This is a genomic window from Blautia sp. HCN-20427 (assembly GCF_037890365.1).
Classification (GTDB): Bacteria; Bacillota; Clostridia; order Lachnospirales; family Lachnospiraceae; genus Blautia.
This window is the reverse complement of sequence record NZ_JBBKBX010000006.1, coordinates 114386-158506: the sequence shown is the minus strand read 5'-3', so window position 1 is coordinate 158506 and position 44121 is coordinate 114386. Positions and strand designations below refer to the sequence as shown.

General features: G+C 43.0%; 46 protein-coding genes, 1 tRNA gene, 1 pseudogene, 1 riboswitch and 1 other annotated feature (1 of these 50 running past the window's edge). Of the genes and pseudogenes, 43 read left to right on the top strand and 5 right to left on the bottom strand.

What is annotated here, in order from left to right:
• Both rseP and WKT17_RS05750 read left to right on the top strand, forming a co-directional pair.
• Window positions 1-1223, top strand: a 1223-nt coding sequence (gene rseP, locus WKT17_RS05755) for an RIP metalloprotease RseP (protein ID WP_340271896.1), incomplete at its 5' end; no start/stop codon positions are given.
• A 52-nt stretch (window positions 1224-1275) separates the two neighbouring features.
• Window positions 1276-1391: riboswitch (FMN riboswitch) on the top strand.
• Window positions 1392-1583: 192 nt separating this feature from the next.
• Complete coding sequence (locus WKT17_RS05750) at window positions 1584-2222, top strand: ECF transporter S component (protein WP_173749904.1); 639 nt, start codon at window positions 1584-1586, stop codon at window positions 2220-2222.
• Window positions 2223-2313: 91 nt separating this feature from the next.
• Here the strand turns inward: WKT17_RS05750 and WKT17_RS05745 are convergent, their stop codons facing one another.
• Window positions 2314-2916, bottom strand: a complete 603-nt coding sequence (locus WKT17_RS05745) for a helix-turn-helix domain-containing protein (protein WP_173749905.1) — start codon at window positions 2914-2916, stop codon at window positions 2314-2316.
• Window positions 2917-3065: 149 nt separating this feature from the next.
• Between WKT17_RS05745 and WKT17_RS05740 the strand changes: the two genes are divergently transcribed.
• From WKT17_RS05740 to WKT17_RS05720, 5 genes are all read left to right on the top strand, one after another.
• Entirely contained in the window at window positions 3066-4082 is a 1017-nt protein-coding gene (locus tag WKT17_RS05740) for a BMP family lipoprotein (RefSeq protein WP_173749906.1), read from the top strand.
• Between the two features lie 91 nt (window positions 4083-4173).
• Window positions 4174-5697, top strand: a complete 1524-nt coding sequence (locus WKT17_RS05735; RefSeq protein WP_291683724.1) for an ABC transporter ATP-binding protein — start codon at window positions 4174-4176, stop codon at window positions 5695-5697.
• On the top strand, window positions 5697-6731 hold the full coding sequence (locus WKT17_RS05730) for an ABC transporter permease (protein ID WP_173749907.1): 1035 nt from the start codon (window positions 5697-5699) through the stop codon (window positions 6729-6731). Before WKT17_RS05735 ends, WKT17_RS05730 begins: the two co-directional genes overlap by 1 nt.
• A gap of 2 nt (window positions 6732-6733) precedes the next feature.
• Entirely contained in the window at window positions 6734-7675 is a 942-nt protein-coding gene (locus WKT17_RS05725) for an ABC transporter permease (protein ID WP_173749908.1), read from the top strand.
• Between the two features lie 27 nt (window positions 7676-7702).
• On the top strand, window positions 7703-9088 hold the full coding sequence (locus WKT17_RS05720; protein ID WP_173749909.1) for an amidohydrolase: 1386 nt from the start codon (window positions 7703-7705) through the stop codon (window positions 9086-9088).
• A gap of 76 nt (window positions 9089-9164) precedes the next feature.
• Here the strand turns inward: WKT17_RS05720 and WKT17_RS05715 are convergent, their stop codons facing one another.
• A complete protein-coding gene (locus WKT17_RS05715; protein ID WP_298060895.1) occupies window positions 9165-10430 on the bottom strand; it encodes a peptidoglycan-binding domain-containing protein in 1266 nt (421 codons plus the stop codon).
• A gap of 153 nt (window positions 10431-10583) precedes the next feature.
• On the opposite strand from WKT17_RS05715, the pseudogene WKT17_RS05710 reads away from it, so the two are divergent.
• Window positions 10584-10864: pseudogene (locus WKT17_RS05710) on the top strand (phage holin family protein).
• A gap of 62 nt (window positions 10865-10926) precedes the next feature.
• On the opposite strand, the gene WKT17_RS05705 reads toward WKT17_RS05710, so the two are convergent.
• Window positions 10927-10999, bottom strand: a tRNA-Thr gene (locus WKT17_RS05705).
• A gap of 261 nt (window positions 11000-11260) precedes the next feature.
• Between WKT17_RS05705 and WKT17_RS05700 the strand changes: the two genes are divergently transcribed.
• The 22 genes from WKT17_RS05700 to brnQ all read left to right on the top strand — a co-directional run bounded on the left by WKT17_RS05700 (window position 11261) and on the right by brnQ (window position 33432).
• The gene (locus WKT17_RS05700; RefSeq protein ID WP_291683562.1) at window positions 11261-12340 is read left to right on the top strand and encodes an ABC transporter ATP-binding protein; all 1080 of its coding nucleotides are present in this window, start codon (window positions 11261-11263) and stop codon (window positions 12338-12340) included.
• Window positions 12337-13194 carry an ABC transporter permease gene (locus WKT17_RS05695; RefSeq protein WP_291683563.1) on the top strand — a complete coding sequence of 286 codons (858 nt, stop codon included), beginning with the start codon at window positions 12337-12339 and terminating at the stop codon, window positions 13192-13194. The genes WKT17_RS05700 and WKT17_RS05695 overlap by 4 nt, the downstream gene beginning before the upstream one ends.
• Entirely contained in the window at window positions 13191-13982 is a 792-nt protein-coding gene (locus tag WKT17_RS05690) for an ABC transporter permease (protein WP_291683564.1), read from the top strand. Before WKT17_RS05695 ends, WKT17_RS05690 begins: the two co-directional genes overlap by 4 nt.
• Window positions 13983-14004: 22 nt before the next feature.
• Window positions 14005-15045: a polyamine ABC transporter substrate-binding protein gene (locus tag WKT17_RS05685; RefSeq protein ID WP_291683565.1), complete on the top strand. Its 1041-nt coding sequence runs from the start codon at window positions 14005-14007 to the stop codon at window positions 15043-15045.
• A gap of 17 nt (window positions 15046-15062) precedes the next feature.
• The gene (locus WKT17_RS05680; protein ID WP_173750237.1) at window positions 15063-15992 is read left to right on the top strand and encodes a ketopantoate reductase family protein; all 930 of its coding nucleotides are present in this window, start codon (window positions 15063-15065) and stop codon (window positions 15990-15992) included.
• A 146-nt stretch (window positions 15993-16138) separates the two neighbouring features.
• Complete coding sequence (locus WKT17_RS05675; protein WP_173750238.1) at window positions 16139-16591, top strand: DUF2975 domain-containing protein; 453 nt, start codon at window positions 16139-16141, stop codon at window positions 16589-16591.
• A 15-nt stretch (window positions 16592-16606) separates the two neighbouring features.
• Entirely contained in the window at window positions 16607-16816 is a 210-nt protein-coding gene (locus tag WKT17_RS05670; RefSeq protein ID WP_173750239.1) for a helix-turn-helix domain-containing protein, read from the top strand.
• Window positions 16817-16865: 49 nt separating this feature from the next.
• Entirely contained in the window at window positions 16866-18194 is a 1329-nt protein-coding gene (locus WKT17_RS05665; RefSeq protein WP_291683566.1) for a DUF4153 domain-containing protein, read from the top strand.
• Window positions 18195-18291: 97 nt separating this feature from the next.
• The gene (locus WKT17_RS05660; protein WP_291683567.1) at window positions 18292-20547 is read left to right on the top strand and encodes a glycoside hydrolase family 3 protein; all 2256 of its coding nucleotides are present in this window, start codon (window positions 18292-18294) and stop codon (window positions 20545-20547) included.
• A 97-nt stretch (window positions 20548-20644) separates the two neighbouring features.
• Window positions 20645-20888 (top strand) — a binding site (T-box leader).
• An 82-nt stretch (window positions 20889-20970) separates the two neighbouring features.
• Window positions 20971-21984 (top strand): ABC transporter substrate-binding protein, encoded by a 1014-nt coding sequence (locus WKT17_RS05655; protein WP_173750242.1) that lies wholly within the window; start codon window positions 20971-20973, stop codon window positions 21982-21984.
• A 20-nt stretch (window positions 21985-22004) separates the two neighbouring features.
• Complete coding sequence (locus WKT17_RS05650; protein WP_291683568.1) at window positions 22005-22910, top strand: ABC transporter permease; 906 nt, start codon at window positions 22005-22007, stop codon at window positions 22908-22910.
• Window positions 22911-22914: 4 nt separating this feature from the next.
• Window positions 22915-23688 (top strand): ABC transporter ATP-binding protein, encoded by a 774-nt coding sequence (locus WKT17_RS05645; protein WP_173750244.1) that lies wholly within the window; start codon window positions 22915-22917, stop codon window positions 23686-23688.
• 77 nt (window positions 23689-23765) lie between these two features.
• Window positions 23766-26039, top strand: a complete 2274-nt coding sequence (locus tag WKT17_RS05640; RefSeq protein ID WP_291683569.1) for an adenosylcobalamin-dependent ribonucleoside-diphosphate reductase — start codon at window positions 23766-23768, stop codon at window positions 26037-26039.
• A 27-nt stretch (window positions 26040-26066) separates the two neighbouring features.
• Entirely contained in the window at window positions 26067-26540 is a 474-nt protein-coding gene (locus WKT17_RS05635; RefSeq protein WP_173750246.1) for an LURP-one-related/scramblase family protein, read from the top strand.
• A gap of 20 nt (window positions 26541-26560) precedes the next feature.
• Window positions 26561-26797, top strand: a complete 237-nt coding sequence (locus tag WKT17_RS05630; protein ID WP_173750247.1) for a kinase — start codon at window positions 26561-26563, stop codon at window positions 26795-26797.
• A gap of 93 nt (window positions 26798-26890) precedes the next feature.
• On the top strand, window positions 26891-27652 hold the full coding sequence (locus WKT17_RS05625; RefSeq protein WP_291683570.1) for a MerR family transcriptional regulator: 762 nt from the start codon (window positions 26891-26893) through the stop codon (window positions 27650-27652).
• Window positions 27653-27818: 166 nt separating this feature from the next.
• Window positions 27819-28727: a quinolinate synthase NadA gene (gene nadA / locus WKT17_RS05620; RefSeq protein WP_291683571.1), complete on the top strand. Its 909-nt coding sequence runs from the start codon at window positions 27819-27821 to the stop codon at window positions 28725-28727.
• 12 nt (window positions 28728-28739) lie between these two features.
• A complete protein-coding gene (locus tag WKT17_RS05615) occupies window positions 28740-30059 on the top strand; it encodes an L-aspartate oxidase (RefSeq protein WP_173749752.1) in 1320 nt (439 codons plus the stop codon).
• On the top strand, window positions 30056-30907 hold the full coding sequence (nadC, locus tag WKT17_RS05610; protein WP_291683572.1) for a carboxylating nicotinate-nucleotide diphosphorylase: 852 nt from the start codon (window positions 30056-30058) through the stop codon (window positions 30905-30907). The genes WKT17_RS05615 and nadC overlap by 4 nt, the downstream gene beginning before the upstream one ends.
• 46 nt (window positions 30908-30953) lie before the next feature.
• Window positions 30954-31460: a transcription repressor NadR gene (locus WKT17_RS05605; RefSeq protein ID WP_173749750.1), complete on the top strand. Its 507-nt coding sequence runs from the start codon at window positions 30954-30956 to the stop codon at window positions 31458-31460.
• Window positions 31461-31480: 20 nt separating this feature from the next.
• Complete coding sequence (locus WKT17_RS05600) at window positions 31481-31969, top strand: GNAT family N-acetyltransferase (protein WP_173749749.1); 489 nt, start codon at window positions 31481-31483, stop codon at window positions 31967-31969.
• 137 nt (window positions 31970-32106) lie between these two features.
• Window positions 32107-33432: a branched-chain amino acid transport system II carrier protein gene (gene brnQ / locus WKT17_RS05595; protein WP_173749748.1), complete on the top strand. Its 1326-nt coding sequence runs from the start codon at window positions 32107-32109 to the stop codon at window positions 33430-33432.
• A gap of 5 nt (window positions 33433-33437) precedes the next feature.
• Here the strand turns inward: brnQ and WKT17_RS05590 are convergent, their stop codons facing one another.
• Entirely contained in the window at window positions 33438-34880 is a 1443-nt protein-coding gene (locus WKT17_RS05590; RefSeq protein WP_291683317.1) for a pyridoxal phosphate-dependent decarboxylase family protein, read from the bottom strand.
• A gap of 202 nt (window positions 34881-35082) precedes the next feature.
• Between WKT17_RS05590 and WKT17_RS05585 the strand changes: the two genes are divergently transcribed.
• The 10 genes from WKT17_RS05585 to rsfS all read left to right on the top strand — a co-directional run bounded on the left by WKT17_RS05585 (window position 35083) and on the right by rsfS (window position 41355).
• Window positions 35083-35967, top strand: a complete 885-nt coding sequence (locus WKT17_RS05585) for a LysR family transcriptional regulator (protein WP_291683318.1) — start codon at window positions 35083-35085, stop codon at window positions 35965-35967.
• A 117-nt stretch (window positions 35968-36084) separates the two neighbouring features.
• Window positions 36085-36933, top strand: coding sequence for a NifB/NifX family molybdenum-iron cluster-binding protein (locus WKT17_RS05580; RefSeq protein WP_173749745.1), 849 nt, complete (start codon window positions 36085-36087; stop codon window positions 36931-36933).
• Between the two features lie 202 nt (window positions 36934-37135).
• The gene (rplU, locus tag WKT17_RS05575) at window positions 37136-37441 is read left to right on the top strand and encodes a 50S ribosomal protein L21 (RefSeq protein ID WP_072449352.1); all 306 of its coding nucleotides are present in this window, start codon (window positions 37136-37138) and stop codon (window positions 37439-37441) included.
• A 6-nt stretch (window positions 37442-37447) separates the two neighbouring features.
• Window positions 37448-37774, top strand: a complete 327-nt coding sequence (locus WKT17_RS05570) for a ribosomal-processing cysteine protease Prp (RefSeq protein ID WP_173749744.1) — start codon at window positions 37448-37450, stop codon at window positions 37772-37774.
• A 4-nt stretch (window positions 37775-37778) separates the two neighbouring features.
• Window positions 37779-38069 carry a 50S ribosomal protein L27 gene (gene rpmA, locus WKT17_RS05565; protein ID WP_072449350.1) on the top strand — a complete coding sequence of 97 codons (291 nt, stop codon included), beginning with the start codon at window positions 37779-37781 and terminating at the stop codon, window positions 38067-38069.
• Between the two features lie 74 nt (window positions 38070-38143).
• A complete protein-coding gene (obgE, locus tag WKT17_RS05560) occupies window positions 38144-39436 on the top strand; it encodes a GTPase ObgE (protein ID WP_173749743.1) in 1293 nt (430 codons plus the stop codon).
• Window positions 39437-39455: 19 nt separating this feature from the next.
• The gene (yhbY, locus tag WKT17_RS05555; protein WP_003021144.1) at window positions 39456-39746 is read left to right on the top strand and encodes a ribosome assembly RNA-binding protein YhbY; all 291 of its coding nucleotides are present in this window, start codon (window positions 39456-39458) and stop codon (window positions 39744-39746) included.
• Window positions 39747-39772: 26 nt separating this feature from the next.
• Window positions 39773-40411 (top strand): nicotinate-nucleotide adenylyltransferase, encoded by a 639-nt coding sequence (gene nadD, locus WKT17_RS05550; RefSeq protein WP_173749742.1) that lies wholly within the window; start codon window positions 39773-39775, stop codon window positions 40409-40411.
• Window positions 40401-41009, top strand: coding sequence for a bis(5'-nucleosyl)-tetraphosphatase (symmetrical) YqeK (gene yqeK, locus WKT17_RS05545; RefSeq protein ID WP_291683319.1), 609 nt, complete (start codon window positions 40401-40403; stop codon window positions 41007-41009). Before nadD ends, yqeK begins: the two co-directional genes overlap by 11 nt.
• Window positions 41002-41355, top strand: coding sequence for a ribosome silencing factor (gene rsfS / locus WKT17_RS05540; RefSeq protein ID WP_173749740.1), 354 nt, complete (start codon window positions 41002-41004; stop codon window positions 41353-41355). Before yqeK ends, rsfS begins: the two co-directional genes overlap by 8 nt.
• 92 nt (window positions 41356-41447) lie before the next feature.
• Here the strand turns inward: rsfS and lexA are convergent, their stop codons facing one another.
• Complete coding sequence (gene lexA, locus WKT17_RS05535) at window positions 41448-42074, bottom strand: transcriptional repressor LexA (RefSeq protein WP_173749739.1); 627 nt, start codon at window positions 42072-42074, stop codon at window positions 41448-41450.
• Window positions 42075-42286: 212 nt separating this feature from the next.
• On the opposite strand from lexA, the gene yneA reads away from it, so the two are divergent.
• From yneA to WKT17_RS05520, 3 genes are all read left to right on the top strand, one after another.
• Complete coding sequence (yneA, locus tag WKT17_RS05530; RefSeq protein ID WP_226853673.1) at window positions 42287-42607, top strand: cell division suppressor protein YneA; 321 nt, start codon at window positions 42287-42289, stop codon at window positions 42605-42607.
• Window positions 42608-42688: 81 nt separating this feature from the next.
• Complete coding sequence (locus WKT17_RS05525) at window positions 42689-43771, top strand: LacI family DNA-binding transcriptional regulator (RefSeq protein ID WP_173749737.1); 1083 nt, start codon at window positions 42689-42691, stop codon at window positions 43769-43771.
• Window positions 43772-43897: 126 nt separating this feature from the next.
• A protein-coding gene (locus WKT17_RS05520; RefSeq protein WP_173749736.1) for a sn-glycerol-1-phosphate dehydrogenase crosses the window boundary here: on the top strand, window positions 43898-44121 show its beginning. It continues 1117 nt past the right edge of the window; 224 of the gene's 1341 nt are visible here — the first part of the coding sequence; its start codon is at window positions 43898-43900; its stop codon lies beyond the right edge, outside the window.

Here is a 44121-nt window from a genome sequence, read left to right as displayed (position 1 = left end):
GGCATTTTCTCTTGGCAAAGAGAAACGGTATCGCAGTCACAGAGTTCTCCCTGGGAATGGGGCCGAGGCTTCTTTCTACAGAAAAAGGAGGAACCAGATACTCTTTGAAACTTTTTCCTATCGGAGGCTCCTGTATGATGGTAGGAGAAGATGAGGATGATGACAGCGAAGGGTCTTTCAATAATGCATCTGTATGGGCAAGAATATCAGTAGTTGCAGCAGGACCTATTTTTAACTTTATCCTAGCCTTTGTGTTTGCCATGATCATTACCAGCGTGGTAGGATATGATCCGGCAAGAGTGCTGCAGGTGACAGAAGGATCTCCGGCAGCCCAGGCAGGACTGAAAGAAGGAGATATCATCAAAGAATTTCAGGGAAGGCATATTTCCATAGGCCGTGACCTGGATTCTTATATGACGTTACATGGACTGAAAGACGAAGAAATTTCTTTGACCTATGAAAGAGATGGGAAGAAGCACGATATTCAGTTCCAGGCAAATAGTGAAAGCAGATATATGCTTGGTTTTACTTATTTGTCCGAAGGAATACCAGAGATTACCCAGGTCATGTTAAACAGTGCTATGACAAAAGCCGGCGTAATGCCAGGAGATATTATCAGGGAGATCAATGGAACTGCAGTTGCAGACAGCCAGGAGATTCAGGCATATTTGCAGGAGCATCCGCTGGATGGAACAGAGATTACTCTTGGGATTGAAAGAGACGGAAAAGTGGAGACAATCTCTGCAATCCCACAGATGACCAAACATGTAGATTCTGGATTTATCTACAATATTTACCGGGAAAAGACAAATTTTCTGGGTGTTATGAAATACAGTGCAGTGGAAGTGCGGTACTGGGTTTCTACAACCGTAGAGAGTCTAATGATGCTCATAAAAGGGCAGTTTTCGGTCAATGATCTTTCCGGTCCGGTGGGAATCATCGATGTCATCGGAGATTCTTATGAGGAAGCAAAAAGTGAGGGTGCCATGATGGTGTGGATGCAGATGCTGTACTGGGCAATCCTGCTTTCAGCGAACCTGGGTGTTATGAATCTTCTTCCCATACCTGCTCTTGACGGAGGCAGGCTTGTATTCTTGCTCATTGAGTCTGTGAGAAAGAAACGGTTGAATCCCAATGTGGAGGGTATGATTCATTTTGCAGGTTTTGTCCTCCTGATGATGCTGATGGTATTTGTGATGTTTAACGATTTTAGGAGATTATAAGAAATTTCTTGAAAAAACTGCCGTTGTGGCATATAATAAAAGCAAATAAAAGAAAATTCTTCGGGGCGGGGCGTGATTCCCCACCGGCGGTATAGTCCGCGAGCGCAGATGCGTTGATTTGGTGAGATTCCAAAACCGACAGTATAGTCTGGATGAGAGAAGAAAGATTCGTGATTGTTCCAAGATGATTTTTCATGTGTATCTATGGAAAATCAAAAACGGATATTAGCCCTGAGTATTTTGCTCAGGGCTTTTTGTTTGATGGGAGGTTGCATTTTCCATCACAGGGACATTGCAGGGTCTACATTCAAAACGAAAGGATTTCCTTTTATATCAAGATATCAAAAGGAGAGAACGAACATGAGTGAACAGGTATTAAGAAAAATGGATGCAGCACAAAAAAGCAGAAGCAAAGTAAGGACGATTGTCCAGGTGGCAATGCTGGGAGCAATTTCAACAGTTTTGATGCTGTTTGAGTTTCCGCTTCCGTTTCTGGCACCGCCTTTCTATGAATTGGATTTCAGCGAGGTTCCGGTTCTGATTGGTGCATTTGCTATGGGCCCTGTAGCTGGAATTGCCATTGAAGCAGTAAAAGTTTTGCTGAACTTTGTATTAAACGGAACCATTACAGCAGGGGTCGGCGAGGTGGCGAATTTCATAGTTGGATGTGCTTTCCTTCTTCCTGCTTCCTTCCTTTACAGAAGAAAAAAAACAAGGAAAAATGCAGTAATCGGTATGACGACGGGAACCGTGCTGATGACAGTTTTTGCATGTGTGCTTAATGCCTTTATATTGCTTCCAGCATATGGAGCAGCGTTTGGAATGCCGGTACAGGCTTTTGTAGAAATGGGAACTAAGATTAACGGAGCGATTGACAGTTTGTTTATGTTTGCTGTTCTTGCCGTTGGTCCTTTTAATCTTTTGAAAGGTGTTCTTGTTTCTGTTATTGTATTACTGCTTTATAAAAGAATCCGTGTGATTTTAAGAGGAGATATGTAAAAGAAAAGCAAGCTCCATAATCCAGAGCAACAAAATCTGGTTTATGGGGCTTTTAACATGTAAAAAATCGCAATGTTTATCCGTATCTGGTCTAATTAAGTGTCTTGTCTGCAAGCTCATCGATTTCCTGACGGAATTCAGAGGTGGATACGATCAAAAATTTAGCAGAGCTCTTTGTGTGATTTTTCCATCGATGTCCGATCTCATTGGGATAGTACAGGGTATCACCAACTTCTAATACATAGCTGCCAACCTGTTCCAGATAAAAAGTGATACTGCCTTCCAAGACAAAAACAAATTCTTCTCCTCCGTGATAATAATAGTCTCCGGAGTCTGTTCCAGCAGGCATATCAATGATACCTCCCCACATTCGGCTATCACCTTTTGTAATAAGAGATTCAAGGATGGTTTCCTGATTGCTGGTATTTCTTACAAAAGAGGTGCGTTCATTTTTTCGTACAAGTTTTACCCGATCGCTGTCATCTTGAATAAAAAGAGCTGAGATAGGGAAGTTTAGGGATTCGCATAAAGAATAGACGCTCACAAGGTTTGGAGATGTTTTCCCGGTTTCAATCTGACTAATAGTTCCAGCGGCAACCCCAGATTTTACGGAAAGCTCCCGGATAGAAAGATTTAGTTCAATTCTTCTGCTTTTCAATAAAAAGCCAATTCTGGCAAGATTCAGTTTTGACATAGTGTTCCCCTTTGCTTCTTCTTTTGTTCTCTATGATAACACAGAAAAAAAGATTTGTCATGAAAAACAAAATGTAATTGACAAAATAATATATGTTCATTATAATGAATGAGAAATGACGATTACGATGTAGTGAAGGAGAAGAAAATATGAAGAAACTTTTAGCTGCAATGTTATGTGGAGCTTTAGCAACAGGAACTTTGGCCGGATGTGGCAACAAAGCGGAAGAGAAAAAAACAGAAGCAAAAGATGATACACTGAAGGTAGCCCTTTGTGTTACCGGTGCAGTCAATGATATGGGATGGTGCCAGTCAGCATACGAAGGTCTGAAACTGGTGGAAGAAGAACTGGGATGTGAAATTGCTTATACAGAAAATGTACAGGCAGCAGATATGACTTCTGCATTTACAGAATATGCATCTAATGACTACGATGTAGTGATTGGACATGGTTTCCAGTTTGGTGATCCGGCCTTAGAAGTAGGAGAATTGTATCCGGATACAAAATTTATCTGCATTGAATCAGATGCAGCTGCAGAAAATGTTGCATCCTATGTTATGAAATGTGAAGAAACGGGATACCTTCAGGGTATGCTGGCAGCAGGAATGTCACAGACAGGAAATATTGGATTTATTGGACCAGTACAGGGAGCGTCTCTTGTAAAAATCATGAACGGATATGAAGATGGTGCAAAAGAAGTAAATCCAGACATAAAATACCAGACAGCTTGGACCGGTTCTTTTACAGATACCGCATTGGCAAAAGAAGCAGCACAGGCCATGATTGACGGTGGTGCAGATGTCATCGGACATTGTGCAAATGAATCAGGTACAGGAGCATTGAATGCAGCACAGGATGCCGGATTATTTGCTACAGGTGATTCTTATGACCAGAGTGCTCTTGCTGAAAATGCAGTTCTTTCTTCTGCAGTATATCATGTTCCGGAGCTAATCAAAACAGCTGTTACAGATATTAAAGAGGGGAACTTCAAGGGAGAAGTTAAGGAACTTGGAATGGCGGAAGGCATTGTAGAATTAGTTTATAACAAAGCTATGGAAGACAAGATTCCGGCAGAGGTAAAAGAAATGGTAGATGCAAAAGAAGCCGAAATTAAAGATGGAAGCTTCAAGGTTCCATGTGACACAAAAGACAGAGCAGGAAAGTAATCAGGAATAGAATTATATAGAAATCATGCAGGCAGGACAATAGGAGCTGGATTTTATTGGACCTGCCTGTTTTAAAGGAGCCTTCAATATGATGAATATATTAGAGATGAAGCATATCGGAAAGAAATTTTCCGGCGCCTATGCCAATGAAAAAATCGATCTGTCTGTGGTAAAAGGCGAAATTCATGCATTGCTTGGAGAGAATGGTGCTGGGAAAACGACATTGATGAATATTTTGTTCGGGATTTATTCTGCAGATGAAGGAGAAATTTTTTGGAAAGGCAAACAAGTGCATTTCCATTCTCCTAAAGATGCGATTGCAGAAGGAATCGGAATGGTACACCAGCATTTTTCTCTTGTGAATAAGATGACAGTTCTTGACAATGTGATTTTGGGATTGGAAAAGCAAGGGTTTTTTCTGGATCGTAAAAGTGCAAAAAAAAGCCTGGAAGATCTGGCAGAACGATATGGTCTGCAAGTGGATCCGGATGCAAGGATTAGTGATCTTTCTGTTGGGCAGCAGCAGAGAGTAGAGATTTTAAAAGCATTATACAGAAATGTAGAATTATTAATTTTGGATGAACCAACGGGTGTTCTTACGCCAAAAGAAACAGAGAAATTTTTTTCCGTGCTTAGAAAATTGAAGGCAGAAGGATATGCCGTGATCATTATTACCCATCGTATGAGTGAGATTATGAGTATCAGTGATCGTGTAACCATTTTAAGGGACGGAAAGAAAATAAAAGATCTTGTAACAAAAGACACCAATCCCACAGAATTGTCCAATTATATGATTGGAAGACAGTTGGATTATAACTTTGAAGTAAAAGAAACAGAGAAGAAAGAAATAGCATTACAGCTAAAAGATATTACTGTAAAAAAAGGACATAAAAAACCGGTTCTGGATCAGATCAATCTGGAAGTTTACAAAGGGGAAATCTTGGGGATTGCCGGAGTAGACGGAAATGGACAAAAGGAGCTGGCAGAAGTGATTGCCGGTATCCGAAAGATTTCTAAAGGGGAAATCTGCTACATGGGAGAAGAGATTGCTTCCTGGAAGATTAAGGAGCGATTTGAAAAAGGAATTTCTTATATTTCAGACGACCGACATAGAGATGGACTGGTGTTGGATATGAATGTAGAAGAAAATCTGATTTTGCGGCAGTATGATAAAAAGCCGTTTTTAAAGAATGGTATTTTTCAGAAAAAAGCTATTAAAGAAAATGCAGAAAAAGCAATTGAGAAGTATCACATTAAAACATCAGGGAATCAGGAGGGAGAGACTCCTGTAAAATTCATGTCGGGTGGAAATCAGCAGAAAGTAATACTTGCCAGGGAAATTACGGAGCATTCCAAATTAATTATCGCAAATCAGCCTACGAGAGGATTAGATATTGGTGCAACACAGTTTGTTCGTCAGGTCTGGATGGATCAAAGAAATGAAGGGAAAAGTGTAATCCTGATTTCAGCAGATCTAGAAGAAATCATGCAGCTTTCTGACAGAGTGGCAGTTATGTTTGGTGGAAAAATCGTAGGTGTTCAGAAAAAAGAAGAAATTGAAATGGAACAGTTAGGACTTCTGATGGGCGGTATTACGAAGGAGGAAATGAAATAATGGGAAGTAGAAAAAAATATCTGGATATTGTCTGGATCGTGCTGTTAGCCATCCTAATGGGAACCATTTTGATTTTACTCTGTGGTGCGAATCCTCTGGAAGCTTATACTATGTTTTTGGGCGGTGTGTTTGGTAATCTCAATGGTTTTTGTGAGATTTTTGTAAAAGCGACCCCATTGATTCTGACGGGTCTCGGATGTGCAGTGGCATTTCGTACCGGTTTTTTCAATATTGGTGCGGAAGGACAGTTTTATATTGGTGCTATTGCTGCGGCTATGGTTTCCTTGACTTTTACACAGGTTCCCGGGAGTCTTCGCATCGTGCTTTCTATTGTAGCTGGATTTCTCTGTGGAGGAATTTGGGCACTGATTGCAGCAATCATGAAGTCAAAATTTGGTATCTCAGAAATTATTGTAACAATCATGTTAAATTATATTGCCATCAATCTTCTGGGGATTGCGGTTCGTACATTCTTAATGGATCCGGCGGGATCGGTTCCTCAATCTGCGAGAATTGACAGAGAAGCTACGTTTTCCTATTTGATGCCTCCGACTACCCTGCATGGAGGAATTTTTATTGCTGTTGCAGCAGTAGTATTCATCTGGATTCTTATGGAAAAAACAAAGTTCGGTTATGAAATGAAAGTGGTGGGTATGAATAGGCATGGTGCTGCCTGCAATGGAATTTCGGTGATGAAAAACATTGTACTGTCTGCCTTTTTAAGCGGTGGACTTGCCGGAATTGCAGGTGTGATTGAAGTTATTGCCGTGCAGAAAAAACTGATAGAAGGAATCTCTTCCGAGTGTGGTTATACAGCAGTTTTGATTGCTTTGATTGCTGGAAATCGTCCATGGGGTGTGCTTGCTGCTGCGTTAGCATTTGCAGCAATGCAGGTCGGAGCAAATTCTATGCAGAGACAACTTGGCGTTCCGTCTGCACTTGTCAGCATTTTGATCGGATTTGTGGTACTCCTTATCCTGGGAAGAAAGGCGTTCCATCTATCACTATTAAAGAGAAAAAACAAGGAGGTATAAGGATGCTGGAACAAATTTTTACACTTACGTTTTTTACTGCATTTTTGGCAGCAGCCGTACGAATGGCAGTTCCGCTTATCTATGCTGCCCTTGGAGAAGTGTTTCTGGAAAAAACAGGAATTTTGAACATAGGGCTGGAAGGCGTTATGTTGGGCGGTGCATTCGGTTCTTTTGCAGGGGCGTTTTACAGTAATAGTCTGTTGGTGGGATTTCTCTGCGGTATGCTGGGGGGATGTCTTGTCAGCGTGATTCATGGATTTTTATGTATTAAGCTGTTTCAGGATCAGTCCGTCAGCGGCATTGCCCTTAATATTTTTATGTTGGGTGTTACCAGTTTTGGATATAAGTTGATGTCTGCGGGAGAATCTTATCAGCAGATCGAAACACTGAAACGTATTAGAATCCCTGTACTCAGTAGAATTCCTCTCATTGGAGATGCATTTTTCAATCAGGATATTATGACCTATCTTGTGTTTGTTCTTGTGATTCTTGCATCTGTATTTTATAGGAAAACCTCATCCGGGCTTGCGTTTTCCTCTATTGGTGAAAATCCTCAGTCTGCGGATGCAGCAGGTATCTCTGTATATGGACATCAGTGGGCTGCGATTGTGGTAAACGGTGTATTGGGCGGTATCGGAGGTGCAGTTTTGGTACTGGTACAGCTTGGTAAGTTTTCAGAGAATATGATTTCCGGACGAGGATATATTGCACTTGCTGCGGTAATTCTTGGAAGATATACACCGCTTGGGGCTATGGGTGCAGCTTTCGTGTTTGGCGGTGCCAATGCACTTCAGATTCGCTTACAGGCCATGGGAGTTCCGCTTCCTACTCAGGCACTTGCAATGCTTCCGTACGTGATAACGTTGCTGACATTGTTACTTTCTATTGGAAAAAGTAACCAGCCTGAGAAATTAGGCAAACCGTATATCCGTGGTTCCAGATAAGATATTTTAAAGTTTGGAGGTAAAGACATGAGTAAAATTTTAATAAAAAATGCAAAAGCAATTGTAACATGTAATGCAAAAGATGACGTGTTTTATGATTCGGATTTATTGATTGATGGAGCAAAAATCTCTGCAATCGGAAAGAATCTTCCGGCAGAGGATGCAGAGGTGATTGATGGAACAGGGAAATTTGTATATCCCGGAATGGTAAATACGCATCATCATTTTTTTCAGACCTTTGTAAGAAATCTGATTACCATTGATTATCCACATCTGACAGTTATGGATTGGATTGATAAAATTTATCGCATTTTCCAGAACATTGATGATCAGATTATTTATTATTCTTCTTTGACTGCCATGGCTGACCTGTTAAAACACGGATGTACTACAGCATTTGATCATCAGTATTGTTATACAACAACAACCGGAAAAAGACCGGTTGATCGTCAGATGGAAGCAGCAGCCCAGTTGGGAATCCGTTATCATGCAGGGCGTGGAGGAAACACACTGCCGAGAGAAGAGGGAAGTTCTATTCCGGCAGCTATGGTGGAAACGACAGATGAGTTTATTCGGGATTGTGAGCGATTGATCGATCAATATCATGATGCATCTCCATATTCTATGAGTCAGATCGTAGTGTCTCCATGTCAGCCGATCAACTGTTATAGAGATACGTTTGTAGAATCTGTAAAACTGGCAAGAGATAAAGGTGTCCGTTTGCATACACATCTTGGAGAAGGAGAAAGTGAAGGAATCCGGGAACGTTATGGGATGCGTACATTGGATTGGTGTGAGAAAATTGGATTTATTGGAGATGATGTTTTTTATGCACATGCATGGGAATTAACGCAGGCAGAATACGAAAAAATTGCGAAAACAGGAACAGGAATCTCCCATTGTCCGGCACCTGCAGTTCTTGGTGGTTTCCCTATTCTGGATATCAAAAAACTTCAGGAAATGGGAGTTCTTGTTAGTCTTGGGTGTGATGGTTCTGCTACGAATGACAGTTCAAATGAGTTGGATGCACTGCGTATGGCGTATCTGATGCAGGCATATCATACAAAAGAAAGAGGAGGAAGTGTTTCTGCTTATGACATGTTAAAAGTAGCAACCATCAATGGTGCAAAAACACTTGGAAGAATGGATCTTGGTTCTCTGGAACCGGAAAAAGGAGCAGACATGTTTTTGGTTGATACACGTAGTCTGGAATTTACAGGAGCAGTACATGATCCGAAAAACCTTCTTGCAAGAGTCGGTGTAACAGGGCCGGTGTGGATGACCATAGTGAATGGAAAAATTGTATATGCAGACGGACATTTAACCGGTGTGGATGAAGAGAAACTTGCTCAGGAGGGGGAAGAGGTCTGCACAAAAGTATTGAGAAATCAGTTTCCGAATTACTGGAAGTAAGATAAAACAGAAAGGAAAGACCGCGAGGCTGCCACAGAATGTCAATAAAAAGTGGTATGCCTGAGCGGTCTGTTTTTTAAACTAATTCGGCAATTCTGGTGACGCCTACGTAAATTTCCTGAATTTCATACCAGGTAGAGTAATCCACCACACCGGTTACAGGGAGACCAAATACTTTTTGGAATTCCCGGATTGCATTCTGGGTAGCTTCTCCATAGATTCCATCTGCTGTTATCTTAGGAAGTGCAGGATAGGAATTGGCAATGACATTCAGCTGTTCCTGTATCTGTCGCACTTTAGGTCCGGAGGAACCGATGTCCAGGGGATTTCCTGGCCATGAAGCAGGAATACCGGAAATTTCTTCTGCGCTGTTGATATACATATTATCTCCATAAAAATTGCGAAGAATTTCAATAGCAGAGTAGCCCTGGTCACCCAAATACTTCGACCCCCACTGTGTCATCCAATTTGGACATTGGACCCGTTCTCCGTCACAGTATTGGGTGAGAATGGGCTGCCGTACGCCAGGGCGAGACAGATAGTTGTCGAAAAGTTCGTCTACGATTTGGGAAATGCTTTCAAAAATATTGCGCCCGTACATCCATTTGTGGTCAAAGGCAGTGGAAGAAGTGATGGTGAAATCGTAGCCTTTGTTCCGGTACCACTCTGTATACACGCGATTTAGTGTAAAAGACATAATAGCCAGAACATTGGCTCGGATAGTATCCGCCGGCCAAGTGGCGTAGATTTCACTGCTGGCCACATTCTTGATATAATCCCGGTAGCGCACATAATAATCTTTGGCGGAGGGATTGGTAGGGACTCCATCATGAACTACCACATATTCAGGAATGACTACCCGGTTTAAGACGATTTCGCCGGAGGTATCCATAGGTTTGATTTCGTCTTCCGGGATTTTGGGCGGGTATTCCCCGTAGAGTGTATGCGCAGGAATGACAATGTCTTCAAAGGTATTTTGAGGCGTAGAAGGATTCATGACGGCTCTTTGAATGGCCGTGGCATCCGGCAGGATTTCCGCGCCGGATATGTCCAAATCTTCAAATCCTTCTCTGGAAATGCGAAAGGTATATTCCGCATAGGGCTGGTATTCGGAGGGAGCCATACTGTATTCCAGAGGGGGTGCGGGCAGCGTGATTTCCGGAATCATGCCGCTTGCATCTGTTTTTACTTCTTCAATGACGGAATCCGGCTCTCCGGAGTAGGAAATGGTAACGGTAGCATCCTCGACAGGCTGATTTTTCAGAGCGGATATTACATAGAGGCGAAGCTTGCCTTCATCGGTCTGCTGGGTCTGTGCTGTTTTCAGGGGAGGTAAATACATAGGAAAACCTCGGATTTTTTCATTGGTTTAGTATATGCAGCAGGCCCCAAAGGGTGTGAAAAGTCAAATTAAAAAGACATTTTAAACCAAACCATTCGCATAAAATAAATAAAAAGCAGGCGCAGTCATGGAGGCATAGGTGTGAATCAGATTATGGATTATGTAAAACCCGAACTTCTGGTGATAGCAATTGTTCTTTATTTCATTGGCATGTGGTTAAAACAAGCCCAGACAGTAAAGGATAAGTACATTCCATTATTGCTTGGGGGATGGGAATTATAATCAGTGCGGTTTATATTTTCGCTACATGCCAATGCAATAGCAGCCAGAAAATTGCATTGGCAGTATTTACCGCAGTTACGCAAGGCGTTCTCGTTGCCGGTTTAAGTACATATGTGAACCAAATCATAAAACAGCTGAATAAAAATAAATGATGTAAATACAAAGATAGCTGAAACCCTGCATAAATACTGGATTTCAGCTATCTTTTCCGCTAAGCTGAAAAAGGGACTTGAACCCTCGACCCCTTCATTACGAGTGAAGTGCTCTACCAACTGAGCTATTTCAGCACTGCTTACAGTCATTAATTCTACTGGATTTTGTCACAAGTGTCAAGCAATTTTTTCATTTCTTTTAAAATTCAAAAATTCTTAAAAATTCCAAAATCAGAAAAGTATCAGAAATCAAAATCAGGTAAATACTGGATAGAAAAAGTCTGAAATATGGCCTGCTCCATTGACAGCAAAAAGCATTTGTGCCATTATATATCTTGGAATATCTTGGAAACATAAATGAATTTGGAAGTAATAAATATCAAAGAAGGAAAAAAGATGAGTGGAGAATTACTGGAATTAAAGAACATAAAGAAGAACTTTGGAGAGACAGATGTATTAAAAGGCATTACCCTGTCGATTCAAAAGGGAGAATTTCTCACTTTTTTGGGTGCCTCCGGATGTGGGAAAACCACCACCCTCAGAATTATTGCCGGACTGGAAGCCCCGGAAGAGGGACAGGTGCTTTTGGAGGGAAAAGATGTGACGGACTTGCCGCCAAACAGGAGAGATATCAATACCGTGTTTCAAAATTATGCGTTGTTCCCTCATATGAATGTGGAAGCAAACATCGGATACGGTCTGCGGATAAAAAAACGACCGAAAGCGGAAATTCGGGACAGAGTGAAGAATATGCTGGAATTAGTACAGCTGGAAGGGTATGAAAAACGTATGCCTGCTGAACTTTCCGGAGGACAGAAGCAGAGAGTGGCTATTGCAAGAGCGCTGATTAACAGTCCCAAACTGCTGCTGTTAGATGAGCCTTTAGGCGCATTGGACTTGAAGCTGCGCCGCACCATGCAGACAGAACTGAAAAGACTGCAGAAAAAGCTGGGTATTACATTTCTTTATATCACCCATGACCAGGAGGAAGCCATTAATATGTCAGACCGGATTGTGGTCATGCGGGAAGGCATGTTAGAGCAAATCGGGACACCGGATGAGATTTATAACCATCCCAAAACCGCTTACGTGGCAGATTTCGTGGGAAATGCCAATATTATAGAAGGAGTGGTAGAGGAAATCGGACAGGAGAAAATCCGGGTGCAGATACAGGGCCAGAGGATGGAAGCAGAGGCGGCAGAAGGTATGAAAGCCGGCGAAAAGGTGAAACTGGCTGTCCGAAGAGAAAATCTGCAGGTGTGTACAGAAGGCGAAAATGGCCTGGAAGCTGTTGTGACAGATAAGTCCTTTCAGGGAGGCCAGCTTCATGTTGCCCTACAGTTAAAAACCGGAGAAGAACTGGTGGCAAGCCGCTACGGTATGGATGCCCGGATTGTGCCAGGGCAGAAAGTACACGCAGTCTGGAAACCGGAGCATGCGGTGCCTGTAGATGGAAAACAGGAGGCAGAAGCATGAAAAAAAAGAAATCCTTCGGACTGTTTCTTACAGTGCTGCCCCTGTATTTCTTTACCCTTTGCTTTGTCCTGGGGCCGCTGCTTTACATGATTGCCCTCAGTTTTGCCACCAGAGGTGACGGTTCTTCTGTAGTCTGGAATTTTACTCTGGATAACTACAGGAAAATCGGAGAACCTGTCTATCTTCAAAGCTTTGTACAGTCCTTTCAGCTGGCTTTTACCAGCACAGGGTTGATTATCCTTCTGGGGTACCCCTTCGGATACTACATGGCAAAGCTCTCTCCCAAATGGAAAAAGCGTATGATGCTGCTGATTATGGTGCCTTTCTGGATCAGCTCCCTGATTCGCATGTATGGATGGATTATTATTTTACAGGCAAAAGGTGTTTTGAACAGAATTCTGATGAAATTGGGAATCCTGGAAGAACCTTTGAAAATCTTGTATTCCTATCCCGCCGTAGTTATCGGCATGATTTATGCCTTGCTGCCGTTTCTGGTGCTGGCCGTGTATTCCAGTGCAGAGAAAATGGACTGGTCACTGCTTGAGGCAGCCAGGGATTTGGGGGCAAATGGAATACAGGCATTTTTTACGGTTACGTTCAAACTGACTCTTCCGGGACTTCTGACGGGAATTATTCTGACCTTCATTCCTTCCATGGGGCTGTTTTTCATTGCAGACATTTTGGGAGGCAATAAAATTGTGCTGGTGGGAAGCGTGATACAGGATCAGCTGACCAGGGGCAGCAACTGGCCTTTTGCGGCAGCGCTGGCCGTGGTGCTTATGGTACTCACCTCCCTGATGATACTGGTATACAGAAAAGTTACCCATGTGAAAGATTTGGAGGGATTGTTTTGAAAAAGAAATGGAAATGGTCCAATCTGTACCTTGGTTTTATGCTTTTGCTGATGTATCTGCCTTTGGTGGTAGTGGTGGTCTTTTCTTTTAATGAATCCAGGCTGTCGGCAGAATTTACGGGATTTTCCCTGAACTGGTACAAGGTACTGGCAGCGGACAGAGATTTAAAAGAAGCGCTGGGAAACAGTATTATCCTGGGCGCATTGAGCTGTCTTAGTGCAGCCGTTATCGGAACCTTGGGAGCTGTGGGCATGGCAAGAGTCCGGTATCGGAGCAAAGGTATGATGGAATATCTTTCTACAGTGCCTATTATGATACCGGAAATTATTCTGGGTATGGTATTTCTGGTATTTTTTTCAATGCTGGAACTGCCCTTTGGTATGATAACGCTGGTGATTGCGCATACTACCTTCTGTATTCCCTATATTTTCATGATGGTAAAGGCACGTCTGGCAGGGTTGGACAAATCACTGGAAGAGGCGGCAAGGGACCTGGGAGCAGGATCGGTGCGGACATTTTTTGACATTACCGTACCGCTGATTGCTCCGGCGGTGTTATCCGGAAGTCTTTTGGCGTTTGCCATGTCGTTTGATGATGTGGTTATCAGTATTTTTGTCAATGGACCAAGACTGAATACCCTTCCTGTGAAGGTTTATGCCCAGTTAAAAACAGGAGTAACACCGGAAATCAACGCCTTATGTACCGTGATTCTGGTGGTCATTGTCCTGGTGCTTTGTATCTGGAATTTTGTCGGAAAATGGACCGGGAAACATAGAAAAAGTGAATAGAGAGAAAGGAATGGATACAACAATGAAAAAAAGAGTGTTAGCAATTCTTCTTTGCAGTATTATGGCAGGAAGCCTGCTGAGCGGCTGCGGTGGAGAAAAGGAGGAAAACAATAAGGAGTTGGTGCTCTATACATGGGAAGGACTCTTTCCACAGGAGGTTCTGGATGACTTTGAGAAAGAGAAAGGAATCCGTATTATCAATTCCAATTTTGACTCCAATGAAACGATGCTGGAGAAGGTACAGCAGTCAGATGGAAAAGATTATGATGTGGTTATTGGTGATGATTACATCATTGAACAGGTGGTCAAGAATGGTCTGGCAAAGGAACTGGATAAGTCAAAGCTGAGCAATTACGGGAACATCAATCCCCTGTATCAGGGCCAGTTTTACGACCCGGACAACAAATATACCATTCCCCATGGCGCGGGGATTCCTCTGATTGTGTATGACCCGGAGCAGGTGGACTTTGAGATAACAGGGTATGAAGATTTATGGAATTCCAAACTGGAAGACAAGATTGCCACCATTGCCAGTTATCGTGCAGTGGAAGGAATGGTGCTTCTGACTATGGGGAAAAGCATGAACGAAGAAGACCCCACAGTGATAAAGGAAGCAGGGGAAAAGCTGGTCAGTCTGGCTCCCAATATCCGTATGATTCAGGATACGAATACCCAGAATGCCCTGTTAAACGGAGAGGCCTCTGTGGCTATCTTATATACATCCCAGGTTATTGCTGCGTTACAGGAAAATCCGGATTTGAAGGTGGTTTATCCAAAGGAGGGACTGGGATTCGGAATTATGAACTTCTTTATTCCTAAAAACGCACCGGATACAGAGGAAGCTTATGAGTTTCTGAACTATATTCTGGAGCCGGAAGTGGCTGCAAAATGCTTTGACTTTGTGGGCTACTACTGTACAAATAAAGCAGCAGATGACCTGGTAAATCCGGATTTAGTGGTGCCGGATTCTGTAACAAAGGGAGAAATTATCCAGAATGTCAGTACAGAAGCAGAGGAAGTTTACAACCAGAACTGGACAGAATTTAAAGCTGCATGTGATTAATGCGGGAGGCAGAGTGTATGGAAAAGAAGGTAAAAATTACGATAGTGGGAATCGGCGGCGTCGGCGGATATTTAAGCGGTATGCTGGCAAAAACCTATGAAAATGTAACTCTGGTAGCCAGAGGAGAGCGAAAAAAATCTCTGGAAAAAGAAGGCATTCGTCTGCATAGCCAGTATCACGGAGAAATCACGGCCAGAGCGAAAAAAGTGGTGGAAAGCGGACAGGAGATACGGGAAGTACAGGATTTTATTTTTCTTTGTGTAAAGAATTATTCTCTGGAGGAAGTGTGCCGGGATTTGCAGTCCTGCATAGACGAACATACCGTCATTCTTCCTGTTATGAACGGGGCGGATACTGCAGAGCGGACAGAGAAATTCTTTGAAAAAGGAATTGTAGGAGAAGCCGTGATTTACATTACCGCATTCTTTAATCCGGATTATTCCATTACTCAGATTGGCAATTACGCGAAGATTTATGTGGGAAAAACCAATGCCAAAACCCAGGAAGCAGAAGGTGTAAAACGGGCCTGTGACTGTCTGAAAGAGGCTGGCGTGGACTGTCGATATGTGTTGGACAGCCAGGCGGCCGTATGGGAAAAATACATATTTAACTGTGCTTATAACGTGCTGACTGCCTATTACATGGAAATGACCGATACCCTGCAGACTTCTCCGGAAAAATGCAAAGAATTTAAAACCCTGTTGGAAGAAGCCTGTGCAGTTGCTTTGGCAAAGCAGATTTCCATCCGGGACGGCTATGTGGAAAGCGAATACAAGCGCTTTATGAGCCTGGACGCAGGCTCCACCAGTTCTCTGAAAAGAGATATGGAGGCAGGACGAAAGAATGAACTGGAGACCTTCAGCGGCTATCTGATAAAAGAGGCCAGGCGGCTTCAGATTCCTGTTCCTGTTTCAGAAAAAATGTATGAAAATCTGAAGGCAGAGTGAGAAAGAGGCCATATCTTAAAAAAATAAAAAATTATCGAAAAACGATAAAAACATATTGAAAAACAGTTCTAACTGTGGTATTCTGTGAAAAAGGAATCCCGGAGAGAACTGTTTTTTTGTCCGGGAGAAAATCAGGAGGTTTGATTATGAACTGGAATCAGGATAAAAGTTTAAAGCTGACCAGAATCAGTATTGGTATTTTTACAGCCATACTGATGGGGATGTGTGCAGGGGCTCCGTGGCTGTACCGCATTTTTATCGAATTGCGAGCGCCATTTTTAGAGGGGAAACTGTACTGGCTTTTGGCTACTAATTATGCGACGGCAGTTCCTGTGGCAGCGGCACTGTATCAGATGAATCGTCTGCTGTCTAATATCAGCCGTGATGAGGTGTTTGTTGCAGAGAATACCAGATGTCTCCGTATTCTTTCCTGGTGCTGTCTGGCGGCAGGAGTGATTTTTGGTATCAGCGGCTTTTATTACATAGCGTTTTGGGCTTTGTGTGTGGCAGCCCTCTTCATGGCGCTGGTTCTTCGGGTGATAAAAAATGTGTTTGCCCAGGCAGAAAAGATAAAAGAAGAAAATGATTATACCATATAGAGAGGATGAGGAAAAATGCCTATTGTGGTGAATTTAGATGTGGTAATGGCTCAGAGAAAAATCAGTGCCGGAGACCTGGCAAAAGCCATTGACATTACGCCGGCGAATCTGTCCGTTCTGAAAAACGGCAAGGCAAAAGCCGTTCGTTTTACTACTTTGGAAGCCCTTTGCAAAGCGCTGGAGTGTCAGCCAGGGGATATTCTGGAGTACGTGTCAGAAGAATAAAAAACTCCGCCTGAAGCGGGAAATTTCAAAACAGAAAAGAGGTTTGGATATGGAAAATCAAGAAAAGGCAAGTGCAGAAATGAGCTTGGCTTATGAAAGTGCACCCATTTTTAAGAAAACAGAGAGTGATAAATGGGACCGGTGTTTCGCGGTTTTATATCTGCTTTTAGGCTATGGTTTATGGAAAATATTTGAGTTTGACGAGGTTCCTTTTCTGGGACAGACAGAAAACGGATTTCAGTTAAAGGTAGCGGGATTTACCCTGTTTTATCTGGCTGTGCTGTGGAGTTACAGTCGTTTAAAAGGTTTGAAGGTAACGAAAGAAAAGATATTCTGGACTGTGATTTTGCTCTGTGTGGGTGTATCCTATGGTTTTTACAGCATTATTCCAGTTGCCCAGTTTCTGTTGTGGTTTGTAGCTGCAGCTTACGGAACGTTGGCTGTTATGGATGGGCTTCTGGTAGGAAAAAGAACATCTTCCTGGGTACTTTTAGACCTTTGGCATGGATTATTTTCTCTTCCTGTATTAAATTTTTTCTGTCAGATACGGGTTGCTTTTCAGATATACAAAGGAAAGAAGGAGAAGAAAGAAGGGCAGAAAATCTTCCTGGGAATTGTCTGTGCCATTCCGGTTTTGGCTATTATTCTTCCGGCCTTATCCAGTGCAGATAAGGAATTTGCAAGTCTTATTGGCCTTGCTTTTTCACGGATAACCATAGGCGGAGGGCTGATGAGCAACCTGCTTTGTCTCATAATGTCTCTGATTTTTGGAGGTTTGATGTTCGGCGTTTCTTATGGCAGTGTGTATCGGAGACATATTGACGCAAGTGTCTGCGAAGAGTGGGAAGAAGAGTCCGGGGAAGGGTTTCATATGATTCCGGATACCAGTATTTACACCTTTGCAATGATAATTTCACTAGTGTATGTACTCTTTATGATAATCCAGGGACAGTATCTGTTTTCTGCATGTCTGGGAATTCTCCCGGAAAATTTGACTTATGCACAGTATGCAAGACAGGGATTCTTTGAACTATGTGGTGTGGCTGCTTTGAACGTGTGCCTGCTCCTGTTTATGAACGGCTGCTCCAGGACTATACGCAGAGAAAACCACCGGCTTCGCATCCTGAACATTGTTTTTTCTCTGCTGACCCTGCTGCTTTTAGTGACCGCTATGAGCAGAATGGGAATGTATATTTATGTTTATGGATTTACTGTAAAAAGAATCCTTACCAGTATCTTTATGATATGGCTTTTCCTGGTGTTTTCCATGGTCATTGTGCTGCAGAAAAAGGATATTCCCGTTGTCAGATGGGCAGTGTTTTCCGGGGCGGTACTGTTTGCTGCTCTGTGTGTATTGCCGTTAAACCTGCTATTGTAAAAGATTTTTTAGAAAAAATTAAGAAAAGAATTCCTTGAAATTTTAAAGTCGAAAATGATACAATTATAAGGTAAAAAGAAAAACAAGGAGAATTTTTATGACAGAAATTAAAAAGCAGAAAGCAAGCGAAAAAATCCGCTATTATAAAAATGAAAACGGACCTGAAATCGGTGTTACACAACAGCAGGTTATCTGCGAAGACGGACTGTATTTCAGAGATATAAACGGAGACGGAAAATTAAATACCTATAAAGACTGGAGAAAATCCCCAAAGGAAAGAGCCAAAGCCCTGGCCGCAGAGTTGTCTGTGGACGAAAAAATCGGTCAGCTGTTTTTGAGTTCCTGGAAAATGGGAATTGAGCAGGAAGATAAAGAATTTGTAGACGAAACCGGACTGTTAGATGAAAAACCGGTGGAAAAGGGAAGCTCTATTTTTGCTGTCAATTCTACTGTAGGAACTACAGAAACCATCAAAGACTGGAAAGTTCGGCACTTTATTTTAAGAGGAAATCCGAAGCCGGACGAACTGGCAGACTGGATTAATGAGATGAACAGCGTGGCAGAGGAGGGCGAGCATTTCCTGCCAGTCCTGGTTATTTCCAACTCCAGAAATGAAAACGGTGAGGTGGTTTTCGGTATGAATGATGCTTCCGGTGTCTTTGCAGCATGGCCGGGAACTCTGGGAATTGCAGCTGCCGTAAAAGGTGCAGGTGCAGAACTCATTGACGATTTTGCGTCCTGTATCCGAAGAGAGTGGGATGCAGTTGGTATGAAGAAAGGCTATATGTACATGGCAGACTGTATGACAGACCCCAGATGGCAGAGAACTTACGGAACCTTCGGGGAAGATTCCCAGCTTATCAGTGAGATTCTGGAGCGTCTGATTCCCGGTGTACAGGGAAGTGAAGAGGGCGTAACAGCAGACGGCGTTGCCATGACTGTCAAGCATTTTCCGGGCGGAAGTGCCAGAGAAAACGGCTTTGACCCTCATTATAAACAGGGGCAGTGGAATGTTTACCAGACAGAAAACAGCCTGGAAACCTACCACATTCCGCCTTTTAAAACAGCCATTGCAAAGAATACTTCTTCCATTATGCCTTATTATGCAAAGCCGGCAAAGGAGAAGAGTCAGAAGCAGTATGATTTAGAAGGAAATCCCATTGAATGGAAACCTGTAGGCTTTGCTTTTAATGACTTTTTTATCAATAAAATGCTGCGTGAACAGATGGGATTTAAGGGATATATTAACAGCGATTCCGGTATCATGCAGATGATGGCCTGGGGTGTGGAAGAACTGGAAATCTGTGAGAGAGCAGCTCTGGCCGTTAATGCCGGTGTGGATATTATCAGCGGTTCTTATGACCTGGAAGATGCCAAAGAGGCTTACAGAAGATGGAAAGAAGGCTACTATACCGTACAGGGACATAAAGTTCCGGAAGGCTATACGGCAGAACAGATTACCCTCTCCGAGGAAGCGCTTACAAGGGCAGTAGAACGTACTTTAATTGAAAAATTTCAACTGGGATTGTTTGAAAATCCATACAGAAATCCGGAAGAAGCAGTGAAAATCGTAGGCAACCCAGAAGACTGGACACACGCACAGCAGGTACACCGTCAGTCCGTGGTACTGTTGAAAAACGACGGTATACTTCCTTTGACTGAAGAGAAAGTATCCGGTAAAAAGGTTTATGCAAGATGTTTTAACAAGACAGAAGAAAATGCACAAAAAGCAACAGAGGAACTGAAAAAACAGCTGCAGGCAGAGACCTCTCTTACGCTGACTGAAAATCCCGAAGAAGCAGATTTGGCTCTTTTGTTTGTATCTCCAAGTTCAGGTGAATACTTCAACGCAACACCGGGATATCTGGAATTGGATATCTGTGACGGAAAGGAAGTCTGTGATGTAGATGAAGAGGGCAGACCTGCCAAAACCACACACTTGGAAACCACGCTTTCCGGCGCGAGAGAACTGGCGGAAATTGCGGAAGCAGTACACAAAAATAAGGGAAAAGTGGTAACCAATATTAACTTTACGCTGGCCTGGATGGTAGGCAATGCAGAGCCGTATGCAGATGCACTTCTGGCTGGCTTTGATACCTATCCAAGTGCTGTTCTGGATGTGATTTTCGGCAGATTTGCGCCAGTAGGAAAGATGCCCATGACCCTTCCGAAAGATGACAGTGTCATTGCCGTAAATGCAGAAGGCGTATGCATTTCACCTAATGATGTGCCGGGATATGACAAGGATAAATATATGCCGGAGTCCATGAAAGACGAAAACGGTAAAGCTTATGCATACAGAGATGCTGCCGGAAATTATTATGAGCTGAACTTTGGACTTAGCTATAAATAAGAGTTATGGCAGGTATCACAAAGGAAGCGTGCAGAAAAAAATTGCCAAAAACAGGTTGACAAAATAGAAAAAGCGACATAGAATAAGACCAACAAAAGCGAAACCGATGAGAAAGAAGAGTAGGTTTGAAAGGAAATCACAGAGAGCGGCAGATGGTGGGATTGCCGTATGGACTTTGAAGCTGAATGGCCTTTCGAGGGCGGCCCGAAATGAAAAAAGTAGGCGTCGTCGGGAACCGAACCCGTTATCAATCAGGAGCATATGTCAGTATGTGAGAAAGTGGACATTTCGTCAAATTGAGTGGTACCGCGATAATAATGTATGTTATTACCGTCTCAAGTTTTTTATGAACTTGAGGCGGTTTTTTTGTCTCACAGAAAATGATGGATGGCTTTTGAGAAAAATGAAAAGGAGACAGGAAAAATGAAGAAAAAAGTATTGGCAATGGTATTGGTTATGGGGATGGCAGCAGGTGTTTTGACAGGTTGCGGCACAGCAAAGGACGTATCCGCAGACAACGGTAAGTATGCTATTGGAATTTCACAGTTTGCAGAGCATGGTTCTCTGGATAACTGCCGGGAAGGCTTTATAGAAGGACTGAAAGAAGAGGGACTGGAGGAAGGAAAAAATCTGGAAATTAAGGTGAGCAATGCAGATGCAGATACAGCAACAGCAGCACAGATAGCAGACAACTTTGTATCCGAAGATATGGATTTGATTTGTGCCATTGCTACTCCAAGTGCACAGGCGGCTTACAATTCTGCGGTAAATACAGAAATTCCGGTGGTGTATACAGCAGTAACAAATCCGGAAGAAGCGGAACTTGCAACAGAAGATAAAATGCCGGTAGGTGCGGTGACGGGAACCAGTGACCAGCTTCCCGTAGAAGCACAGCTGCAGATGATTCGCAAATTGCTGCCAAAAGCAAAAACCATTGGAATCCTGTATACCACCAGCGAAGCCAATTCCGCATACAGTATTAAGCAGTATGAAAAATACGCAGAAGATTACGGATTCACTATTGAAACAGCAGGAGTGACCAATACTTCGGAGGTATCTTTAGCAGCAGCGGGCCTTTTAGAAAAAGTAGATTGTCTGACCAATCTTACAGATAATACCGTAGTAAGCGCACTTCCCACAATTTTAAGTCAGGCAGAGGAAGCTAAAATTCCGGTATTCGGAAGCGAAATTGAACAGGTAAAGCTGGGGTGTCTGGCGGCAGAGGGTCTGGACTATGTCAATCTGGGAAAAGAAACCGGAAAAATGGCAGCGAAAATATTGAAAGGGGAAGCAAAAGCAGAAGAAATGGAATATGAACTTCTCACAGACAGCAGTCTGTACATCAATGAAAAGGCAGCCGAAAATCTCGGCATAGAGATTCCGGAAGACATGAAAAATGAGGCAACAGAAGTCTTTACGGAGATTACGGAAGAGTAACACAGGCAGGAGGAAGAACAATGGATTTCGCATTGAGTATTGTAGAGCAGGGATTGATTTACGGCATCCTGGCTTTGGGTGTATATATTACTTATAAAATTCTGGATTTTCCGGATTTGACTGTGGACGGCAGTTTCCCTCTGGGAGCAGCCGTGACAGCAGTTCTTTTAAAACAGGGAATTAATCCCTGTTTTACTCTGCCTCTTGCCTTTCTGGCGGGAGCAGCGGCGGGTGTCTGCACTGGTTTGATTCATGTGAAATGTAAGGTGAGGGATTTGCTTTCCGGAATCATTATGATGACCGCTCTTTATACCGTAAACCTCATGGTGGCAGGCGCCAATAATGTACCTCTATTTTCAAAATCTACGATTTTTAAAAACAATTTTTTTAAAGGAATTTTCGGTGGTACGGTACCCTCGTATTTCTCTCTGGTTTTGATTCTGGCTGTAGCGGCAGTGAGCAAAATCTGCCTGGATTTGTATCTGCAGACCAGGTCCGGATATCTGTTAAGGGCAGTGGGAGATAATGAACTTCTGGTTACTTCTTTAGCCAAGGATAAGGGGAATGTGAAGATACTGGGACTTGGGATTTCCAATGGGCTTGTGGCTTTAAGCGGCAGTGTATTCTGTCAGCAGCAGGGGGTGTTCGACATTTCTTCCGGCACAGGGGCTATGGTTATCGGACTTGCCAGTGTTATTGTGGGAACCAGCCTCTATAAGCTGTTAACCAGGCTTTTTGGGGGGAAGGGAAGTGACTTTTTCAAGATTACAACCTTTGTTTTTGCAGGCGCGGTTCTTTACAAAGCTTGCACCGGAATTGCGATTAAATACTTTGCGCCAAAGGCCATGAAGATGATTTCCGCAGTCTTTCTTCTGGCAGTTTTGATTTTTGTTCTGGTGTTGGAACGTTCGGAAAAGAAGAGGTGAGAAGATGCTTGAATTAAAGAATATTTACAAATATTACAATCCGGGAACTGTAAATGAAATGTGTTTGTTTGAAGACTTTCAGTTCATGGTTCAGAAGGGAGAATTTGTTTCTGTAGTAGGCAGCAACGGTTCCGGCAAGACTTCCATGCTGAATCTGATATGCGGCAGCATGCAGCCGGACAGAGGAGAAATTCTGATAAACAACAAGCCGGTTACAAAGATAAAAGAGTATAAGAGACTGGCTTCCATTGGGAGGGTTTATCAGAACCCGGCGCTTGGAACTTGTCCGGATATGACAATTCTGGAAAACATGTCTATGGCAGAACACAAAGGGAAAATCTTCGGACTGCAAAGAGGAACTAACAGAAAAAAAATCCCGGAATATCGGGAACAGCTTGCCCAGCTGGGGCTGGGACTGGAGGATAAAATGCAGGTGAAAGTAGGCGCATTGTCCGGTGGTCAGCGGCAGGCCTTGTCCCTTTTGATGTCCGTTATGACTCCGGTGGAATTTCTGATTCTGGACGAACATACAGCAGCGCTAGACCCTAAGACCGCAGACATTATCATGCAGTTGACAGACCGTATTGTGAAAGAGAAAAAGCTGACAGCCATTATGGTCACCCACAATCTGCGGTATGCGGCAGAATACGGGGACCGTCTGGTGATGATGCACCAGGGAAAAGCGGTTATGGATATGAAGGGTGAGAAAAAGCAGAAGGTTCAAATCGATGACATTCTGGGGAAATTTAATGAAATCAGCATCGAATGTGGCAACTAGAAATATGGGCTTGAAACCACCAATATATTGTGCTAACATAATATATGTTAACTAAATATAGTAGTGGAGGGCGAACTATGACAATCGAAGACTGGCTGGGACAGGAAAACCAGCTTGGAATGGATATCTGGACAAAGAAATACTGCAGCGAAGGAGAGGACTTTGAAGCCTGGATTCAGAGAATCAGCGGCGGCAATGAAGAAATCGGCCGGTATATCAAAGAGAAAAAGTTTTTGTTCGGGGGACGGATTTTATCCAACCGGGGGCTGAATAAACAGGGAAGAAAAGTGACCTATTCTAACTGTTATGTGATTGCACCGCCGGAAGATGAAATTGAAAGTATTTTTGAATGTGCTAAGAAACTGGCACGTACTTACAGCTATGGCGGCGGCTGTGGTGTGGATATTTCAAAACTCAGTCCCAGGGGGGCAAAGATTAATAATGCAGCGAAAGAAACCAGCGGAGCCGTGTCCTTTATGGAGTTGTATTCTCTGGTGACAGCGCTCATCGGACAGAATGGAAGACGCGGTGCGTTGATGATTTCCATTGACTGTTCCCATCCGGATGTGGCGGAATTTATTGAATTAAAGACGGATTTGGACAAGGTTACCAAGGCCAATATTTCCATTCGTATTCATGAGGATTTTATGGAAGCCGTGAAAAAGAATGAAGAATATCTTTTGCATTATACCAGAGAAACTACGGGAGAAGTCATTGAAAAACGGGTCAATGCAAGAGAACTTTTCCGCAGAATTACGGAAACAAACTGGGATTATGCAGAACCAGGAGCGCTGTTTTGGGACCGTATTACAGGCTGGAATCTTTTGAGCAATACAAAGGAGTTTTCTTATGCGGGAGTCAATCCCTGTGCAGAAGAACCTCTCCCGGCAGGAGGAAGCTGTCTTTTGGGCAGTGTAAACCTGGCGCAGTTTGTAGAGAATCCTTTTACGGACGAGGCATTTTTTGATTTTGATGGATTTAAACTCTGTGTACAGGCTTCTGTAAAGGCTTTAAACGAAGTGCTGGAAGAGGGGCTTCCCCTTCATCCCCTGCCGGAGCAGAGAGAAAGTGTGGCTCAGTGGAGACAGATAGGACTGGGTATCATGGGACTGGCAGATGCACTGATTAAGCTGGGGCTGACTTATGGAGAAGAGGATGCCGTAAAGATGTGCGACAAGATTGGCTTTGCCATGGCCGATACAGCCATTGCCGCTTCTGCAAAGCTGGCTAAAGAACAGGGAGCGTTTCCGCAATGTAAGGTGGAAGAGATTATGGAAACGCCTTATTTTCTTGCCAATACTACGGAAAAAACAAGAGAGCTGGTACGCAAACATGGCCTTAGAAATTCACAGCTTCTGACGATTGCACCTACGGGAACACTGTCTACCATGCTGGGAATTTCCGGAGGGATTGAACCGGTATATGCAAATTATTATGAGCGGAAAACAGAGTCGCTTCACGGCGCGGATGTATACTATAAAGTGTATACTAAAATTGTGGAAAGCTATATGAAAGAGCATAATCTTACAGATGACAAACAGCTTCCGGATTATTTTGTGACAGCCATGACTCTGGATTATCGTCAGCGTATTGATATGCAGTCCATATGGCAGCGGCACATTGACGCGTCTATTAGTTCTACGGTCAATGTACCGGAAAGCTTTACCGTAGAGGAGACAGAAAGCCTCTATATGTATGCCTTTGAACAGGGATTGAAAGGGATTACTATCTTCCGTGACGGCTGCAAGCGGATTGGTATTCTCAATACAAAAGAAACGAAAACCGTCACAGCCGGAGAAGGCTTAAAGCGTGGAGAGATTATTCTGGTAACGGATGATGTGGTAGGAAAGAAGCGAAAACTGATAACGGGCTGCGGCAGTCTGCATTGCATTGCCCTGTTTGACCCGCATACAGGAGCGCTTTTGGAAACGTATTTGAGCAAGGGTTCTACCGGAGGCTGCAATAACTTTATGGTAGGACTTTCCCGTATGATTTCTATCAGTGCAAGAGGCGGTATTGACATTGAAACGATTGTGGACCAGTTGAATTCCAGCGGTTCTTGTCCGTCTTATACGGCCCGCAGAGTGACCAGGAAGGATACCAGCAAGGGGGCCTGCTGCCCTATGGCTGTGGGGAATGCCCTTATGGATATGTATAGGGAAATGCAGGAAGAATTAAGCCAGAAGGGAGAGAAAAAAGATTCGGGAAAAGTAAAAAAAGCCCCGAAACCAAAGGCAGTTACCAAGCGGGAAGAGACCGATAAAATTTACTGTCCGGAATGTGGAGAGCCGCTTGTTTTTGAAGAGGGATGTAATATCTGCAAAAGCTGCGGCTGGAGCAAATGCCACTGATAATCCCGGACAAAGAAGGAGTAATGCATGAAATTACTGTTTAAACAAAAGATGTTTTCATGGTTGGACAGCTATGATATTTATAATGAGCAGGGTGAGGTTGTCTTTACTGTAAAGGGACAGCTTGACTGGGGACACTGTCTGAAAATATATGACAGCAGCGGCCAATATGCCGGTATGGTGAGAGAAAAAGTGCTGACTTTTCTGCCCAGGTTTGACCTCTATACAGGGGAAGACTTTATGGGGTCTGTGCAGAAGGAATTCACCTTTTTCAGACCGAAATACAACATTGATTTCATGGGATGGCAGATAGAAGGAAATGCCATGGAATGGAACTATGAAATTCAGGACAGAAATGGGATGACCGTAGCGCTGATTGGAAAAGAAATTTTTCATTGGACAGATACTTATGTCATGGATATCGGGCAGCCAGAGGATGCTTTATATGTAGTGATGCTGGTGCTGGCCATTGACGCAGAAAAGTGTTCCAGACAGTCCTGACAGATACCGGGAGGAAAACTATGCGACTAGAAAAACTACAGAATTTACTGAAGGAAAAAGGCTTTCCGTATACTTATACAGAGGAAGACCAATGCGGAAGTGTTGATTTTGAATACAGAGGTGTGGCCTACCATGTGTGGGAGTTTTTTGATGAAGCCTGGGGCGCGGAAACCAATGTGAGAAACATAGGCAAGCACGAAGATTTATTCGGAGAATACGAGGAAGAAATCCTGGAAATTGTCCGTAAATGGAACTGAAATTTTCCTGAAAAATATTTTCAAACTTTCTCTTGACATTGACGCAGCGTCAACGGGTAAGATGACAGTACAGGGAGAAAGGAGAGAAAAAATATGGAGTACAGCATACGTCAGTTGGCAGCTCTTGCAGGAGTTTCCACCCGAACTCTGCGGTACTATGATGAAATTCATCTGTTAAAGCCGGCAAGGGTGAATGAAGCAGGATACCGCTATTACGGAGAAAAAGAGGTTGCGCTTTTGCAGCAGATTCTCTTTTACCGGGAACGGGATTTGGGGCTGGAGGTTATCAGTAAAATTCTGGCACAGCCCAATTTTGACATTGAGAGAGCTCTGTATGAGCATTTAAAGGCTTTGCAGAGGCAGCAGGCGCATATTTCTTCTCTGATTCAAACTGTAGAACTTACCATTGCGGATTTGAAAGGAGAAGGATATATGAGTGATGATATGAAATTCCAGGTATTTAAAGAGAAACTTGTGAAAGAACAGGAAAAAACATACGGCGAAGAGGCCCGGAACAAGTATGGAGATGAAGAAGTAGACGCGTCACAGCAGAAGATTCTGGGACTTTCCAAAGCAGATTATGAAAGATTTCAGGAATTGGAAGAGGAAGTTTTCCGTCAATTAAAGGCAGCTGTAAAAGCAGGTGTTTCCCCGGAAAGTGAAGAGGGAAAACGCATTGTTATGCTGCATAAAAACTGGCTGGGATATACCTGGAAAGAGTATTCGGCCCAAGCGCATAAAGGACTTGCAGCCATATATACGGCGGATTCCAGATTTCAGGAATACTACGACAGAGAGCAAAAAGGATGTGCAGAATTTCTGATAAAAGCGGTGGAATTCTGGGCAGGAAAATAAGAAAAGAGGGGACTGTTATGATGCCATGCAGCCCCCTCTTTTCTTATAACCGGCAGAATAGAATCTTCTGTCTATGTGTTTACAGAAAAACAAACAACTGTCTTGTCATATGTAAAAAGCTGTTGTATAATAACTGTCAAATGCTTTGGCAGGAGGATAAAAGAAGATGAAGTCCATAAAAGAAGAAATAGAACAATTAAAAAAAGAAAAAAATGCTGTGATATTGGCACATTATTATGTACCGGATGAAGTACAGGAGATTGCAGATTACATAGGAGATTCTTACTATTTAAGTAAAAAAGCAAAGGAAACAGAAGCAGAAATCATTGTGTTTGCAGGAGTTTCCTTTATGGGAGAAAGTGCGAAAATTTTGAATCCGTCAAAAACCGTGTTGATGCCGGATGGGGATGCAGACTGCCCCATGGCTCATATGGCGTCCGTGGAAAAAGTGCAGAAAATGAGAACAATTTACCAGGATTTGGCTGTGGTATGCTATATCAATTCCACAGCAGAACTAAAGACGGTTTCGGATGTCTGTGTGACCTCTTCTAATGCTGTAAAGATTGTAAAGGCTCTTCCAAACCGCAATATTTTCTTTATTCCGGATGGAAATCTGGCTGCTTATGTGGCAGAGCAGGTGCCGGAAAAAAACATTATTCCAAACGACGGATACTGTCCGGTACACAGGGAAATCACACCGCAGCTTTTGGAACAGGCAAAGAAAAAATATCCCCAGGCTGAGGTTCTTGTACATCCGGAATGTGTGCAGAAGGTGCTGCAGCAGGCGGATTTTATCGGCAGTACTTCGGAGATTATCAGTCATGCAGAACAGTCTTTTCAGAAGGAATTTATAATCGGTACAGAAGAGGGCGTTTTATATGAATTAAAGAAAAAATGTCCCGATAAAATTTTCCATTGTGTTATGGAAGGACAGTGTTGTTCTGATATGAAGAAGGTTACCTTAGAAAAGGTCAGAGACAGTCTGAAAAACGGAACGTATGAGATACAGTTACCGGAAGTGGTGAGTCAAAAGGCTTTAAAAGCGTTGGATACCATGTTGGAACTGGCAAAGTAAGGGGGAGCACAAATGGAAAAGATTCAGACAGACGCATTGATTGTGGGAACAGGCGCAAGTGGTCTTTTTGCAGCGCTTCATCTTCCTTTGGATATGCAGGTGCTGATGATTACAAAGGATGAAATTAAACACAGCGATTCTTATCTGGCTCAGGGGGGAATCTGCGTGTTGAGAGATGAAAATGACTATGACAGCTTTATGGAAGACACCTTAAAAGCAGGCCATTATGAGAACCGGAGAGAGTCTGTAGACATTATGATTCGCTCTTCCAGAGAGGTGATTGAAGAACTGTTGGAATATGGGGTGGAGTTTGCAACCAAAGACGGAAAACTGGATTATACCAGAGAGGGATGTCATTCAAAAGCCAGGATTCTCTTTCACGAAGATGTTACCGGAAAAGAGATAACGAGCAAACTTTTGCAGGCTGTACAGAAGCGTTCCAATATACGGATTCTGGACCATGTAACCATGCTGGATTTCATTGAAAAAGACAATTGCTGTCTGGGAATTATTGCAAGAACAGAGGAAGGGAAACATCTGGGAATCGAAGCAGGACAAACCATTCTGGCCAGCGGAGGCATTGGAGGTCTGTATCAGCATTCCACCAATTATCCTCATCTTACCGGAGATGCACTTGCCATAGCCATGCGCCATGGAGTAGAATTAGAACATATTGATTATATACAGATACATCCCACTACTTTGTATTCCACCCGCCCGGGCAGACGGTTTCTTATTTCTGAATCTGTGCGGGGAGAAGGGGCAAAACTGTACAATGCCAAAGGAGAACGGTTTGCCAATGAGGTATTGCCAAGAGACTTAATGACTGCAGCTATCCGCAGACAAATGGAAGAAGATGGGAAGCCTTATGTGTGGCTGGATATGACGGTTCTGGGCGAAAAAGTGATTTTGAATCACTTCCCTCATATCTATGAGAGGTGTCTGGAGGAAGGATATGATGTAACAAAAGACTGGATTCCCGTAGTGCCTGCCCAGCATTATTTTATGGGCGGTATTCGTGTGAATTCTGATAGCAAGACCACTATGGACAGGCTGTTTGCCGTAGGGGAAACCAGCTGCAATGGCGTACACGGAGCCAATCGTCTGGCAAGTAATTCTCTGCTGGAAAGCCTGGTGTTTGCCAAAAGAGCCGCCGGGAAAATACAGGAAGAGAGAAGTCAGAAAATATTTTTACAGGAGAGGGATTCTTCTGTATTTGAAGCTTTGTATCAGAAGGCAGAAAGGTGTATCAGCAGCCAGGAAGAAAGTCTGGCGGAGACATATAAGCGGGAAGTATTGTGTGAGATAGAAAGGGAGCGACAGGCAAAATGAATGAAATTACCATGAATTTGAATGCAGACCATTTAATCAGACAGGCTCTGCAGGAGGATATTACAAGCGAAGATATTACTACGAATGCAGTGATGAGAGAAAAGAAAGCGGGAGAGGTGCAGCTAATCTGTAAGCAGGAGGGTGTGATTGCAGGTCTGGCAGTATTTGAACGTGTTTTTCAGCTTCTGGACAGTGATACACAGGTGGAATTTTATGTAAAAGACGGAGACAGAGTGGAAAATAAACAGCTTCTTGGTGTGGTAAAAGGGGATATTCGTGTACTGCTTTCCGCAGAAAGAACAGCCTTGAATTATCTCCAGCGGATGAGCGGAATTGCCACTTATACCAGGCAGATTGCAGACCTTTTGGAAGGAAGCAAAACCAAACTTCTGGATACCAGAAAAACTACACCGAATATGAGAATTTTTGAAAAATATGCGGTAAAAGTGGGAGGAGGATACAATCACAGATATAACCTTTCCGATGGAATTTTACTGAAAGATAATCATATTGCAGCGGCTGGCGGAGTGCGTCAGGCCATTGAAATGGCGAATGAATATGCGCCTTTTGTACGGAAAATTGAAGTGGAAACCGAGACATTGGACATGGTAAAAGAAGCAGTAGATGCAGGTGCAGATATTATTATGCTGGACAATATGACGCCGGAAACTATGAAAGCCGCTATAGAATTCATTGATGGACGTGCAGAAACAGAGTGTTCCGGAAATGTGACGAAAGAGAATATTGACAGGCTGATTTCTATTGGTGTAGACTATATTTCCAGTGGGGCTTTAACCCACTCCTCTCCGATTCTGGATCTTTCCCTGAAAAACCTTCATGAGGTGTAAAAGAGACGGGAAACCGAGTCGGTCTGGGGAAGAAAGGATAGGAAATATGGATGGAGAAACACGCAGAAAAGAAATTTTAAAATATATTTCAGAGAGTAACAAACCGGTGTCAGGAACAAAACTGGCAGAAATTTTTCAAGTGAGCCGACAGGTCATTGTGCAGGATATTGCTCTGTTAAGAGCGGCGGATTGTGAAATTCTTTCTACGAACAGAGGCTATATTTGCAGCAGTCCCCAGAAATGTATGAGGATCATACAGGTGTATCATACAGATGAGCGGATAGAAGAAGAGCTGCATGCAATCGTGGATTGCGGGGGAACAGTGGAAGATGTTTTTGTGCAGCATGAAGTTTACGGAGAACTACGGGCTGTGCTAAACATCAGTTCCAGACGGCAGGTGAAACAGTTTTTGGAAGACATTCGGACGGGAAAATCCAAACCGCTTACGAATATCACTTCCGGGCATCACTGTCATACTATCAGTGCAGACAGTGAAGAAGTTCTGGATATGATAGAAGAAAATCTGAGAAAATTGGGAATTTGTATGGAATAAAAGCAAGGAAAAGGAAAGAGATGGAGTTTTTCATAAGAGAGGCGAGAGCGGAGGAAGCCTCTTTGCTGGCAGAAATAGAAGCTTTGTGTTTTCCGCCGGCAGAGGCAGCTTCTAAAGAGGAAATACAGAAGCGGATGTGTGCTTTTTTAGAGAATTTTTTTGTGGCAGAATCAGATGGGAAAATTGTTGGATTCGTCAACGGAGGAACCACGGACCAGCCAAAGCTGCCGGATGAAATGTACCACGATGTAAGTCTGCATAAGCCCTGGGGAGCTTATCAGACGGTGTTTGGTTTAAATGTATTACCGGAGTACAGATGTCAGGGGATTGCAGGGAGACTGCTGGAGTATCTGGTGGCAGAAAGCAGAAAAAGAGGAAAAAAAGGTGTGATTTTGACTTGCAAAGCGCATTTGACAGGATTCTATGAAAGCCACGAATTCCAGAATTTTGGCATAGCAGAATCGGAGCACGGTGGGGCTGTGTGGTATGATATGAGAAGAGAACTTTGAGAAAATGGGGGAGTGATGACAGATTGCTTCCCTGTTTTTTAATTTTTTATTGTATACAGTCGTGTATAATGGTAAGATAGCAGAGGGATGAAAGAGAAATAAGATATCACTATGAGAAAAGTACAGGAGAGTAATCTATGGAAAAACTAACAATGAGACAGATACTGTCTCTGACGCTGACATTATTTGCCGTATTCTTTGGAGCAGGCAACATGATTTTTCCGCCGGCTATGGGACAGCTTGCGGGAGAAAATTATTTGCAGGCACTTGCCGGTTTTATACTGACAGATGCAGGTATTGCCTTGCTGGGAATGATTGCGGTGGTGTTGGTAGGGAACAAAATTATGGACCTTGGGGATCTTGTGAGCCGGAGGTTTTCTTTGCTTTTATCCGTAATGGTGTATTTGCTGATAGGGCCGCTTTTTGCGCTGCCGCGAACAGGAAGCGTATCGTATGAGCTGGCGGTTCGCCCGTATGTGCCGCAGCAGTATGCGTGGCTGGTCTCTCTGGCGGTGACAGCCGTGTTCTTTTTGCTGACCTATTATCTTAGTGGAAATCCAAGCAAGGTTGTGGATATTATCGGAAAATATATGACGCCAGTACTGATTATAAGCATTGCCCTGCTTTATCTGGTATGCCTGTTTTCAGACAAATCCGGGAATACGGTACAATATGGTGCTGTTCAGAAAGCTGCAGGGGAATACCAGGATATTGCGTTCTTCAAAGGTATGATTGAAGGGTACAATGCCCTGGACGGTCCTGCAGGTCCTGTATTTGCCATTATTATTATCAATGCCGTCACCGGTTTTCAGGTGAAAAAACGGAAAAATGTAGTGAAATATACGATTATTTCCGGAATCGGAGCGGTGCTGATTCTCAGCGGTATTTACTACATGTTGACGTATATCGGTGCCATTACGCATACAACCTTTGAAAACGGAGGAGCGCTTCTGCATGCTGTGGCTAGTGATTTGCTGGGCCCTGTGGGAGGAATCGTGCTGGGTGTTTCCGTTTTTCTGGCCTGCATGACAACTTCTATTGGACTGACCACTTCCTTTGCAGATTATTTTCATGAATTGCTGCCATCAGTGTCCTATCGCAAAATAACGGCAGTGGTGTGTCTGTTCAGCTTTGCAGTCAGCAATGTAGGTTTGTCATATCTGATAGCAGTTTCTCAGCCGGTACTGATGATGATTTATCCGGTATTAATTGTGCTGATTGTACTTTCGTTTGGAAGAAAGTGGATTGGGGATAAGAAAATGGTCTATATACTCAGTATGGCCGCAGCTTTTGTTCTTGCTTTTATCAATGCTATGGACAGTGCAGGCATAAGCCTTGGCATACTGACTGTATGGGGACGAAGCCTTCCTTTTTATCATCTGCACCTGGGCTGGATGCTGCCGGCAGTGTGCGGAGCAGCCGTGGGCTTTCTTCCGGTTTGGAAAAGAAAAAAAAGTATTTAGGAAATTTATTTTTGTAATTGTTTCATTTCTGTATGCAGCTTGCCGGCAAAGGTATCCAGCATATGAACGGTTGTGCGCATATCATCCCGGGTAGTTTCCGGATGGAGCGCACAGATTCGCAGCACTTTTTTGCCGTTTAACACTGTGGTAAAAAGTGCGGCATAACCGCTGGCCAGCATGCGTTCAGAAATGCGTTCATTTAATAGGTCGGTTTCTTCTTCCGTCAAATCTTCGGAAGTATAGTGGAAATTTACCATGGCAAGCTGGGATTTCGATACGATTTCCCAATGGTCCAGTTCCAGAAGCGCTTCTTCGGCCCAGTCAGCCAGTTCAAATCCATGTTCAATGGCGCTGCCAATCAAATCCGTGCCCAATACCTGCAGGGTCAGCCATAATTTCAGGCCGCGGGCAGGGCGGGTCAGTTCCATGCCTATATCCCAGGTATTGATATGCCTCATATCCCCCTCCACATCTTTTAAATATTCCGGATTTACATGAAAACTGTGGAACAGATGTCTCACATCCTTTACCAGAACCATGGCACAGCCATAAGTCTGAAACAGCCATTTGTGGGCGTCCCAACTGATACTGTCGGCCAGCTCCGTGCCCTTTAGCAGGTGTTTATAACGGGGGCTTAACAGGACGGAAGCGCCATAGGCCCCGTCAATGTGAAACCAGAGTTCATACTTGGAACAGATGGCTGCCAGTTCTTCCAGAGGATCGATGCTTCCGGTGTTTGTGGTTCCGGCTGTACCGATAACAACAAAGGGAATCAGTCCGTTTTGGGTGTCTTCCTGAATTTGTTTTTCCAAAACATCTGTGCACATCTGAAAGGTGGAATTGGAAGGGATTTTGCGGATACGGCTGTCCGGAATACCGATAATCCGCAGACCTTTGGCAACAGAGCTGTGGGTCTGGTCCGAGATATAAGCTGTGCCCAGGTGCAGGGTTTCATCATTTAATTTGTGGTCCCGGGCAGCAGTAAGAGCTGTAATGTTTGCCATAGAGCCGCCGCTTACAAAGACACCGCCCGCATTCTGGGTGAAGCCGGCCTGACGGCACAGCCATTGCAGAACTTCCTGTTCAATACAGTTGACCATAGGGGCCAGTTTGCTGCCTCCGGCATGAATATTATAGGCGGAAGTCATAATATCTCCCAGCCAGGAGATGGAGGAAGCCGGACCGGGTACAAAGCCAAAAAACCGTGGATGGTTCGCATCACCCCGGTAACGATACACTTCTTCTGTCATTTCGGTAACGACTTCATCTACGGGACGTCCCTCTTTTGAAATTCCAATCTGCTTGATTTTGTCTGCTTGTCCTTCTTCCGTATACCAGGTGACTTTCTGAGAATGAATATCATGCTTTTCAAGACAGAAATTGTGTACAAATTTTTTTATGGCCTCTTCTAACTGGGTGCTGTTTAAAACATTTTCACTGTTTAGCATGGTTGCTTGTCCTTTCTTTTTCGCCATTTTTTCATATATTTCATATATTTTGTTGGCTTTTTTACTTTTTGAAAATCAACCGTAAATCTTTACGGTAGAATAAGTTTATTGTATACTACAGTTATATATCTGCAAAATTCATATATTTGATAATATATATGAAAAAAATTAATAAAGAGCTGAAGAGTAAGGAAAGAGATACATGGAACTGAGAAATATCAACACTTTTTTGAAGGTGGCAGCAACTCAAAATTTTTCAAAAGCAGCAGAACAACTGGGATATTCCCAATCCGCTGTGACTGTGCAGATACAACAGTTGGAAAAAGAACTGGAAACTCCGCTGTTTGAACGAATCGGAAAGCGGGTTTTTCTAACGGAAAGGGGAATGGAATTTACTTCTTATGCCAATGAAATCATGGGGGCGGCCAACCGGGCCCGGTTTTTTGCAAAGGAAAAGGGGGAACTGGATGGAACCTTACGGATTGGCGGGGTAGAATCCGTCTGTACCGCTATGCTGCCAGATTTCCTGCTGACTTTTCACAGCAGTTATCCCAGAGTGAAAATCACCATAAAATCAGGCACAACAGAAGAACTGATGGAAATGGCGAGGAGCAATGAAATTGATTTTGTCTTTACGCTGGACAGAAAAATATGCAGCGGGGAATGGGTGAAAGTTGTGGAAAGGAAGGAGCACATTTTGTTTGTGACCCTGGCGGAACAGTTACAGGAAAGAAAAGAACAGATACCTATACAGGAATTGGTAAAAAAGCCCTTTTTGCTGACAGAATTGGGAGCCGCTTATCAGTATGAATTGGAACGGCTGCTGTCCGAGCGGGATTTGGAAATTATGCCGATTCTGGAAATCGGCAATACGGAAACCATTATTCATCTGCTGAAAAAGGGTATGGGACTTTCTTTTCTTCCGGCATTTACGGTGAAGGAGGAATTGGAGAAGAAACGATTTTCGGAAGTCCGAACCAATCTTCCGTCGGTGGTGATGTACAGCCAGCTGCTCTATTGCAGGAACAAATGGGTGACACAGGAAATGCAGAAGTTTGCGGAATTGGTGGGAGGGAGGATTGACTAGCTAAAGACTGTAGAATCGGAAACTGAAAAATTATTCACACAAAAAGCTTTCTATATGATAAAATTAATATCATATCCTGCTGGCGGGATTAAAAAAATGAAAGATGAGGATACAGAGATGAAAATAGCAGTAACTTATGATAATGGAGAGGTATTTCAGCACTTTGGAAAGACGGAATATTTTAAAGTATATGAAGTGGAAGACAATAAAGTAGTTTCCAGTGAAGTGATGAGTTCTAATGGTTCCGGACATGGAGCGTTGGCCGGACTTTTAGCAGAACAGTCTGTTGATGTATTGATTTGCGGAGGCATTGGCGGTGGAGCTCAGACGGCTCTTGCTGAGGCGGGAATTGAATTGTGCGCGGGAGCCCAGGGGGATACAGACCAGGCTGTGGAAGCTTACTTGAAAGGGGAATTAGTATCCACAGGAGTAAACTGCAATCATCACCATGAAGAGGGACATAGCTGCGGAGACCACGGAGAGGGACACAGCTGTAGCGGAAACTGCGGTGGACATTGTGGTTCTGCGCCGGTGCTGACAGGCCGTAATGTTGGGAAAGTCTGCCGTACCCATTACAGAGGAACCTTTAATGATGGCACACAGTTTGATTCTTCCTATGACAGAGGGGAACCGTTGGAGTTCACTTGCGGAGTGGGTCAGATGATTAAAGGTTTTGATGCAGCAGTGGCAGATATGGAAGTGGGTCAGATTGCGGAGATTCATTTGATGCCGGAAGAGGCGTATGGAATGCCGGACCCCAATGCGATTTTTACCGTTGAGATTGCACAGCTTCCGGGAGCGGAAGATTTGGAAACGGGACAGCAGGTTTATTTATCCAATCAGCTTGGACAGCCATTTCCTGTTAAGGTGACAGCAAAAGATGAGAGTACAATTACGTTTGATGCCAATCATGAGATGGCGGGAAAAGAACTGAATTTCCGTATTGAACTGGTAGAAGTGAAATGAGAAAATGAAAAAAGCCGGAAAAGGTGTTCGGGCATGTGTTGTAATCCTAAGATATCCTAAGATATTTTGCAGAAAAATTCAAAATATCTATTGACGAATAAAAGGATTTCTGTTAGTATATTAGCGTATGCCGCACAAAGAGGTATAAGTACCGTGTATACGGTCACCATATTTGGCGAGTAATGATAATAGGAGGTGCCATATGTACGCAATTATTGCAACAGGTGGTAAACAGTACAAAGTAGCCGAAGGCGATGTTATCAGAGTAGAAAAGCTTGGAGCAGAAGCTGGTGAAACTGTTACATTTGACCAGGTACTTGCTGTAAGCAACGACGGTTTAAAAGTTGGCGAAGACGTAGCCAATGCAAGTGTAACTGCATCTGTAGTTGAAAACGGTAAAGCGAAAAAGGTTATCGTTTACAAATATAAGAGAAAAACCGGATACCACAAGAAAAACGGTCACAGACAGCAGTTTACTAAAGTTAAAATTGAAAAAATCAATGCTTAATTCATTATGATTAAAGTGACGATTTATCAGAATTCAGAGCAGAAAATCTTAGGTTTTGCCATGCAGGGTCATGCAGGATATGCCGAAAGCGGCAGTGATATTGTGTGTGCAGCTGTATCGGTGCTGGCGCAGAATACAGTGAATTCCATTGAGCAGTTTACAGAGGACAGGTTTACTGTGGATGTAGATGAGCAGATGGGAGGGCTGGATTTCAAAATAGAGCCGGGATATTCCAAAGAAACGGCGTTGCTTCTGAATTCGCTTATCCTTGGTTTACAGGGGATAGAAGAAGAATACATGGAGTATATCGATGTAATATTCGAGGAGGTGTAAAGACATGTTAAAAATGAACCTTCAGTTATTCGCTCATAAAAAAGGTGTTGGTTCTACAAAGAACGGACGTGACTCTGAGTCTAAAAGACTTGGTGCCAAAAGAGCTGACGGACAGTTTGTAAAAGCTGGAAACATCCTCTACAGACAGCGTGGAACAAAAATTCATCCAGGCGTAAATGTAGGCAGAGGCGGAGACGACACATTATTCGCATTAGTTGATGGTGTTGTTCGTTTCGAGAGAAAAGGCAGAGACAAAAAACAGGTTTCTGTAGTTCCAGTGGCTACTGAAGAGTAATTACGATAACAAGGCGGCTTCAAATCTTTCAGGGGTTTGAAGCCACTTTTTTTCAATAAAAGAAAGAGGTTATTATGTTTGCAGACAGAGCAAAAATATATATCCGCTCCGGAAAAGGCGGGGATGGACATGTCAGTTTCCGAAGAGAGCTGTATGTCCCAAACGGCGGTCCTGACGGCGGAGATGGCGGTAAGGGCGGAGATGTCATATTTGAAGTGGATAAAGGTCTGAATGCACTGACCGATTACCGTCATAAAAGTAAATATGCCGCAGGAAACGGTGAAGAAGGCGGCAAAAAAAGATGCCATGGGGCAAATGGAAAAGATATTGTTTTAAAAGTGCCCGAAGGAACCGTTATTAAAGAGGCAGTCAGCGGAAAAGTTATTGCGGATATGTCCGGCGGAAATACCAGACAGATTGTATTAAAAGGCGGCAGAGGCGGAAAGGGAAATCAGCACTATGCTACGGCAACTATGCAGGTCCCTAAATATGCACAGCCCGGCCAGCCGGCACAGGAACTGGAAGTGCAGCTGGAATTAAAAGTCATTGCCGATGTAGGACTTATCGGATTTCCAAACGTAGGAAAATCCACTCTGCTTTCCAGAGTCAGCAATGCCAGACCTCAGATTGCCAATTATCATTTTACAACTCTGAATCCTCATTTGGGTGTGGTGGATTTAGATGACTGCAACGGGTTTGTTATTGCCGATATTCCGGGATTGATTGAAGGCGCGTCAGAAGGTGTGGGCTTAGGACATCAGTTCCTGCGTCATATTGAAAGAACACGGGTTTTAATTCATCTGGTAGACGCAGCGTCCACAGAAGGCAGAGACCCCATTGAGGATATTTATAAAATCAATAAAGAACTGGAAGCCTATGACCCGGAACTTATGAAGCGTCCACAGGTCATTGCAGCAAATAAAATAGATGCCGTGTATGCAGGGGATGAAGACCCGGTGCAGAAGATTCGTGATGAATTTGAACCTCAGGGAATGAAAGTTTTTGCAATTTCTGCGGTAAGCGGAAAAGGATTGAAAGAACTTTTATACTATGTAAAACAGCTTTTGGATACAATAGATAAAGAGCCTGTAATTTTTGAGCAGGAGTTTTTCCCGGAAGACGCACTGATTACAGAAAATCTTCCGTATACAGTAGCACAGGACGAAGAAGACGAGCATGTTTTCATTATAGAAGGTCCAAAGATAGAAAAAATGCTGGGCTATACCAATCTGGATTCCGAAAAAGGGTTCCTGTTCTTCCAGAAATTCTTAAAAGAAAGCGGTATTCTGGAAGATTTGGAGAAAGCAGGTATCCAGGAAGGGGATACGGTTCGTATGTATGGCTTTGACTTTGATTATTATAAATAAGGAAAACAGGAGATAAAGCATGACAAGCAAACAAAGAGCGTATTTAAAAGGGCTTGCAATGACTATGGAACCGATTTTTCAGATTGGAAAATCCAGTTTGACACCGGAAAATACAGCAGCTGTTGCAGAAGCCTTAGAGGCAAGAGAACTGATTAAAATCAGTGTTCTCCAGAACTGTATGGATGACCCGAAGGAAATTGCCGCAGTGCTTGCAGAGCGTACACGTTCTCAGGTCGTACAGGTCATTGGTAAAAAAATTGTGTTATATAAAGAAGGCAAGGATAATAAGAAAAAGATATTTCTGCCATAAAGAATAACAAAAAAGAGGAAAGTGTTATGCGGGAAAAAAGAAAGAGAATCGGTATCATGGGAGGTACTTTTGATCCTATTCATATAGGGCATTTGATTCTGGGAGAAACGGCATATGAACAGTTTCAATTGGATAAGGTGCTGTTTATGCCTGCCGGAAACCCTCCGCATAAAAGAGAAAGAAAAGACCGGGCCAGTGATGAGCAGCGCACAGAAATGGTGAAAAGGGCTATAGCGTCAAATCCGCATTTTGAACTGTCTCTGGAAGAAATGCGGCAGGATGGATATACCTATACCTACAGAACACTGGAAAATTTGCAAAACCAAAATCCGGATACGGAATACTTTTTTATTCTGGGAGCAGACTCTCTGTATGATTTTGAAAAATGGAGAGAACCTTTCCGCATTCTGAATGTCTGTACAATTCTGGTAGCCACCAGAAATCATACCAGTCATCAGCGTTTAGACGAGACCATTGCCGCACTGAAGAAAAAATACGGGGGAAGAATAGAAAAGCTGAATTCTCTGAACATTGATATTTCTTCAGAGCAGATTCGTACCTGGATACAGCAGCGCCGTTCATTGGCCTATTATGTACCGGACCAGGTGATATCTTATATCATGGAGAATAATATATACAAGGGTAGTGATAAAGATGAAATATGATTTTGCGGAAATTGAGAAAAAATTGAAAAAATATCTGGATAAAGACCGTTTTATGCATACCCAGGGAGTGATGTACACAGCGGCAGCCCTGGCTATGGCTCATGGAACCAATATGGAGCAGGCTCGGCTGGCAGGTCTGCTTCACGATTGTGCAAAGTGTATTCCCAATAAAAAGAAGTTGAAAATCTGCCGGAAGCAGGGCATTGAACTCAGTACCTTTGAAAAGCAAAATCCGTTTTTGATTCATGCGAAGCTGGGTGTTTATATTGCAAAAGAGAAGTACGATATACATGACCTGGGAATATTGTCTGCTATCCGCTGGCATACTACAGGGAAAGAGGATATGAGCAGTCTGGAGAAAATAATCTATATAGCGGACTATATTGAACCTGGAAGAGACAGAGCACCCAATCTGTCCTGGGTGAGAAAAGTAGCTTTTATGGATTTAGATGAAGGAATGTATTACATTTTAAAAGACAGCCTTTCCTATCTGGAAACCAGTGCAAAACTTATCGATCCTTATACAGAAAAGGCTTTTCAATATTATGAAGCGCTGCACCTTGGAAAAAAGGAAAAGGAGAACACAGACCATGAATAGTAAAGAAATAGCACGCATGGCTTGCGAGGCCATGGAAGATAAAAAGGCTCAGGATATTAAAATTATTCAGATTGAACAGATTTCAACACTGGCAGACTACTTTATCATTGCCAGCGGAACTAACCGCAGTCAGGTGCAGGCCATGGCAGATAATGTGGATGAAGTGCTGGGAAGAGCCGGTGTAGAAGCCAAACAGATGGAAGGATACCAGAGCGCAAACTGGATTCTTATGGATTACAGAGATGTCGTGATTCATATTTTTGATGAAGAAAACCGTCTGTTCTATGATTTAGAACGTATCTGGAGAGATGGAACTTTAGTTGAGAGAACAGATTTAGATATGTAAAAGCAAGAGAAGAAACTCCATACGAAGTGTGCTCAAGAATACCAAGTGGAAAATCAGAGACGCTTCTATGGGGTTCTTCTTTTTTGCTGAAATTAACGCATAAAACGAAACACACCAATTACTTTTCCAAGAATCTGGAAAACCTGCTCCGGTCCTACAAGGATAGGATCCATGGAATCGTTTTCCGGCTGAAGACGAATATAATCTTTTTCTTTATAAAAGGTTTTTACTGTTGCAGAGTCGTCTACCAGTGCAACAACCTTTTGACCGTTCTCAGCAGTAGGCTGCTGTTCTACAAGCACATAATCTCCGCTGAAAATTCCGGCATTTATCATACTGTCACCTTCTACGACCAGCATAAAAGTTTTGTTGTTGGGCATAAATTCAGAAGGAATGGGGAAATATCCCTCGACATTTTCCATGGCAAGAAGCGGCTGTCCTGCAGCTACTTTGCCAACAATAGGAACATTAACCGTCTCTCTCCGAACCAGATTAAAATTGTCATCTACAATCTCTATGGCACGGGGTTTGGTTGGGTCTCTGCGAATATAGCCGTTTTTTTCCAGTGTTTCAAGATGGGAATGGACAGAGGATGTGGATTTCAGATTCACAGCCTCGCAAATTTCCCTTACAGAAGGAGGAAATCCTCTGTTTAAAATTTCATTTTTCATATATTCTAAAATTTCAGATTGTTTTTGACTTATTTTTCCATATGACATAATCTGGTACCTCCGAATCATCGAAATCTTACTTTTATCATATCACAGCTTTACAGAAAATGCAAACAGATATTCGGAAAGTTTGTTCGTGAAACGAAAATATGTTCGATAAAAGTATTGACAAACATGTGTTCTTGTAGTATGCTGATTGCAGATAGAAAGCAAACAGATGTTCGCGAACATATTTTCGCGATTTTACGGAGGGTATGAGAATGAGAAGTAAATTAAGAAGAAAACGAAGTTTTTTGTATGCTATAGTTTTATTGTGTGCAGTGGTATTAGGAATGCTCTGGGTTACTTCTGATACGGCCAGTGCGGGTACACAGGAGTCTGTACGGCATAAGTATTTTACCAGTATCGAAATAAAAGAGGGAACAAGTCTCTGGGAAATAGCTCAGGAATATCAGACGGAAGAATATGATTCCACAGAAGACTATATCAGAGAAGTTAAAAAGATTAACCACATGAAGAGTGATGTAATTTATGAGGGCTCCTATTTGTGCATTCCATATTACTCTTCAGAAAATAAATAAGCGTGTTCAGTTCTTGCAATGCTTTTTCGCTATGATACAATAGGAGAAGATATTTTATAATTGGGGAAAGGAAAGGCATTCATGAACCGAAAAAAAATTACTTCTACAGATGTAGCCAGAAAGGCAGGCGTTTCTCAGTCAGCTGTGTCCATGATTCTTAATAAAAAATATAATGTCTCTTTTTCAAGAGAAACGATAGAGCGGGTGGAAGAGGCAGCTCGGACATTGGGATATACGAATGAAAAGAAGGCTTCAAGAACCAGGGTGTCCATGAGAGGAACTATTTTTGTCATGTGTCCCAATTTATCCAATCCGTATTATTGTTCTCTTTTACAGGGAATTGAAAAGACAGCACAGAAAAATCGGTATGACGTGTTTTTATGTAATACTAGGAGGGATTATCAAACAGAGGAGAAGTACCTGAAAAAAATAGAAAAACTGAATCCATCGGGAGTCATTTGTACTTTCACGCCGGTATTTACGGAACTTCTTCAAAAGATTTCTGAAAAGATACCGGTTATACTTATTGGAGAGAAAGCTGTTGTGGAAGGAATGGACACAGTGGAACTGAACAGTAAGAAAACAGGTGAACTTCTTGCTGGGCATTTGCTGGAACTGGGACACAGAAAAGCAGCCTTTTTATCCACTCCTCTGACACAGAGGCAATCCGCCAGAAGAGCCAGAATGAAAGGTTTCTGTGAAACTTTTGAAAAAGCAGGATATGGAGACAGTGTTTATATTAAGAGCCTTCCGGAACAGATGGACATTTTATTTCAAGAGGAAGATATGGAATACAGGACAGGATATGAGCTGGCTTTGGAAATGATTAGAGAAGTTCCTGATTTAACTGCCATAGCCGGAAGCAGTGATATGGTTGCTCTGGGAATCCGCGATGCACTTTTAAACCTGCATTACAAAATTCCGGAAGAAATTTCCGTAGTGGGCTGCGACAATTTATTAATTTCCGGAATGAAAGGGATTGACTTGACAACTGTGGAGCATTTTGCCCCCAAAAAAGGGGAAGATGCCTGTCGCCTTCTTCTTGACAAGATAGAAGCAGAACAGGAAAGAGGCGGTTTTTTGAAGGAGGGAATGATTCATCATATAGAATATGAACCTCGCTTGATTATTAGAGGAAGTACATCATATCCTCGGAAATTGTAATTAATATTTTAAAATATTAATAATAGAACGGATTAATATTTTGACATCCAATTTGACCATGAGTATCTTTTATGCTACTCTGCTGTTAGAATTCATGCCATTGAAGCAGAGAAAGGACAGAAAGATATGGAAAAAACAGATTGGAAGGCTTATTTGCAAAAAGAAATTGAATGCAGCTGTGGAAGAACACATTTTTGTGATATTGAGGAAATTCTTATTGAGGAGAATGCAATTTGCCGCCTGCCGGGGATTTTAAGTCGTCATTCCTATAAAAAATTGTGTGTGGTATGTGACGAGCATACGGAAAAAGCCGCCGGTTTCCGGGTGTATGAGGAACTTACAAAAGCAGG

What these genes read in the sequence shown, in the direction of transcription:
- WKT17_RS05740 (WP_173749906.1), top strand. Translation starts at nt 3,066, where the DNA reads ATGAAGAAACTTTTAGCTGCAATGTTATGTGGAGCTTTAGCAACAGGA.
- WKT17_RS05745 (WP_173749905.1), bottom strand. Translation starts at nt 2,916, where the DNA reads ATGTCAAAACTGAATCTTGCCAGAATTGGCTTTTTATTGAAAAGCAGA.
- WKT17_RS05640 (WP_291683569.1), top strand. Translation starts at nt 23,766, where the DNA reads ATGACAATCGAAGACTGGCTGGGACAGGAAAACCAGCTTGGAATGGAT.
- WKT17_RS05720 (WP_173749909.1), top strand. Translation starts at nt 7,703, where the DNA reads ATGAGTAAAATTTTAATAAAAAATGCAAAAGCAATTGTAACATGTAAT.
- rplU (WP_072449352.1), top strand. Translation starts at nt 37,136, where the DNA reads ATGTACGCAATTATTGCAACAGGTGGTAAACAGTACAAAGTAGCCGAA.
- WKT17_RS05570 (WP_173749744.1), top strand. Translation starts at nt 37,448, where the DNA reads ATGATTAAAGTGACGATTTATCAGAATTCAGAGCAGAAAATCTTAGGT.
- WKT17_RS05625 (WP_291683570.1), top strand. Translation starts at nt 26,891, where the DNA reads ATGGAGTACAGCATACGTCAGTTGGCAGCTCTTGCAGGAGTTTCCACC.
- yneA (WP_226853673.1), top strand. Translation starts at nt 42,287, where the DNA reads ATGAGAAGTAAATTAAGAAGAAAACGAAGTTTTTTGTATGCTATAGTT.
- WKT17_RS05585 (WP_291683318.1), top strand. Translation starts at nt 35,083, where the DNA reads ATGGAACTGAGAAATATCAACACTTTTTTGAAGGTGGCAGCAACTCAA.
- WKT17_RS05665 (WP_291683566.1), top strand. Translation starts at nt 16,866, where the DNA reads ATGGAAAATCAAGAAAAGGCAAGTGCAGAAATGAGCTTGGCTTATGAA.
- WKT17_RS05670 (WP_173750239.1), top strand. Translation starts at nt 16,607, where the DNA reads ATGCCTATTGTGGTGAATTTAGATGTGGTAATGGCTCAGAGAAAAATC.
- rsfS (WP_173749740.1), top strand. Translation starts at nt 41,002, where the DNA reads ATGAATAGTAAAGAAATAGCACGCATGGCTTGCGAGGCCATGGAAGAT.
- WKT17_RS05525 (WP_173749737.1), top strand. Translation starts at nt 42,689, where the DNA reads ATGAACCGAAAAAAAATTACTTCTACAGATGTAGCCAGAAAGGCAGGC.
- WKT17_RS05730 (WP_173749907.1), top strand. Translation starts at nt 5,697, where the DNA reads ATGGGAAGTAGAAAAAAATATCTGGATATTGTCTGGATCGTGCTGTTA.
- WKT17_RS05650 (WP_291683568.1), top strand. Translation starts at nt 22,005, where the DNA reads ATGGATTTCGCATTGAGTATTGTAGAGCAGGGATTGATTTACGGCATC.
- WKT17_RS05590 (WP_291683317.1), bottom strand. Translation starts at nt 34,880, where the DNA reads ATGCTAAACAGTGAAAATGTTTTAAACAGCACCCAGTTAGAAGAGGCC.
- WKT17_RS05680 (WP_173750237.1), top strand. Translation starts at nt 15,063, where the DNA reads ATGGAAAAGAAGGTAAAAATTACGATAGTGGGAATCGGCGGCGTCGGC.
- yqeK (WP_291683319.1), top strand. Translation starts at nt 40,401, where the DNA reads ATGAAATATGATTTTGCGGAAATTGAGAAAAAATTGAAAAAATATCTG.
- yhbY (WP_003021144.1), top strand. Translation starts at nt 39,456, where the DNA reads ATGACAAGCAAACAAAGAGCGTATTTAAAAGGGCTTGCAATGACTATG.
- WKT17_RS05695 (WP_291683563.1), top strand. Translation starts at nt 12,337, where the DNA reads ATGAAAAAAAAGAAATCCTTCGGACTGTTTCTTACAGTGCTGCCCCTG.
- obgE (WP_173749743.1), top strand. Translation starts at nt 38,144, where the DNA reads ATGTTTGCAGACAGAGCAAAAATATATATCCGCTCCGGAAAAGGCGGG.
- brnQ (WP_173749748.1), top strand. Translation starts at nt 32,107, where the DNA reads ATGGAAAAACTAACAATGAGACAGATACTGTCTCTGACGCTGACATTA.
- WKT17_RS05750 (WP_173749904.1), top strand. Translation starts at nt 1,584, where the DNA reads ATGAGTGAACAGGTATTAAGAAAAATGGATGCAGCACAAAAAAGCAGA.
- WKT17_RS05685 (WP_291683565.1), top strand. Translation starts at nt 14,005, where the DNA reads ATGAAAAAAAGAGTGTTAGCAATTCTTCTTTGCAGTATTATGGCAGGA.
- nadC (WP_291683572.1), top strand. Translation starts at nt 30,056, where the DNA reads ATGAATGAAATTACCATGAATTTGAATGCAGACCATTTAATCAGACAG.
- WKT17_RS05635 (WP_173750246.1), top strand. Translation starts at nt 26,067, where the DNA reads ATGAAATTACTGTTTAAACAAAAGATGTTTTCATGGTTGGACAGCTAT.
- nadA (WP_291683571.1), top strand. Translation starts at nt 27,819, where the DNA reads ATGAAGTCCATAAAAGAAGAAATAGAACAATTAAAAAAAGAAAAAAAT.
- WKT17_RS05660 (WP_291683567.1), top strand. Translation starts at nt 18,292, where the DNA reads ATGACAGAAATTAAAAAGCAGAAAGCAAGCGAAAAAATCCGCTATTAT.
- lexA (WP_173749739.1), bottom strand. Translation starts at nt 42,074, where the DNA reads ATGTCATATGGAAAAATAAGTCAAAAACAATCTGAAATTTTAGAATAT.
- WKT17_RS05605 (WP_173749750.1), top strand. Translation starts at nt 30,954, where the DNA reads ATGGATGGAGAAACACGCAGAAAAGAAATTTTAAAATATATTTCAGAG.
- WKT17_RS05645 (WP_173750244.1), top strand. Translation starts at nt 22,915, where the DNA reads ATGCTTGAATTAAAGAATATTTACAAATATTACAATCCGGGAACTGTA.
- WKT17_RS05725 (WP_173749908.1), top strand. Translation starts at nt 6,734, where the DNA reads ATGCTGGAACAAATTTTTACACTTACGTTTTTTACTGCATTTTTGGCA.
- WKT17_RS05675 (WP_173750238.1), top strand. Translation starts at nt 16,139, where the DNA reads ATGAACTGGAATCAGGATAAAAGTTTAAAGCTGACCAGAATCAGTATT.
- WKT17_RS05655 (WP_173750242.1), top strand. Translation starts at nt 20,971, where the DNA reads ATGAAGAAAAAAGTATTGGCAATGGTATTGGTTATGGGGATGGCAGCA.
- WKT17_RS05600 (WP_173749749.1), top strand. Translation starts at nt 31,481, where the DNA reads ATGGAGTTTTTCATAAGAGAGGCGAGAGCGGAGGAAGCCTCTTTGCTG.
- WKT17_RS05615 (WP_173749752.1), top strand. Translation starts at nt 28,740, where the DNA reads ATGGAAAAGATTCAGACAGACGCATTGATTGTGGGAACAGGCGCAAGT.
- WKT17_RS05580 (WP_173749745.1), top strand. Translation starts at nt 36,085, where the DNA reads ATGAAAATAGCAGTAACTTATGATAATGGAGAGGTATTTCAGCACTTT.
- WKT17_RS05700 (WP_291683562.1), top strand. Translation starts at nt 11,261, where the DNA reads ATGAGTGGAGAATTACTGGAATTAAAGAACATAAAGAAGAACTTTGGA.
- rpmA (WP_072449350.1), top strand. Translation starts at nt 37,779, where the DNA reads ATGTTAAAAATGAACCTTCAGTTATTCGCTCATAAAAAAGGTGTTGGT.
- WKT17_RS05715 (WP_298060895.1), bottom strand. Translation starts at nt 10,430, where the DNA reads ATGTATTTACCTCCCCTGAAAACAGCACAGACCCAGCAGACCGATGAA.
- WKT17_RS05630 (WP_173750247.1), top strand. Translation starts at nt 26,561, where the DNA reads ATGCGACTAGAAAAACTACAGAATTTACTGAAGGAAAAAGGCTTTCCG.
- nadD (WP_173749742.1), top strand. Translation starts at nt 39,773, where the DNA reads ATGCGGGAAAAAAGAAAGAGAATCGGTATCATGGGAGGTACTTTTGAT.
- WKT17_RS05735 (WP_291683724.1), top strand. Translation starts at nt 4,174, where the DNA reads ATGAATATATTAGAGATGAAGCATATCGGAAAGAAATTTTCCGGCGCC.